44 protein-coding genes (2 of these 44 only partly in view) are annotated in these 57,671 nt (G+C 38.8%); 13 read left to right on the top strand and 31 right to left on the bottom strand.

From position 1 onward, the window contains the following. The 3 genes in view from DK865_RS10625 to DK865_RS10635 are tightly spaced (at most 19 nt apart) and all read left to right on the top strand, a layout consistent with a single transcriptional unit that may run on beyond the window. Positions 1 to 1,788, top strand: partial view of a peptidase domain-containing ABC transporter gene (locus DK865_RS10625; RefSeq protein ID WP_109391898.1) — the 3' portion only. It extends 267 nt beyond the left edge of the window; only the last 1,788 of its 2,055 coding nucleotides appear in the window; its start codon lies off the left edge, out of view; the stop codon is at positions 1,786 to 1,788. Between the two features lie 2 nt (positions 1,789 to 1,790). Beyond that, entirely contained in the window at positions 1,791 to 3,152 is a 1,362-nt protein-coding gene (locus DK865_RS10630) for an HlyD family type I secretion periplasmic adaptor subunit (RefSeq protein WP_109391899.1), read from the top strand. Positions 3,153 to 3,171: 19 nt separating this feature from the next. Beyond that, entirely contained in the window at positions 3,172 to 5,289 is a 2,118-nt protein-coding gene (locus tag DK865_RS10635) for a type I secretion system permease/ATPase (protein WP_228407769.1), read from the top strand. 72 nt (positions 5,290 to 5,361) lie between these two features. On the opposite strand, the gene serA is transcribed toward DK865_RS10635, so the two are convergent. Together serA and rpiA are read right to left on the bottom strand one after the other, a co-directional pair. Next, on the bottom strand, positions 5,362 to 6,612 hold the full coding sequence (gene serA, locus DK865_RS10640; protein WP_023581524.1) for a phosphoglycerate dehydrogenase: 1,251 nt from the start codon (positions 6,610 to 6,612) through the stop codon (positions 5,362 to 5,364). Between the two features lie 272 nt (positions 6,613 to 6,884). Continuing rightward, positions 6,885 to 7,541 carry a ribose-5-phosphate isomerase RpiA gene (gene rpiA / locus DK865_RS10645; protein WP_023581523.1) on the bottom strand — a complete coding sequence of 219 codons (657 nt, stop codon included), beginning with the start codon at positions 7,539 to 7,541 and terminating at the stop codon, positions 6,885 to 6,887. Positions 7,542 to 7,702: 161 nt separating this feature from the next. On the opposite strand from rpiA, the gene DK865_RS10650 reads away from it, so the two are divergent. Beyond that, positions 7,703 to 8,602: a LysR family transcriptional regulator ArgP gene (locus DK865_RS10650; RefSeq protein WP_023581522.1), complete on the top strand. Its 900-nt coding sequence runs from the start codon at positions 7,703 to 7,705 to the stop codon at positions 8,600 to 8,602. Positions 8,603 to 8,675: 73 nt separating this feature from the next. Here the strand turns inward: DK865_RS10650 and DK865_RS10655 are convergent, their stop codons facing one another. From DK865_RS10655 to ampD, 10 genes are all read right to left on the bottom strand, one after another. Continuing rightward, a complete protein-coding gene (locus DK865_RS10655; protein ID WP_036912454.1) occupies positions 8,676 to 9,410 on the bottom strand; it encodes an oxidative stress defense protein in 735 nt (244 codons plus the stop codon). 86 nt (positions 9,411 to 9,496) lie between these two features. Then, complete coding sequence (gene argO / locus DK865_RS10660; RefSeq protein ID WP_023581521.1) at positions 9,497 to 10,120, bottom strand: arginine exporter ArgO; 624 nt, start codon at positions 10,118 to 10,120, stop codon at positions 9,497 to 9,499. A gap of 474 nt (positions 10,121 to 10,594) precedes the next feature. Continuing rightward, entirely contained in the window at positions 10,595 to 11,455 is an 861-nt protein-coding gene (gene mscS, locus DK865_RS10670) for a small-conductance mechanosensitive channel MscS (RefSeq protein ID WP_109391900.1), read from the bottom strand. Between the two features lie 92 nt (positions 11,456 to 11,547). After that, positions 11,548 to 11,919 (bottom strand): YacL family protein, encoded by a 372-nt coding sequence (locus DK865_RS10675; RefSeq protein ID WP_023581519.1) that lies wholly within the window; start codon positions 11,917 to 11,919, stop codon positions 11,548 to 11,550. 137 nt (positions 11,920 to 12,056) lie between these two features. After that, a complete protein-coding gene (gene acnB / locus DK865_RS10680) occupies positions 12,057 to 14,654 on the bottom strand; it encodes a bifunctional aconitate hydratase 2/2-methylisocitrate dehydratase (RefSeq protein WP_036912447.1) in 2,598 nt (865 codons plus the stop codon). Positions 14,655 to 15,142: 488 nt separating this feature from the next. After that, positions 15,143 to 16,570 (bottom strand): dihydrolipoyl dehydrogenase, encoded by a 1,428-nt coding sequence (gene lpdA / locus DK865_RS10685; RefSeq protein ID WP_109391901.1) that lies wholly within the window; start codon positions 16,568 to 16,570, stop codon positions 15,143 to 15,145. 200 nt (positions 16,571 to 16,770) lie between these two features. Beyond that, positions 16,771 to 18,636 carry a pyruvate dehydrogenase complex dihydrolipoyllysine-residue acetyltransferase gene (gene aceF, locus DK865_RS10690; RefSeq protein WP_109391902.1) on the bottom strand — a complete coding sequence of 622 codons (1,866 nt, stop codon included), beginning with the start codon at positions 18,634 to 18,636 and terminating at the stop codon, positions 16,771 to 16,773. Positions 18,637 to 18,648: 12 nt separating this feature from the next. Next, positions 18,649 to 21,315: a pyruvate dehydrogenase (acetyl-transferring), homodimeric type gene (gene aceE, locus DK865_RS10695; protein ID WP_023581516.1), complete on the bottom strand. Its 2,667-nt coding sequence runs from the start codon at positions 21,313 to 21,315 to the stop codon at positions 18,649 to 18,651. Between the two features lie 163 nt (positions 21,316 to 21,478). After that, positions 21,479 to 22,249: a pyruvate dehydrogenase complex transcriptional repressor PdhR gene (pdhR, locus tag DK865_RS10700; protein ID WP_036913400.1), complete on the bottom strand. Its 771-nt coding sequence runs from the start codon at positions 22,247 to 22,249 to the stop codon at positions 21,479 to 21,481. 325 nt (positions 22,250 to 22,574) lie between these two features. After that, complete coding sequence (gene ampD / locus DK865_RS10705; RefSeq protein WP_036912443.1) at positions 22,575 to 23,117, bottom strand: 1,6-anhydro-N-acetylmuramyl-L-alanine amidase AmpD; 543 nt, start codon at positions 23,115 to 23,117, stop codon at positions 22,575 to 22,577. 211 nt (positions 23,118 to 23,328) lie between these two features. Here ampD and ppdD point away from each other — a divergent pair, with 211 nt between their 5' ends. From ppdD to yacG, 6 genes are all read left to right on the top strand, one after another. Next, entirely contained in the window at positions 23,329 to 23,772 is a 444-nt protein-coding gene (ppdD, locus tag DK865_RS10710) for a prepilin peptidase-dependent pilin (protein ID WP_023581514.1), read from the top strand. A gap of 101 nt (positions 23,773 to 23,873) precedes the next feature. Next, positions 23,874 to 24,974, top strand: coding sequence for an ATPase, T2SS/T4P/T4SS family (locus tag DK865_RS10715; RefSeq protein WP_109391903.1), 1,101 nt, complete (start codon positions 23,874 to 23,876; stop codon positions 24,972 to 24,974). Further along, positions 24,971 to 26,170, top strand: a complete 1,200-nt coding sequence (locus DK865_RS10720) for a type II secretion system F family protein (RefSeq protein WP_109391904.1) — start codon at positions 24,971 to 24,973, stop codon at positions 26,168 to 26,170. The genes DK865_RS10715 and DK865_RS10720 overlap by 4 nt, the downstream gene beginning before the upstream one ends. Before the next feature lie 234 nt (positions 26,171 to 26,404). Continuing rightward, the gene (gene coaE / locus DK865_RS10725; protein ID WP_109391905.1) at positions 26,405 to 27,028 is read left to right on the top strand and encodes a dephospho-CoA kinase; all 624 of its coding nucleotides are present in this window, start codon (positions 26,405 to 26,407) and stop codon (positions 27,026 to 27,028) included. Beyond that, complete coding sequence (gene zapD, locus DK865_RS10730; RefSeq protein WP_109391906.1) at positions 27,021 to 27,773, top strand: cell division protein ZapD; 753 nt, start codon at positions 27,021 to 27,023, stop codon at positions 27,771 to 27,773. The genes coaE and zapD overlap by 8 nt, the downstream gene beginning before the upstream one ends. Positions 27,774 to 27,827: 54 nt before the next feature. Continuing rightward, positions 27,828 to 28,040, top strand: coding sequence for a DNA gyrase inhibitor YacG (gene yacG, locus DK865_RS10735; RefSeq protein WP_023581509.1), 213 nt, complete (start codon positions 27,828 to 27,830; stop codon positions 28,038 to 28,040). Between the two features lie 87 nt (positions 28,041 to 28,127). On the opposite strand, the gene mutT is transcribed toward yacG, so the two are convergent. The 4 genes from mutT to tnaC all read right to left on the bottom strand — a co-directional run bounded on the left by mutT (position 28,128) and on the right by tnaC (position 31,572). After that, entirely contained in the window at positions 28,128 to 28,520 is a 393-nt protein-coding gene (gene mutT, locus DK865_RS10740) for an 8-oxo-dGTP diphosphatase MutT (protein WP_023581508.1), read from the bottom strand. A 106-nt stretch (positions 28,521 to 28,626) separates the two neighbouring features. Further along, on the bottom strand, positions 28,627 to 29,877 hold the full coding sequence (locus tag DK865_RS10745) for an aromatic amino acid transporter (protein ID WP_023581507.1): 1,251 nt from the start codon (positions 29,875 to 29,877) through the stop codon (positions 28,627 to 28,629). A 72-nt stretch (positions 29,878 to 29,949) separates the two neighbouring features. Continuing rightward, entirely contained in the window at positions 29,950 to 31,353 is a 1,404-nt protein-coding gene (locus DK865_RS10750; RefSeq protein ID WP_023581506.1) for a tryptophanase, read from the bottom strand. 114 nt (positions 31,354 to 31,467) lie between these two features. Continuing rightward, positions 31,468 to 31,572 (bottom strand): tryptophanase leader peptide, encoded by a 105-nt coding sequence (tnaC, locus tag DK865_RS19070; protein ID WP_071788547.1) that lies wholly within the window; start codon positions 31,570 to 31,572, stop codon positions 31,468 to 31,470. Positions 31,573 to 32,401: 829 nt separating this feature from the next. Between tnaC and DK865_RS10760 the strand changes: the two genes are divergently transcribed. After that, the gene (locus DK865_RS10760) at positions 32,402 to 34,087 is read left to right on the top strand and encodes a ShlB/FhaC/HecB family hemolysin secretion/activation protein (RefSeq protein WP_023581505.1); all 1,686 of its coding nucleotides are present in this window, start codon (positions 32,402 to 32,404) and stop codon (positions 34,085 to 34,087) included. Positions 34,088 to 34,120: 33 nt separating this feature from the next. Next, the gene (hpmA, locus tag DK865_RS10765; RefSeq protein WP_109391907.1) at positions 34,121 to 38,854 is read left to right on the top strand and encodes a calcium-independent hemolysin HpmA; all 4,734 of its coding nucleotides are present in this window, start codon (positions 34,121 to 34,123) and stop codon (positions 38,852 to 38,854) included. A gap of 199 nt (positions 38,855 to 39,053) precedes the next feature. Here the strand turns inward: hpmA and secA are convergent, their stop codons facing one another. Then, positions 39,054 to 41,762, bottom strand: coding sequence for a preprotein translocase subunit SecA (gene secA, locus DK865_RS10770; protein WP_023581503.1), 2,709 nt, complete (start codon positions 41,760 to 41,762; stop codon positions 39,054 to 39,056). Between the two features lie 99 nt (positions 41,763 to 41,861). Beyond that, entirely contained in the window at positions 41,862 to 42,389 is a 528-nt protein-coding gene (secM, locus tag DK865_RS10775; RefSeq protein ID WP_023581502.1) for a secA translation cis-regulator SecM, read from the bottom strand. A gap of 45 nt (positions 42,390 to 42,434) precedes the next feature. Between secM and DK865_RS10780 the strand changes: the two genes are divergently transcribed. Continuing rightward, positions 42,435 to 42,950, top strand: coding sequence for a DUF721 domain-containing protein (locus tag DK865_RS10780; protein WP_023581501.1), 516 nt, complete (start codon positions 42,435 to 42,437; stop codon positions 42,948 to 42,950). 34 nt (positions 42,951 to 42,984) lie between these two features. Here the strand turns inward: DK865_RS10780 and lpxC are convergent, their stop codons facing one another. The 13 genes from lpxC to ftsI form a co-directional block, all read right to left on the bottom strand. Further along, positions 42,985 to 43,902, bottom strand: coding sequence for a UDP-3-O-acyl-N-acetylglucosamine deacetylase (lpxC, locus tag DK865_RS10785; protein WP_036913397.1), 918 nt, complete (start codon positions 43,900 to 43,902; stop codon positions 42,985 to 42,987). Positions 43,903 to 44,000: 98 nt separating this feature from the next. Beyond that, positions 44,001 to 45,167 carry a cell division protein FtsZ gene (ftsZ, locus tag DK865_RS10790; protein ID WP_023581499.1) on the bottom strand — a complete coding sequence of 389 codons (1,167 nt, stop codon included), beginning with the start codon at positions 45,165 to 45,167 and terminating at the stop codon, positions 44,001 to 44,003. 70 nt (positions 45,168 to 45,237) lie between these two features. Further along, the gene (gene ftsA / locus DK865_RS10795; RefSeq protein ID WP_006533748.1) at positions 45,238 to 46,494 is read right to left on the bottom strand and encodes a cell division protein FtsA; all 1,257 of its coding nucleotides are present in this window, start codon (positions 46,492 to 46,494) and stop codon (positions 45,238 to 45,240) included. Between the two features lie 44 nt (positions 46,495 to 46,538). Continuing rightward, complete coding sequence (gene ftsQ / locus DK865_RS10800) at positions 46,539 to 47,324, bottom strand: cell division protein FtsQ (RefSeq protein ID WP_023581498.1); 786 nt, start codon at positions 47,322 to 47,324, stop codon at positions 46,539 to 46,541. A gap of 1 nt (position 47,325) precedes the next feature. Beyond that, on the bottom strand, positions 47,326 to 47,682 hold the full coding sequence (locus DK865_RS10805) for a hypothetical protein (RefSeq protein WP_109391908.1): 357 nt from the start codon (positions 47,680 to 47,682) through the stop codon (positions 47,326 to 47,328). A 5-nt stretch (positions 47,683 to 47,687) separates the two neighbouring features. Then, positions 47,688 to 49,151 (bottom strand): UDP-N-acetylmuramate--L-alanine ligase, encoded by a 1,464-nt coding sequence (gene murC, locus DK865_RS10810; RefSeq protein WP_036912437.1) that lies wholly within the window; start codon positions 49,149 to 49,151, stop codon positions 47,688 to 47,690. Positions 49,152 to 49,192: 41 nt separating this feature from the next. Then, positions 49,193 to 50,275, bottom strand: a complete 1,083-nt coding sequence (murG, locus tag DK865_RS10815) for an undecaprenyldiphospho-muramoylpentapeptide beta-N-acetylglucosaminyltransferase (protein ID WP_109391909.1) — start codon at positions 50,273 to 50,275, stop codon at positions 49,193 to 49,195. Further along, the gene (gene ftsW, locus DK865_RS10820; RefSeq protein ID WP_023581495.1) at positions 50,272 to 51,465 is read right to left on the bottom strand and encodes a cell division protein FtsW; all 1,194 of its coding nucleotides are present in this window, start codon (positions 51,463 to 51,465) and stop codon (positions 50,272 to 50,274) included. The genes murG and ftsW overlap by 4 nt, the downstream gene beginning before the upstream one ends. After that, positions 51,465 to 52,775 (bottom strand): UDP-N-acetylmuramoyl-L-alanine--D-glutamate ligase, encoded by a 1,311-nt coding sequence (gene murD, locus DK865_RS10825; RefSeq protein ID WP_109391910.1) that lies wholly within the window; start codon positions 52,773 to 52,775, stop codon positions 51,465 to 51,467. Before murD ends, ftsW begins: the two co-directional genes overlap by 1 nt. Before the next feature lies 1 nt (position 52,776). Further along, the gene (mraY, locus tag DK865_RS10830) at positions 52,777 to 53,859 is read right to left on the bottom strand and encodes a phospho-N-acetylmuramoyl-pentapeptide-transferase (protein WP_023581493.1); all 1,083 of its coding nucleotides are present in this window, start codon (positions 53,857 to 53,859) and stop codon (positions 52,777 to 52,779) included. After that, positions 53,853 to 55,235 (bottom strand): UDP-N-acetylmuramoyl-tripeptide--D-alanyl-D-alanine ligase, encoded by a 1,383-nt coding sequence (gene murF / locus DK865_RS10835; RefSeq protein WP_109391911.1) that lies wholly within the window; start codon positions 55,233 to 55,235, stop codon positions 53,853 to 53,855. The genes mraY and murF overlap by 7 nt, the downstream gene beginning before the upstream one ends. After that, positions 55,232 to 56,719 carry a UDP-N-acetylmuramoyl-L-alanyl-D-glutamate--2,6-diaminopimelate ligase gene (gene murE / locus DK865_RS10840; protein ID WP_109391912.1) on the bottom strand — a complete coding sequence of 496 codons (1,488 nt, stop codon included), beginning with the start codon at positions 56,717 to 56,719 and terminating at the stop codon, positions 55,232 to 55,234. Before murE ends, murF begins: the two co-directional genes overlap by 4 nt. Further along, on the bottom strand, positions 56,706 to 57,671 hold the 3' portion of the coding sequence (gene ftsI / locus DK865_RS10845; RefSeq protein WP_109391913.1) for a peptidoglycan glycosyltransferase FtsI. It continues 831 nt past the right edge of the window; 966 of the gene's 1,797 nt are visible here — the last part of the coding sequence; its start codon lies off the right edge, out of view; the stop codon is at positions 56,706 to 56,708. The genes murE and ftsI overlap by 14 nt, the downstream gene beginning before the upstream one ends.

Here is a 57,671-nt window from a genome sequence, read left to right on the forward strand (position 1 = left end):
AAAACAGAAAAAATAAGCAAAGACGATTTATTTGAGCCAAAAACGATCTATTACCTTGATTTTGAATCAAATAATGACTTTAACATTGCATGGTTCTTACCTGTTTTTAAAAGATACAAAACTATTTTTTATGGTATTTTATTTTATTCATTAATTTTGCAATTATTATTATTAGCAATTCCTTTAGTCACGCAAATTATTATGGATAAAGTGATTTTTCATCAAGCACGATTAACACTTGATGTTTTAATTGTTGGTTTTATTTTTATCGCCATTTATGAGGGGGTCCTAAAAGGCATTAGAGAATACATTTATCATCACACCGCAAATAAAATTGATATCACCTTAAGTTTAAAGCTTACTGAACATTTATTAAAATTACCTATTAGCTATTTTAAATCTCGGCAAACCGGTGCTATTGTCACTCGCGTGAAAGAATTAGATATTATTAGAGAATTTCTTACTAAGACCTTATTAATGCTAATTATCGATTTTTCCTTTATCTTTATATTTATCTTTGCAATGACAATGTTTTCACTCAAATTAACATTATTCTTTGTTGCCACAATTCCTTTTTATCTTATTTTAGCCAAATTTCTCGCGCCTAAAATAGAATTTGCAGTTCAAGCGCTTTATCAAGAAGCGGCAACTCATGCTGGATTTCTCACCGAAAGTTTAGGAGGGATTGAAACAATTAAAAGCCTTTCTTTAGAACCTCGATTTACACAACAGTGGTATACACAAACTCATCAGCTCACGACTAAAAGCTTAGCACTCCAAAACATTGATAATTTCTCACGTTTTATTGTGCTATTTCTTAACAAAATAACAATGGCATTACTATTATGGTTAGGTGCCTATGAAGTCATTTCACTTTCAATGACAATAGGTCAACTTATTGCATTTATAATGCTTCTTAGATTCTGTTTACAACCCTTTGCGACGGCGATCGATGTTTGGGGTAAATATATCAGAACCCAAACAGCCATCTATAACTTACAAGACATTCTTAATCTTCCCAAAGAACAGGCTCTAGCAACACGACAATCTAATATTAAAGGTGAAATTACCTTTAATAACGTGAGTTTTTATTATCAAAATAATACGCCTGCTATTTTAAATAACATTTCATTGCATATTAAAAAACATGAAGTCATTGGCGTTGTTGGTACTTCAGGATCGGGTAAAAGCACTTTAGCACGAATGCTTTCCGGTCTTTATATTCCACAATCAGGCTGTCTAAAAATTGATGGTATTCCACTTACACAATTTCATTTAACTCATCTACGTCAACAAATCGGTTTTGTGTTACAAGAGAACTTTTTATTTCACCTAAGTGTCTTTGATAATATTCGATTAACTCATCAACATGCTTCTTTAGAAGAAGTTATTCACGTTGCCAAACTGGTTGGTGCACATGAGTTTATTTTAAAACTCCCCTTAGGATATGACACCCTCATTACAGAGGGAGGATCATCATTATCAGGAGGTCAGCGCCAACGTATTGCCATTGCAAGAGCCTTATTACCCTCACCTAAAATTTTAATTTTCGATGAAGCTACCAGCGCTTTAGATGATGATGCTCAAACCATCATTCAAAACAATCTTCCTATTATTACTAAAGATAGAACCGTTGTTATCATTGCTCATCGCCTTTCAACTATTCGAAATTGCTCTCGCATTATTGTGTTAAATAAAGGGCAACTTGTTGAAGATGGCACGCATGAAGAACTAATTGAAAACAGTGATTACTACAAAAAACTTTGGCAACTTCAACAAGGATGTTGAGAATGAAATTAAATATCTCTTCTCTTTTTTTCACTTTTTTTCAGCGTGAAAATAAAGTCATTAATTATGATTTTTACCCTAACCATATTGCTCTTATTGAAAAACCTGTCACACCTTATAGTCGTTATATTGCGATGCTTATCTCATTAAATGTTATAGCCTTTCTTCTATGGGCTTATTTGGGTAAGTTGAATATACAAGCTTCAGCAACAGGTAAGCTTATTGCTATTGGGCATTCTCAACTTATTCAAATACATGAGCATAGTCGATTGGCAACACTTCATGTAAATGAAGGACAAAAGGTCAATCAAGGTGATATATTATTAACACTTGATATATTGGGTATTGATGAAGAAATAATAGGATTACGAAAAAAGATAGATAATTTTTTACAACTTAAAATACGCTATCAAGCATTAAGTCAAGAAATATCTCCTCAAAAACTTTACCATTTTAATGTGTTAGATAAAAAAGCCAAAATAAATATTTTTTCCAGTTATCAAAAAGAAAAGGATGAATTTGATAGTAATATAAAGAAAATAGAGATAGATATTGATATAAATAATAAAAATCAATTAATAATCCACAATGATTTATTATCATTAAAAACATTAAAAGAAAATATTGAACAACGGTTCACATTAAAAAAAACACTGTATATAAAAAAAATCATTAGCAAGATAGAGTATCTAGAAAATCAAAAAGAATTACTAGAAATAAACCGGCTTATAAAAATAAAGGATTCAGAATATGCACTACTAAAAAGCCAAAAAAGACAACTAGATCAAAATCTAAATCAATTAGAGAAACAAAAACAGTTAGAGTGGCATGATAAATATAAACAATATGAAAGCGAGCTACTTATTTATAACCAAAATCTTAGTCATATTCAAAAAAAACAACAACTAAAAAAAATACATTCTCCAGTAACCGGTACTGTTCAGCAAATTTCAACACATACACTAGGCAGTGTATTACAACCTTCACAGACTGTAATGATGATAGTACCTGATAATCAAGATAATATTGTAGAAGTTAATTTGCTCAATAAAGATATTGGTTTTGTTCATCTAGGACAAAAGGCAATGATAAAAATAGACGCTTTTCCTTATACACGCTATGGCACTATGGAAGGAGAAGTCATTAACATTGCTAGAGATGCAGTCCAACATGAACAATTAGGCTTAGTTTATCCAACAATCATTAAATTAAACAAACAGACAATTAAGAATAACCAAAAAGAATATCGTCTTACTCCGGGTATGTCTTTAACTGCTGAAATAATCACTGAACAGCGTCGTGTCATTGATTATATTTTAAGCCCAATAGAAGCTTATCGTCATAACGCACTGACTGAGAAATAAGCTGAAGGTACCTCTTATTATGGAAAACACGGCTAATATGGAAAAAAATCAATATCATCATTCTATTATTGATGGATTACTTTATTTTTCTAAAAAAGAAAGAGGAAACAGAAAAAAAGAACAGATCATTCATTTTCTTGGTTGTAATAATCATCTTAATAAATGGAATGTTTTTGAAACTGCTCAATTACTAAATTTAAAATGTCAATTTAATACGTTAGATTATAATAATGAAAAAAATCCAGCAATTAACACACTTATTGAAATAGATCATTATTGGTATATTTTAAAGGATATAAAAAATGAAGTACTCATTATTTTCGATCCTAAAAATAGTGTTGAAAAAGAACTTATTATTGACAAGAGAAAGAAGCTCAACACACTATTTATTATTACTAAAGAGCCCTCAGCTTTATCAACCAAATTTAATATTCTCTGGTTTATTCCCTCACTATTAAAACAAAAAAAAACATTATTATTTATCTTTATTTTAGCTTGTTGTAGTCACTTTTTTGCATTAATTAATCCTTTCATTTTTGAAGTTATGATTGATAAGGTGCTAACTGGAAGAAATTTGCCTAACCTACATCTGGTGGGTTGTCTATTGATACTGATTGCCGTTACAGAACCGCTCTATCTTTATCTACGTGATAAATTGTATATTTTTATATCTTGTCAATTAAGCTCTGAATTTTCAGGAAAAACATTTCAACATCTTATTCGCTTACCTAACCATTTTTTTTATCAACACCAATCAGGGCAAATCATTTCTCGTATTCAAGAACTTTCACATATTCGCCAATTTATGACTCACTCCGCATTTATGCGAATACTCGATCTGATTTTTATTATTGTATTTATTTTTGTCATGTTTACATATTCATCACTTTTAACATGGATAACTTTAGCTGCATTAACACTCTACTTTATCTTATGGCTTATTTGTGGTCCTTTTATTCGTTATTGGGTTGAACGGGAATATCAAGCCAATGCGGATACTACTAGTCTATTAACAGAAGCAATAAACGGCATAGAAACCATAAAAATAACAGCAACAGAAAATGACTTTATAGAAAAATGGCAATACAAACTTACAGACTATATTAACAAGCGCTTTTCTGGTGCTAAAAAAGCGTTATTTGCACAGCAGCTTATTTCTATCATTCATAAAATCGCAACAGCCATTATTTTATGGCAAGGGGTTAATTTAATTATCAAAGCACAAATGACTGTAGGTGAGCTTATTGCGTTTAATCTCTTTGCAGCGCATATTTCACAGCCTATTTTAGGCTTAGCACAATGCTGGCAAGATTTTCAGCAAGTAGCCATTTCTCTACGTCGTATTGGTGAGATTTTGAATACACCGACCGAACATCAATCTCATGGAACCGCAACCGTTCCTAAAATTACAGGAAGTATTGTTTTTTCAAATGTCTATTTTCGTTATACAGACAAAACACCTGATGTTATTGAGTCACTTTCTTTATCTATTCCAGCAGGGAAATTTATTGGTATTACAGGTCCTTCTGGATCAGGGAAAAGCACACTTACACGTTTGATCCAACGTTTTTACATACCACAACAAGGGCAAATTTATATTGATGGTATGGATCTCGCTATCGCAGATCCGCTCTCTTTACGCAAGAGCATAAGTATCGTTTTACAAGAGAGTTTTTTATTTAGTGGTTCAATTCTTGAAAACATTCGTTTATCAAAACCGAATGCGAGTGAAGGAGAAATAATAGAAGCTTCACGAATTGCAGGCGCTTTAGACTTTATTATGCAACTTCCCTTAGCTTTTAACACTCAAGTTGGAGAAAGAGGTCACAATTTATCTGGAGGACAACGTCAACGTATTGCACTTGCTAGAGCCTTATTAACAGATCCTCGTATTCTTATTTTAGATGAAGCAACATCAGCATTAGATTACGGATCAGAAGCACAAATTTTAGCGAATTTGCCTCATATTTGTAAAAATAGAACCGTCATTAGTATTGCACACCGCCTAAATACATTAGCACATTCAGATTATATCTATGTGATAGATAAAGGGCGCGTACTAGAAGAAGGTACACATACTCATTTAATAGAAAACCGAGCTCTCTATTACCAATTATGGCAGCAACAAATTAAATAATTAAAGCTTAAAAAATACAAAAAAGGCTCGAGATGTCGAGCCTTCAATATATTACGGATAACTTATCGATAATTAGTAAAGCATACGAGCACGGATAGTTCCCGGTAATGCTTTGATTTTTTGTAACACTAATTCAGCTTGAGCTTTCGTTTGTGTTGTAATATCGATCACTACATAACCTACGTTGCCTGATGTACGTAAATACTGTGCGGCTACGTTGATATTTTCTTCAGTAAACACTTTGTTGATACTATTCATCATACCTGGGCGGTTTTCATGAATATGCAATAAACGGTTTACATCATCACCATGGCTTGGCAGTGATACTTCCGGGAAGTTAACAGCAGATAATGTAGAGCCGTTATCTGAGTATTTCGCTAATTTACCCGCAACTTCATAACCAATGTTTTCTTGTGCTTCTTGAGTTGAGCCACCGATATGTGGTGTTAATATCACATTGTCGAATTGGATAAGCTCAGAAACAAACGGATCATTCGGATCGTTATTCGCACCCGGCTCTGATGGGAATACGTCAACCGCGGCACCTGATAAATGCTTTGATTCTAGTGCTTGTGCTAACGCAGGAATATCAACCACCGTACCACGAGAAGCATTAATAAGAATTGAACCTGGTTTCATGCGCTGAATTTCTTCATGCCCAATCATATTCTTGGTTGATGGTGTTTCTGGCACATGTAAACTGACAATGTCACACATATTCAATAGTTCAGAAAGATGACGAATTTGTGTTGCATTACCTAATGGTAGTTTATTTTCAATATCATAAAAATAGACATCTAAACCCACACTTTCAGCCAAAATGCCTAACTGGGTACCGATGTGACCATAACCAATAATACCCAGTTTTTTACCACGAGCTTCAAAACAGCCTTTGGCTTGTTTATCCCAAATTCCACGATGCGCTTTCGCACTTGCTTCAGGAATACGACGCAGTAATAACAGTAATTCGCCAAGCACCATCTCAGCCACGGAACGAGTGTTTGAGAAAGGCGCATTAAAAACGGGAATACCGCGACGAGCAGCAGCCTCTAAATCAACCTGATTAGTACCAATACAGAAACAGCCTACAGCAACTAATTTTTCAGCTGCCGCAAAAATTTCTTCTGTTAAGTGAGTGCGGGAACGAAGACCAACAAAACGAGCATCACGGATAGCTTCTTTTAATTCTTCGTCCGATAATGCGCCTTTGTGATATTCAATATTGGTATAACCCGCAGCTCTTAAATTTTCTACTGCACTTTGGTGCACACCTTCAAGGAGTAGAAACTTTATCTTTTCTTTTTCCAAAGATACTTTGACCATTTACCCTGCCCTATCGTTATTACATTTAATGAAAAACAAAATCCTGTCTCATCAACATAACAAAAATAGATTTTGTGGCAATACAACCGATTGCTGTGATGACAGAATAAGCGATAAATAAAGTGATTTTCTACCGAGTAAAATGATTTTGACTTTGAAAATGGCAGGATTTTAAAGAGAGATATAACTATCGTGTGATATATATCACTGAATTTGCAGTTTCTAAAATAATTTAAAAAATAGGTAGCCCTTGCTACCTATCTTAAAAAGAATTACTTAATGGTTTTCACGCCTTCAGCGGTGCCCATTAAAACAACATTTGCGCCACGGTTAGCGAATAATCCTACGGTTACAACACCCGGAATACTATTAATTTTGTTTTCCAGTTCAATAGGGTTAAGAATAGTTAAGTTATGAACGTCTAAAATCACGTTACCGTTATCTGTTACCACGTTTTCACGATATTCAGGTAAACCACCTAGCTTCACGAGTTCACGAGCAACATAAGAGCGCGCCATGGGGATCACTTCTACTGGTAGTGGAAATTTACCTAACACATCGACTTGTTTAGATTCATCAACGATACAGATAAATGTTTTCGCTACGCCGGCAATGATCTTTTCACGCGTCAATGCAGCACCACCGCCTTTGATCATCTGCATTTGATGGTTAATTTCATCAGCACCATCAACATAGATATCTAAAGAATCGACTTCGTTACAATCGAAAACAGGAATACCGTAACTTTTTAATTTTGCAGTTGATGCTTCAGAACTTGAAACTGTACCTTCAATTTGACCTTTCATTGTTGCTAGTGCATCAATAAAGTGAGAAGCCGTAGAGCCAGTACCAACACCCACAATCGTGCCTGGTTTTACATATTCAAGCGCTGCCCAACCTACTGCTTTTTTCAATTCATCCTGAGTCATTTAAAAAAACCTTATTTATCACGTTAATGGATTAAGAATAGCATATTGCATTCAAAACTAGCACGAGACACATCAAAAACTGAGAAGCAACATTTTAACTCATTGCAACGAAAAATATGGCATAGTAAGCAATAGAATATAAAATCGAAGAGAGTCTGTTAATGAAACGCCCTGATTATCGAGCATTACAAGCCCTTGATGCCGTCATTCGAGAACGTGGTTTTGAAAGAGCCGCGCAAAAGTTATGTATTACACAATCTGCCGTTTCTCAGCGTATCAAACAGTTAGAAAATTTATTTGGACAACCGCTATTAGTCAGAACGGTTCCACCTCAACCCACTGAGCAAGGACAAAAATTGTTAGCGCTATTGCATCAAGTAGAATTACTTGAAGAGCAATGGTTAGGTGATGAAAACAGCGGTTCTACACCTCTTTTACTCTCTTTGGCGGTGAATGCTGACAGTTTAGCGACATGGTTATTGCCTGCATTACACCCAGTCTTAACGCAACTGCCTATTCGTCTCAATATTCAAGTAGAGGATGAAACTCGCACTCAAGAACGATTAAGACGAGGCGAAGTGGTTGGTGCAATCAGTATTCAGCCACAAGCACTACCAAGTTGTCTTGTCGATCAATTAGGCGCTCTCGATTACCTATTCGTTGCTTCTCCTGACTTTGCTCAACGCTACTTTACTAACGGTGTAACAAAATCGTCGTTATTAAAAGCACCAGCAGTCGCATTTGACCATCTTGATGATATGCATCAGGCATTTTTACAACAAAATTTTGGTTTATCTCCTGGTAGTGTGCCATGTCATATCGTGAACTCCTCTGAAGCCTTTGTGCAATTAGCTAAACAAGGTTCAACCTGCTGTATGATCCCACATCTACAAATTGCCAATGAACTAAAAAGTGGAGAGCTGGTTGATTTAACACCGGGGCTTTGCCAACGACGTATGCTCTATTGGCACCGATTTGCGCCAGAAAGTAGAACCATGAGAAAAGTGACCGATGCACTCATTGATTTTGGTCGTAAAGTTTTAAAACAGGATGAAGAGTAATTCACTATTTTATCTTGGTACCACAAAAAATAGGCTTCATATTGAAGCCTATTTTGTTTTTATCACAGCATGATTATTGAGTGCGTTTTAATTCAAAAACCACATCCACATAATCTTTAAACTCGATGCTTTGCTGTTGATAAGTTTCTTGCACAGCAGCCGGTGCTTCGGCTTTTAATGCCATTGCATCCATACGCACTTGTGCGATTGGATAAGGCGTTGCTTCTGGTGCTCGATAACTTACACTATAAACCGCACCTAAATCAGCGCCGAATCCTTTTGCAACTGAACTTGCTTGATCAATCGCGTTTTTAATCGCTACTTCGCGTGCTTTCGCTTTATATTGCTCTGGATTATTGACACCAAATTCAACGTTATTGATCTCATTTAAACCCGCCGCTAATGCACCATCAAGTAACGTATTAAGCTGTTCTAATTTCTTAATTTTAACATTAACAGTACGGGTTGCGGTATAGCCATTAATGACTGAACGTTCTGCTTTTTTATCATACTCATAGTTCGGTTGAGTGCGGATATTAGCAGCATCAATATCTTCCTTTACAACACCATTTTCTTTTAAGAAGGCAAAATATTTTGCAACACGCTCATCAACTTGTTTCTTAGCTTGAGCGGCATCTTTTGCTCTTTCATTAACCTGAATATTTAATGTTGCCATATCAGGAGCGGCTTTAATTGTCGCATTGCCCGATGTTGTAATATGTGGTCCTTCTGGCTCCGATGCAGCGAGTGCAATGGAAGGTAATCCCAGCGTAAACATGGATGCTAATACAATCGCTTTTAATTTCACAAAAACCCCCTGACAAAATAAATTTTAATGTCCTGTTTTTAGGACTAAGAAGAACATTAGCATATATGATGTAAAGTTCTTTAAGATTAAAAGAGAGTTTTCCATCCTTGTGCTGCTAATTGAACAGCAATAAACCACATTACACAGCCTACAAACAGATTAATAATACGTTGAGAACGTGCTTTACTTAATATTGGAGAAAACCAAGCTGCTAGTAGTGATAACGCAAAAAACCAGCTTATAGAGGCAAATACCGCACCACATGTAAACCAAGGACGCAGTTCTGAGGTCAATTGCCCACCAATACTACCTATCACAACAAAAGTATCTAAATAAACATGAGGGTTAAGCCATGTAACGGCAACTAATGTCACAATCACACGCCAACGACTTTTTACCTGATTTTCACTCTGTGATAATTCAATATCTTTTGAAAAAGCCGTTTTAAATGCATTCCAGCCATACCATAATAAGAATGCTACGCCTCCCCAAGTGATCAATAACAAAAGTATTTCTGATTGACTAAGCAATGCGCTTCCACCAAAGACACCTGCCGTGATCAAAATAACGTCACTTAAAGCGCATAATAATGCACTCATTAAATGAAACTGCTTTTTACTTCCTTGTTGTAAAACAAAGGCATTCTGAGCACCTATAGGCAAAATCATTGCAGCACTTAATAAGAACCCCTGAAAAAAAGTTGAGAACATGCAAAATACCCTAATAATTATTCGTTTAATGTTGAATGAATAATAGAGAGATTTTGGTATTAGAGGAAATGAATCATTCTTATTGATAATAAGAAAAATTAATGACGATAAAATAGGAAAAATGAATTCTTAATAGGATTAGTAATATGAAATAACCATATTCATTAATAACATAAAAATAAAATTAGACCAGATTATGACATGAGGTGTAACAACAATTAATGCGGTAATAAATAAAATAATACGTGTTCGTTTTTTCTCTGCTTTATGGGAATACCACAATAATAAGAGTGCTAAAATCAACACAATATAACCATCAAGATAATGAAAAACAAAAAAGAAACTCCTTACGATTATCTCCATCTTTAGTCTCTAATCCCTTTCGTTATCAGTGTTATTTTATTATTTCTATTTTCTCATCATACAAAAAAGCCACGTGATTAACGTGGCTCTATGTCATTTATTCTTGTGAGACTATTCTGCTTTCGCTACTGTATTTTGTGTTTGATGCATATAAACATCCATTTGTGGGAATGGAATACCAATATTATTGGCATCTAATGCGCGTTTAAAATCTTCCATTAGATCCCAATAAACCGGCCATGCATCACCATTGGTTGTCCAAACTCGTACCACAAAGTTTAATGAGGACGGTGCCATTTCATGTAAACGGATAGTGACACCTTTATCATGTTGAATACGTTTATCTTTCGCAACAACATCACCAAGCACTTGTTTCACTTTATCAATATCAGCATCGTAAGCCACACCAACAATAATTTGTGTACGGCGATTAGGCTCGCGACTTAAGTTGATTACATCACTACTGATAATTTTACTATTAGGGATAACGATTATTCTGTCATCTGCTGAACGTAATGTTGTAGAAAAAATCTGCACATCTTTCACGGTCCCTTCAACAGCACCAATCATCACATATTCATCTGTACGGATTGGACGGAAAATAACAATCAATACACCAGCAGCAAAGTTAGACAGTGAACCTTGTAATGCTAAACCGACGGCTAAACCGGCAGCACCGAGCACAGCGATAACAGACGCTGTTTGAACCCCTAATCGTCCTAATACTGCAATTAAGGTAAAAGCAACAACGGTATAACGAACTAGGACAGACAGAAATGTCACAACAGTAGCATCAATATGGCGCAACGTTAAAACTCTTGCGACACCTTTACCAATCATTTTTGCCACAAAAAGACCAATAAATAGTATCAAAAATGCAGCAATAATATTTACCGCATACTGAATAAAGAGATCCTGATTTGCGACAAACCAACCTGTTGCTTCATCTAAACTAGCGGGTAATTCATTCATTAGACCACCTTTTAAACTTAAAAACGTAATGAAAAGAATAGTAATTCAATAGTATATTGTGGCAGATTTATTCAAAAAATATATAGGAATTGTTAATTTCTTCTATTTTCCAGAATAAATAACCGATATTTTTGTAACATGGTAGCAAAATCATCTAAACCACAAAAAGAGATGCTTTCATTATCGTAATAGCTCATGCCTTCTTCCATTTCATCGGTTTCAAAATGCAAGGTATTAGCTCTTACCATCACTTCTTCGTCATCAATAGAAAGACTGTATTCTTTACCGATAAGTTCCCACTGTCTTTCACTGCCTTTAATACCTTCCATTTCTTCAAGAATTTGATCTATCAGACTGATATCGCCCTGAATTTCATCATTCAACCAATAACCTATTGCTTCATGATCCATCGAAAAACGGGCTAATATACCGCCAGTGAGATCTCGCTGAAATTCATAATCCATGGTGTACGCCCCTTATAAAACTGTCTGCTTTTTTAATAAAAAATATCTTATTCTTATTATGACAAAAATAACAAAAAACGGGAGGCATTTGCCTCCCGTTTGTTCATATAAAATACTTTAAAGCGATATATTAAACATTATACCGTTGTTTGGAAAATAACTTGGTCCGCTTTATCTGTATATTGCGCTAGTTGGTCAAAGTTGAGATAACGATACGTATCTTCTGCTGTTTCATCCACTTTATTCATGAAATCCAGATACTCTTGTGGCTCTGGTAAACGACCGAGTAATGAAGCCACTGCTGCCAGCTCCGCAGACGCAAGATACACATTTGCACCTGTACCTAAGCGGTTAGGGAAATTACGTGTCGAAGTTGAAACAACCGTTGCACCATCAGCAACACGCGCTTGGTTACCCATACATAGTGAACAACCCGGTACTTCGATACGCGCTCCACTCTTACCAAAAACGCTATAATACCCTTCTTCCGTTAATTGTGCCGCATCCATTTTTGTTGGAGGAGCAACCCATAAACGTGTAGGTAATTGACCTTTATGTTGATCAAGCAGTTTACCTGCAGCACGGAAGTGTCCAATGTTGGTCATACAAGAACCAATAAATACTTCATCAATTTTGCTGTTTGCCACTTCAGATAACAGGCGAGCATCATCTGGATCGTTAGGCGCACATAAAATGGGCTCTTTGATCTCATTTAAATCAATTTCGATCACTGCTGCATATTCTGCATCGGCATCGGCTTCAAGTAATTGTGGATCTTTCAACCAGTTTTCCATTGAAGTGATACGACGTTCAATCGTACGACGGTCGCCATAACCTTCAGCAATCATCCATTTCAGTAAGATGATGTTAGATTGCAGATACTCAATAATAGGCGCTTTATCCAGTTTAATGGTACAACCCGCAGCTGAACGTTCTGCTGATGCATCAGCAAGTTCAAATGCTTGTTCTACTTTCAGTTCTGGTAAACCTTCAATCTCAAGGATACGACCAGAGAAAATGTTCTTCTTACCTTTTTTCTCAACGGTCAGTAAACCGTCTTGGATCGCGTAATAAGGAATAGCATGAACTAAGTCACGCAGTGTCACACCGGGTTGCATTTCGCCTTTAAAACGTACTAAAACAGATTCAGGCATGTCTAATGGCATAACCCCTGTAGCAGCAGCAAACGCCACTAGACCTGAACCTGCAGGGAATGAGATACCAATAGGGAAACGAGTATGCGAGTCACCACCTGTACCAACAGTATCAGGCAATAACATACGGTTTAACCATGAGTGGATAATACCATCACCTGGACGTAGTGAAACACCACCACGGTTCATAATGAAATCAGGTAATGTGTGATGTGTTGTAACATCTACCGGTTTTGGATATGCCGCAGTATGACAGAATGATTGCATCACTAAATCAGCAGAGAAACCAAGGCATGCCAAGTCTTTTAACTCATCACGAGTCATTGGTCCTGTGGTATCTTGTGAACCGACTGAGGTCATTTTTGGCTCACAATATTCGCCAGGGCGAATGCCTGTACGACCGCAAGCACGACCTACCATTTTCTGAGCTAGTGAGAAACCACGGTTACTTTCTTCAACAGGTTTAGCATGACGGAACAATGTGCTAACCGGTAAACCTAATGATTCACGCGCTTTTGACGTTAATCCACGACCAATAATCAATGGAATACGACCACCAGCACGAACTTCATCAATTAATACTTCTGTTTTCAGCTCAAAGGTTTCCAGTAACTCATTCGTTTCATGGTTACGAATTTCACCTTTGTATGGGTAGATATCAATAACATCACCCATATTTAATTTAGAAACATCAACTTCGATAGGGAGTGCACCTGCATCTTCCATGGTATTAAAGAAGATAGGCGCAATTTTGCCACCAAGAACAACACCACCACCACGTTTATTAGGGACGAATGGAATGTCGTCTCCCATAAACCAAAGCACGGAGTTAGTTGCTGATTTACGTGATGAGCCAGTCCCAACAACATCGCCAACATAAGCCAGTGGGAAACCTTTCTTATTTAATGCTTCGATTTGTTTAATTGGACCTACGCTACCCGGCTGATCAGGTTCAATGCCTTCGCGCGCATTTTTCAGCATTGCTAAAGCATGTAATGGAATATCAGGGCGAGACCAAGCATCAGGTGCTGGTGATAAGTCATCGGTATTCGTTTCACCAGTGACTTTAAATACAGTAACAGTAATTTTTTCTGCTAATTCAGGGCGCTCAGTAAACCACTGTGCATCAGCCCAAGATTGCATAATTTGCTTAGCATATACATTGCCTGCTTTCGCTTTTTCCTCAACATCATAGAAGTTATCAAACATCAGTAAAGTGTGAGAAAGCGCTTTAGCTGCAATTGGGGCTAACTTATCATTTTCTAGAGATTCAATTAAAGCATGGATATTATAGCCACCTTGCATGGTGCCTAATAGTTCAACCGCTTTTTCAGGTGTGATAAGAGGTGATGTGGTTTCGCCTTTCGCGAGGGCAGTTAAAAAACCCGCCTTAACATAGGCAGCTTCATCAACTCCGGGTGGAACGCGGTTAACAATTAAATCAAGAAGAAATTCTTCTTCACCTGTAGGGGGATTTTTTAATAGCTCAACAAGTGCGGCTGTTTGTGTGGCATCGAGAGGTTTTGGAACGACACCTTCAGCTGCACGCTCTGCTACGTGCTTACGGTATTCTTCTAGCACGACTGTCTCCTCGCTTCTTTGTCATTTTGTATAACCCGGCTGTCTGCACCCTGTCTGTTGAAGGATGCCAGGTCAGAGGATCTTTTGCTCGCATAAAACATAAGAGGTTGTAAAATTATGCCCAGCTAAGGGCTATCAGCATAGCAAATCTTCAACACGATGTTAATTCGTTCACATAAAAGTAACATTAATCAGATTCAAATATCCACTTATTCAGATTAAAACACTTAAACAAAATATATAACAGGGACTTTTAACCAAGATTTGGGTTAATAACCACACTTTTTATAGTTTTTTTCCTCCCAAAATTAGCACTAAAGCGAAATTCGCGGTTAAATAAACAACAAAAAAACCTGTTCGCTAATATTACCCGTCACTACGTAACACTCGTCTCAACAAAATGCATAAAAAAAGAGCCAAGTTCTATAAAGAACTTAGCCCTTATCATTTAAACTACTTTATTAAACTGTTTTCAGTCAACAAGTCGCTTATTTTTTCTTTTTCGCTTTTGGATTTGGCAGGTCAGTGATACTACCTTCAAATACTTCCGCAGCCATACCGATTGATTCGTATAACGTTGGGTGAGCGTGGATAGTTAATGCGATATCTTCAGCATCACAACCCATTTCAATTGCCAGACCGATTTCACCTAACAGTTCACCACCGTTAGAACCAACAATTGCACCACCGATAACACGGTTAGTTTCTTTGTCGAAAATCAGTTTAGTCATACCATCAGCACAATCTGATGCGATTGCACGACCTGATGCCGCCCAAGGGAAAGAAGCGACTTCATAGCTAACCCCTTTCTCTTTCGCTTCTTTTTCAGTCATACCAACCCATGCAACTTCTGGCTCAGTATAAGCGATTGATGGGATAACTTTAGGATCAAAGTAATGTTTTTTACCAGAGATAACTTCTGCTGCAACGTGACCTTCATGGACACCTTTGTGAGCCAGCATTGGTTGACCAACGATGTCGCCGATAGCAAAGATGTGAGGTACGTTAGTACGCATTTGTTTATCAACATGGATAAAGCCACGATCATCAACTTCGATACCTGCTTTACCCGCGTCTAACAGTTTACCGTTAGGTACACGACCGATAGCCACTAATACTGCATCGTAACGTTGTGGTTCTGCTGGGGCTTTTTTGCCTTCCATTGTTACGTAGATGCCATCTTCTTTAGCTTCAACTGCCGTCACTTTAGTTTCTAGCATCAGGTTAAATTTCTTACTGATACGTTTGGTAAATACTTTAACCACGTCTTTATCAGCAGCAGGAATAACCTGATCAAACATTTCAACTACGTCAATCTGAGAACCCAGAGCGTGATAAACCGTTCCCATTTCCAGACCGATGATACCGCCACCCATAACCAGTAAACGTTCTGGTACCGTTTTCAGTTGCAGTGCATCTGTTGAGTCCCATACGCGTGGGTCTTCATGTGGAATGAATGGTAATTCGATTGGACGTGAGCCAGCAGCAACGATTGCATTGTCAAAAGTGATGGTAGTTGTACCTTCAGTACCTTCAACAGACAATGTGTGAGAACCAGTGAATCGTGCTTCGCCATTAACGACAGTCACTTTACGGCCTTTAGCCATGCCCGCTAAGCCACCCGTCAACTGAGAGATAACTTTATCTTTCCAGATGCGAATTTTGTCGATATCTGTTTTTGGCGCGTCAAATACAACACCGTGTTCAGATAATGCTTTCGCTTCTTCGATAACTTTAGCAACGTGGAGTAACGCTTTAGAAGGGATACAACCCACGTTCAGACAAACACCACCTAAAGTAGAGTGACGTTCAACTAAAACTGTTTCTAAACCTAAGTCAGCGCAACGGAACGCCGCGGAATAACCCGCAGGGCCTGCACCGAGAACCACTACCTGTGCTTTAATTTCAGTACTCATCGTGACCTCATTATTTATTTGTCCGGCGAGTCAGACGATAATCCATATTTAACACCGAGACTTACATACCGCATGCAGTTTACAGAAATGTTAATAAACTGAAAAGCGCTCTAACATGACGGATCTCACAACCTAAGATGTATGACTGTAAAATCCATCACTGTAATCAGAGAAACCGGCGCTAAGCACCGGTTTTAAAATTACATTACCAAACGACGTAAATCACTCATGTACTGATTAATCAGAGTGATGAATCGAGCACCATCAGCACCATCAATCACACGGTGATCGAAAGAGAGTGACATTGGTAAAATCAAGCGTGGTACGAATTCTTTACCATTCCATACTGGTTTCATAGAAGAACGGGAAAGTCCCATAATCGCAACTTCTGGTGCGTTAACGATTGGTGCAAAACCGGTAGTACCGATACCACCAAGGCTAGAAATAGTGAAACATCCGCCTTGCATATCTGCTGCGGTCAGTTTACCTGCACGCGCTTTCTTAGAAACTTCGGCTAACTCATAAGACAGTTCGATAATGCCTTTTTTGTTAACATCTTTGAAAACAGGAACAACAAGACCGTTAGGTGTATCGACTGCAATACCGATATTGATGTATTTTTTCAGGATCAGTTTCTGTCCATCTTCAGAGATAGAGCTGTTAAAGCGTGGCATATCTGCCAGTGCTTTCGCAGCAGCTTTCATTACGAAGACTAACGGCGTGATCTTAACATCCAGTTTTTTCTTCTCTGCTTCTTTATTTTGCTGCTTACGGAATTCTTCAACCTCAGTGATATCTGCTTCATCAAACAGATTTACGTGAGGTATCATCACCCAGTTACGGCTTAAGTTAGCACCAGAGATTTTCTGGATACGGCTTAATTCAACTTCTTCAATTTCACCAAATTTACTGAAGTCAACTTTCGGCCAAGGTAACATGCCTGGTAATCCGCCGCCTGCATTCGCTGGAGCAGATTCAGCACGTTTAATTAACTCTTTCACGTAAGACTGAACGTCTTCACGTAAGATACGACCTTTACGACCAGTCCCTTTTACTTTCGCTAAATTCACACCGAATTCGCGTGCTAAACGACGAATAACTGGCGTTGCATGAACGTAAGCATCATTCTCAACAAATTCTTCTTTTGCTGCTGGCGCGGTTGCTTGTGCTTTAGCGGGTGCTGCTGGCGCAGAACTTGCTGGTGCAGGAGTAGCTGCCGCTGGTGCTTGAGCAACAGGTGCTGCACCGGCAACTTCAAAAGTCATGATCAGTGAGCCCGTTTTCACTTTGTCGCCCACTGCAATTTTGATCTCTTTCACTACACCTGCAAATGGTGCTGGAACTTCCATTGAAGCTTTGTCACCTTCAACGGTGATCAAAGATTGTTCTTCAGAGATGGAATCACCTACTTTCACCATCACTTCAGTGACTTCAACTTCATCACCACCGATATCTGGAACATTCACTTCTTTCACAGCAGATGCTGCTGGTGCAGATGCCGCTGGAGCTGGTGCAGCTTGAGCAACAGGTGCACTACCTGCTACTTCAAATACCATGATAAGAGAGCCTGTGCTCACTTTATCACCGGTTGCAATTTTAATTTCTTTCACTACGCCAGCAAACGGTGCTGGAACTTCCATTGAAGCTTTATCACCTTCAACAGTAATCAGTGATTGCTCTTCAGCAACGCTATCGCCCACTTTTACCATGACTTCAGTGACTTCAACTTCGTCACCGCCGATATCTGGAACGTGAACTTCTTTCAGTGCAGCGGTTACAGGCGCAGCTGCTGGTGCAGGTGCCGCAGCTTGAGCTGGTGCTGCTTGTGCAGCACCCTCTGCTTCAAAAATCATGATAAGAGAACCTGTTTGGACTTTATCGCCCACGGCAATTTTAATCTCTTTAACCACACCCGCTTGTGGTGATGGAACTTCCATAGACGCTTTGTCGCCTTCTACGGTAATTAAGGATTGTTCTTCCTCAATGCGGTCGCCCACTTTCACCATCACTTCGGTGACTTCAACTTCATCAGCACCGATATCTGGGACTTTAATTTCAATAGACATTCACTTTACCTCTTACGCCAGACGTGGGTTTACTTTTTCAGGGTTGATGTTGTATTTTTTGATTGCTTCTTCAACAACCTTCACATCAATCTCACCACGTTTAGCTAATTCACCTAATGCAGCAACAATCACATAAGAAGTATCAACTTCGAAGTGGTGACGCAGGTTTTCACGGCTATCAGAACGACCGAAACCGTCAGTACCTAATACGCGGTAATCATCTGCTGGTACATAAGTACGAACTTGTTCAGCGAACAGTTTCATGTAGTCAGTAGACGCAACTGCTGGTGCATCATTCATAATTTGAGCGATGTAAGGTACACGTGGTGCTTCAGATGGATGTAGCATGTTCCAACGTTCACAATCTTGACCATCACGAGCCAATTCAGTGAATGAAGTGACGCTATAAACATCAGAACCAATACCGTATTCAGCAGACAGGATTTGTGCTGCTTCACGTACATGACGCAGAATAGAACCTGAACCCAGTAACTGTACTTTACCTTTCGCGCCTTCCAGTGATTCCAGTTTGTAGATACCTTTACGGATACCTTCTTCAACACCGGCTGGCATTGCTGGCATATGGTAGTTTTCGTTCAGTGTCGTGATGTAGTAATAAACGTTTTCTTGTTTATCACCATACATACGCTCTAAACCGTCTTGCATGATAACAGCAACTTCATAAGCGAATGCTGGATCATAAGAGATACAGTTAGGGATAGTCAGCGATTGAATATGACTATGACCATCTTCGTGCTGTAAACCTTCACCGTTAAGTGTTGTACGACCTGAAGTACCACCTACTAAGAAACCACGTGCTTGTTGGTCACCCGCAGCCCAACATAAGTCACCGATACGTTGGAAACCAAACATTGAGTAGTAGATATAGAATGGGATCATTGGCAGATTGTTAGTGCTGTAAGATGTTGCAGCCGCTAACCAAGATGCGCCAGCACCCAGTTCGTTGATACCTTCTTGCAGAATTTGACCTTTAACGTCTTCTTTATAGTAAGCAACTTGCTCACGGTCTTGAGGCGTATATTGTTGGCCATTCGGGCTGTAGATACCGATTTGACGGAACAGACCTTCCATACCAAATGTACGCGCTTCATCCGCAATAATTGGTACTAAACGATCTTTGATTGATTTGTTTTTCAACATTACGTTCAGTGCACGAACGAATGCGATAGTAGTAGAGATCTCTTTAGATTGCTCTTCCAGTAACTGGCTGAAGTCTTCCAGTGCAGGGATATCCAGTTTCTCTTCAAAACGAGGACGACGTGCTGGCAGGTAACCACCTAAATCCTGACGACGTGCGTGCAGGTATTTGTATTCTTCTGATTCTTTATCAAAAGTAATATAAGGCAGGTCTTTGATTTGCTCATCAGCAACTGGAATATTGAAACGATCACGGAAATGGTGAACGCCATCCATGTTCATTTTTTTAACTTGGTGAGCAATGTTTTTACCTTCTGCCGTTTCACCCATACCATAACCTTTAATGGTTTGAGCTAAAATAACAGTTGGTTTGTTTTGAGTGTCTTTTGCTTTTTGGAATGCAGCAAAAACTTTCTTCGGATCGTGACCACCACGGTTTAATGCCCAGATTTCATCATCAGTCATATCTTTAACTAATGCAGCAGTTTCTGGGTAACGATTGAAGAAGTGCTCGCGAACATAAGCGCCATCACGAGATTTAAATGTCTGGTAGTCACCATCCAGAGTTTCATTCATTAATTGAATGAGTTTACCAGAGGTGTCTTTACGCAGAAGCTCATCCCAACGATCGCCCCACATTACTTTGATAACGTTCCAGCCAGCACCTGCGAAGATACCTTCTAATTCGTTAACAATTTTGCCGTTACCTGTAACTGGGCCATCAAGACGTTGTAAGTTACAGTTAACAACGAAGCACAGGTTATCTAATTTTTCGCGAACTGCGATAGTGATAGCACCTTTAGATTCTGGCTCGTCCATCTCACCATCGCCTAAGAACGCATAAACGGTTTGTTTAGTCGTATCTTTTAAGCCACGGTGATTCAAATATTTCAGGAATTTAGCTTGGTAAATTGCAGATAGTGGTCCCAGACCCATAGAAACTGTAGGGAACTGCCAGAACTCAGGCATTAATTTAGGGTGTGGATAAGAAGATAAACCTTTACCACCAATTTCTTGACGGAAGTTGTTTAATTGCTCTTCAGTTAAACGACCTTCTAAGAATGCACGAGCGTAGATACCTGGGGAGATATGACCTTGGAAGTAAACCAAGTCACCACCATCAGTTTCATTTTGCGCACGGAAGAAATGGTTAAAGCACACTTCATATAAAGTTGCAGAAGATTGGAATGACGCCATGTGTCCGCCGAGTTCCAAATCTTTTTTGGATGCACGCAGAACCATCATTACTGCGTTCCAGCGAATAGCAGAACGAATACGACGCTCTAATTCCAGATTGCCAGGGTAAGCGGGTTCATCTTCAGCAGGAATGGTATTGATATAATCACTGTGTACAGCACCGCCTAAAGCGATATTAAGACCACCATTACGGGCTTGTTTTAATACCTGATCAATCAGGAACTGTGCACGCTCAACACCTTCTTCACGGATGACCGAGTCGATCGCTTGTAACCAGTCGCGAGTTTCGATCGGATCCACGTCATTTTTCAGCATATCTGACATGGTGTATTCCTTATCTGTTATCTGTTTTTAATGGTTATGGGAGCCTATCTTCCCGTTATACCCATCTGATATGACGGGAAGATAGGCCCTGCTGTTATTACCGCTTCCCCTGAAAATCACAGGGCGATAGGTAGTACAGATTCAGCGGTCAGGATCTGTGCTACTAAAATAAATCAGGGTGTTGTTGTAGCCGGCGCAAAGAGCGCTCACGGCGAGTATGTTCACGACTCATATCCAACAAAACATCTTCAATAAAGGCCAAATGGCGATGTGAGGCTTCACGCGCAGCTTCTGGCTCTCTATTAATAATAGCCTGATAAATCTGACTACGATGCTCACTTACTGCAGTTAACATCTCTTTACGAGTGTAAAGAAACTCAAAATTCTGGCGGATATTTTGCTCAAGCATTGGCACCATGCATCGCAATAGATGCAATAAAACCACATTATGAGCAGCTTCCGTGACAATTAATTGATATTGCAATACAGCTTCAGACTCAGCGGTTAAATCACCCTCTTCATGGGCTTTCAAAATGCAATCATGGCTAGCTTTGATACGATCAAGATCTTCATCAGTGCCACGTAATGCCGCGTAATATGCAGCAATACCTTCAAGTGCATGACGAGTTTCTAAAAGATCAAATTGAGATTCGGGATGTCCGCTAAGCAGTTGAGCTAAAGGATCACTAAAACTTTGCCAGAGATTATGCTGAACAAAAGTACCACCGCCTTGGCGACGGAGTAAAAAACCTTTAGCTTCTAATTTTTGGATTGCTTCACGCAATGAAGGACGAGATACATCAAATTGCTTCGCCAGCTCACGCTCAGGTAAGAGTTTTTCTCCCGGGCGCAGAGTACCTTCTAAAATTAGATGTTCAAGCTGTTGCTCAATAACATCAGAAAGCTTAGGTTGGCGGATTTTTGTATAAGCCATATTGCTGGAAGCCATTATTGGATAACTATTACCTTAGTGATTGAGTTGTCAATTGGTAATACCAATTTAATATAACGGATAATAAAGTAACAAAGTATTCACTAACTGTCCATACAGTTGTTGAGCGAAATCATAAAAACCTGCAAAATTTAACAAATTATTTTAAAAATTCATCAAAAGTGATAACTAGATCGCATTATCCAGAAACGTTAAAAATAAATTTTTTAACGTTTTTTAAACACATAAACAGTCAAACTGAAGCGTGACAGCAATATATTTTTGAATTTTATTTCAAAATAAATGAATTTAAATTCAATTAAAACAGTTATTTTGTTAACAAACTGCGGTAATAAGCCCAATCAAAGTGAGGTCCCGGATCAGTTTTTCTATTTGGGGCAACATCACTATGCCCAGTAATGTTTTCTTTAATCGCAGGATAAAGCGCAATAAGCGATTGAGTTATCTCCACTAATTGTTGATATTGCTGCTGGGTAAAATCGCACTCATCAGTACCTTCAAGCTCAATACCGATTGAGAAATCATTGCATTTTTCTCTGCCTTTATACAAAGAAACGCCAGCATGCCACGCTCTTTCAGTAAAAGGCACATATTGCACAATTTCACCATCACGACGAATAAGACAATGAGCCGATACTCTTAAATTAACAATCTCACTAAAAAAAGGATGATCTTGCTCTGATAATGTATTGGTAAAAAGCTGGTCAATATAAGGACCACCAAATTGCCCTGGAGGCAAACTGATATTATGAACAATTAATAAAGAAGGAAGCTCACCTTCAGGCCTCTTATCATGATTAGGTGAAGGAACCTGTCTAGCATCGATTAGCCAACCTTGTTTAATTTCCACATCAATCCTCTTTTATTTTGCTTTAGCTATTATCAATAACTTTATTAACTCATACTCATCAATAAATGCGAACTTTCCCTCAATAATAAAGGTTAAATATGTATCTCTCCTTTTTCTTTTCGATATTTTACTCAAACTTTATTTTATCTATTCGCCAATAAAGTCCTTTTTTTTCATACTTCTAGTGTCTATTACTCAAGGAGGACGCTAGATGAATGTACTTAATTATCACTCTAATGAAAATGGTTTTACCCTGATGGAGCTTATGATTGTGATTGCTATCATCTCAATTTTAAGTTCTGTTGCTATTCCTGCCTATCAAGGCTATATCCAAAAAGCCGCATTAACCGATGTATTACAAACACTGTCCCCCTATCGTTCTGCAATAGAATTATGTCGTTATGAAAACGAGCCTCAACACTGTAATTCTGATTCCACCTTTATGCCGCAACAATTTCGTAGTCGATATTTGTCCGATATTAATGTGTTAAACGGCGTAATTAGTGCAACCGGAAAATCACAGCTTGATGGTTTGACGATCACAATGTCTTCAGAGAAAGGAATTAACGATCTTCTTCCTATATGGAAAACACAATGTTCAGCAACAAATATTACATTGCAAAAACAGTGCAGTGAGATTTTAAAATCATATTAATACGTTAGATATAAAGGAGCACTTATATTGAGTGTTCCTATTACACACTTTAAACATTGAAGACAACGTAGGTAAATCAACAAAAGATAAAGAGGTGAAGAATGGATATCACACACTCTGCAACAGAATTTATTGAATCTCTATTACGTGAAAGTATTTTAAAACGTGTCTCTGATTTGCATATAGAGCCTCAACAAACCTATGTAAGGATCCGTGCCAGAATAGATAACCATTTATATCTATTATCGCCCCCTCCAGATGAATTTTCTGAAGAAATAGTCACTCGATTAAAAGTACTTGCTAACTTAAATATTGCAGAAAAGCGGTTGCCCCAAGATGGACAATTTAGTTGGTCTTATCATGAAAAAAGCTATTCCATACGGATCGCGACACTACCCACGTTATATGGTGAAAAAGTTGTTTTACGACTCATCAATAATTTACAACAACCAGAATTAAATCATCTTGGCTTTCAACCTTCGCATTTAACACTATTAAAAAAATATTTAAATTTACCGCAAGGAATGATTTTAGTCACTGGACCAACGGGAAGCGGAAAAACGCTCACTTTATATAGTTGTTTATACTATTTGAATAAAGAGAACCTAAATATAAATAGTGTTGAAGATCCGGTTGAATTACCTCTAAAGGGTATTAATCAAATTCAAATTTCTGAAAAATCGGGGATCACATTCACAACAATATTACGGGCATTATTACGCCAAGATCCTGATATTATTATGGTAGGTGAAATACGCGACCAACCTACTGCTGAAATGGCAATAAAAGCAGCACAAACGGGGCACCTTGTACTATCAACCTTACATACTAATTCAGCGTCATCCACATTAATGCGTCTACATAATTTAGGAATTGAAAAAGATCTTATTCATTCCTGCGTTAGTTTAATTATTTCACAACGGTTAGTTCGCTGTTTATGTCCACACTGCAAAATATGCTTATACAATAAACAGCATATTAATATAAATAAAGAAATCGTCGAATTACCCAATTGGCAAGCTGTTGGTTGCCAGCAATGCTGTTCAGGCTATAACGGAAGAACCGCTATTTATGACTGCTTTGAGCCTTCAAAACAAACAGACTCATCCCTTTATCAGTTACTCTATTCTGGCTTTTCATTAATTAAACAAGGAATAACAACACTTGAGGAGGTTTATCAAACGCTAGGAGATATTGAATGAGATTACAGCTAATTTATCGCTATGATGCATTAACTTATCAAGGTGAATGGTGCACTGGAAAAATACTTGCGACCTCTAATAACGAAGCATTTATTAATTTAACTCAACAACAAAAAATTCCCATAAAAATCCATTTATATAAAATTGTTTTATTTCAAAGTACTGATAAACAATATCGAATTCAACTATTCGAACAATTAGCTTTATTACTTCATTCTGGTTTAGCCCTTCTTCCTGCATTAACACTATTAAAAAATGAATGTCGTTACTTACATTGGCAATGTGTATTAGAAGATATTATTTTTAACTTAATGCAAGGTGGTTCGCTTTCTAAACAATTAAATCGCTATCCACTTTATTTTCCAAACTCACTAAGTCGTTTTGTTTTTATTGGTGAAGAAAGTGGAAAATTAGATGAAGTAATTACACTACAAATAATGCAGTTAAAAAAACACCAAGAAATTGTCAAAAAAGTCAAAAAGGCGTTTAAATATCCCCTTTTTTTACTGACTGTATTAGTTTTTATTACCAGTATTATGTTGCTCTATGTTTTACCTGAATATCAATCCTTATACAGCGCCTTTAATACAGAACTTCCTATTTTAACACTAGCTCTTATTTCTTTTTCACAATGCCTTACTGATTATATCAGCATGATAGCATTTATCTTTATCGGATTAATATTTGTTTATCGTTTAATTCGTTACTCTTTATCCCCTGTTTATTTCGCTGAACAAACTCTATTTCTTCATATTCCCTATTTAGGCAAACTTTTAAAGTATCAGCAATTACATCTTATTTTTCAGATAATCAGTATTACACAACAGGCAGGATTACCTTTATTACAAGGCTTAAAAATAGGAACAGAACAACTTACACACCCTATTTATAAACGAATCCTTTCTCAAATGAGTGATCACATTATGCAAGGTAAATCGTTAAGCTTATTTATGAAAAATGAGCCTCTTTTTACACCTATTTGTTATCAGTTTATTCTTTGTGCAGAAAATTCAGGGCAGTTGCTCTATTTTTGCCAGCAATTAAGTGATTGGTTTTATCATCAACTCGATGAACAATTAAATACCATTAGTGCTTGGTTAGAGCCAATGCTGATGACGGTCATCGCATTGATTATTGGCACATTAATCATTGCTATGTATCTTCCTATATTACAGTTAGGTGATACTATACAGTGAATCACAATTTTTATGAGTAACATGCTGTTATCATTTATTGCACTAACATATTGATTGATGGTAATTCTATTACATTTTATGAGGTAGGATGTCAGGGTAGCAGAAAATCATCTATCATAATAACCGAATAAAACCCAAATATTGCGGTTATTATCTTGTGATAAAAACAAAATTAGGCTTTAGAATACCTAGACTAATAGTAAATTTTAATTCATTAAAAACAGATAAACACAAATGGCTTATACGGTTGCTCTTACAGGTGGAATAGGCAGTGGTAAAACTACTGTTGCAAATGCTTTTGCCTCATTAGGTGTACCTCTTGTTGATGCTGACATTATTGCTCGATTAGTGGTAGAGCCTCATTCCTATGGACTAAATGCATTGCATCAGCATTTTGGTGACTGCATTTTGCTACCCAATGGCTCATTAAACCGAGCACAGTTACGCCAAATTATTTTTGAAAATAATGAAGAAAAAATTTGGGTTAACAATCTTCTTCACCCATTGATACAGCAAGAGACTCAAAAACAGATACAACAAATTAAAGCACCCTATTTTATTTGGGTTGTTCCATTATTAATTGAAAATAAATTAACGCATCTCGCCTCTCGTGTTCTTGTTGTGGATGTTACACAAGAAGAACAAATAGAAAGAACAATGAAACGAGATGGTGTAAGTCGAGAGCATGTTCTCAATATTTTAAAAGCTCAAGCTCAAAGACAGGAACGATTAGCCGTCGCTGATGATATTATTGAAAATCACGATAATAGCCAAAATATGATTGAAAAAGTTAAGCAACTCCATCAGCATTACTTAGAATTAGCTCAACAAGCGTTACAGGACAATTGCCATGAGTGATGACATCACAACAATCATCTTCGAACATCCCCTCAATGAAAAAATGCGTTCATGGCTTAGAATTGAAAACTCATTGATTCAAATTAACAGTTTTAGTGCAATTGATTCATTACCCACGGCTCTCTCGTTTTTCCGTGCGATATCAGAATTTATTGAAGTCCTTGATCGTGGCGAAATCCGCGCTGAATTACTTAAAGAATTAGAAAAAAGACAAAAAAAATTACAACAATGGCTGTCATTTCCTAATGTTGATAAAGCAATTGTCACTCAAATTATTGATGAATTAGCTGAAAATGCAGCTGCATTAAGTAAAGCGCCTCGCATTGGTCAACATTTAAAACAAGATAAAGTCATTAGTTTAGTTAAACAGCGCCTAAGTATTCCAGGTGGATGCTGTAACTTTGATGTGCCAGCATTACATTTATGGTTAAGTTTACCTCAAGCAACTCGTGATGAAAGATTACAAAGCTGGCTGACGGGTTTATTACCATTACAAAATGCATTAAATAGTTTACTCATGCTTATTCGCCAATCAGATACATTTAAGCCTGCACTTAGTCACCGTGGTTTTTATCAAGACAGCGCTGAAGATGGTGAATTGCTACGTCTTAAGATAGCCATTGATCACCAAATCTATCCTCAAGTTTCTGGGCATAAAAATCGCTATGCGATCCGCTTTTTACCGCTTGATAGTGAAAATGGAACAGTACCTCTAGAACTACCTTTTGAGATTGCTTGTTGCTAACATTATGTTTATTGATATGAGCATAAATCGCACCAATAAAATCTAGGAGAGATAATGAGCGAAGAATTAGTTGTAAAATGTCCAACCTGTCAAACAAAAGTTGTTTGGAATGAAAGTAGCCCTTATCGCCCTTTTTGTAGTAAGCGTTGCCAACTTATTGATTTAGGTGAATGGGCAGATGAATCAAAGCGTATTCCAAGCCAAAGCGATATTAATGACAGCGATGATTGGAGTGAAGCGCCACAACAAGAACCTAAAGACTTTTAATTTTCCAATTCTGAACATAAAAAATAGCCACCTTATCGAGTGGCTATTTTATTTATAAATGTTTATTTAGCACTATTCTACTGTTGCTTACTTTTGTAATAACGCCACAATAGTGCGGTTCGCAGGCGGAAAATCATCAGCATTTAACGATCCAATAGATGTCCACTTGAATTCTTGCCCCTCTTTGCCATAGGGCTCATTATCCCATTGAGTCACTAAGAAAAAGGATAAAGTAATGTGTCTATCTGGAAAATCATGCTCGACCGTTTCAAAAAGTGAGCATTGCGTTACATCAATACCGATTTCTTCTTGTAATTCACGTACTAGCGCCTGCTCTGGGGTCTCTTTATCTTCTAATTTCCCCCCTGGAAATTCCCAAAACCCCCCCATATGCGACTTTAGAGGACGTTGGGTGATAAAGACATTATCATGTTGATCACAAATAATACCGGCAGCAATATGTAGCTTTTTTTTATCCATTATAGACAACCTATTGAATAGTCACGTCATTATAACAACTTAACGTTATTATAACGTATATCCAACGGTGCTACTCTGGTTTTCTTTCCCTGACTATCTCGATTAATTAGCGGTAAATAGGCAAGAAACCTAACTGCGCTAATGTTTGGCAAATAATCCCAACCGCACCAAAAGCGATAACCGCATAAATTAACCCTTTACCTCCCCACACTTTGAAGCCAGAATTTGGAAATTTTTCTCGTGCTTTCAATGCCATTACCGCAGGACAAATAATTGCCCATACACATGCTGCGGTTCCTGCGTAAGCGATCGCAATTAAGAAACCATTAGGGAAAAGTAAACATAATAGTAAAGGCGGGGTGAAACATAAAACACCCGATTTTAAGCGTCCTGTTTTGTTATCTTCAAATTTTAGTGATGCTAAAATATAGTCGAATAGACCAATTGCTACCCCTAAAAATGAACAGAATACGGCACTAATAGAAAACCATAATAAAAAGCTTTCTATATATTTACTATTTAATACAGTGTATAAAGAATCAATAAAGGCATCTAAGTTACCGCCCTTTTGAATAATGGTAATAAATTGCTCACGAGGTAAATTCCCCATGGTGCCAATCATCCAAAGTAAATAAATCACCAGTGCTAACACACAACCAATAATGCAGCTTTTTACAACCTTTCTTTCATTTTCATGATAAAGCTTATAAAGGCTACAAACATTACCATGATAACCAAAAGAAGTTATCGCATAAGGAATGATGATAAAAATAAAAGGATAAAGATATAATTGGCTTTTACCTTCAAAGGTTGCAGTAAATAATAAATCACCTCTCGCTTTAAAGAATAATCCAGAGAATGCTAATACAAATAGAATAATCTTAATAAATAAAAATATTGAGGTTAAACGGCTAGCACAAGCGCCTCCCCACCATATTGTTGCTCCAAGAGCTATGGTAAATACAAAAAATATCACTCTAAGATTTAGATTAAATCCATATAATGATGAAGCTTCATAAATAATCGAACCCGCAGCAGAAATATAAGCATAAATTAATATATACAATACAAATATCAAGGAGGCATTCGCGAGATAACATGCCCACTTAGGCAATAACTCTTTCGATATATGAAAGTAATTTGTTCCCGCACCATATTTCGATATACATTCAAGAATATAAATTCCAGAATGAAACATAAAGAAGCAAACAATAAATAATATAAATAGTGAGTTAATAAACCAAGCACCAGACATTATTGTTGGTAGGCTAAACATTCCCGCACCGATCATTGCGCCGCCCAACACAAATCCCCCTACAATAATTGAGGGTTCTTTATTTACTGACTTATTTTCCATTTTTTAGTCCTTACTGAAATAAGGATAGGGCTCTCGCATTGCACGAGAGCCATTATTATTGTGGAGTCTTATTTATTTGATAGGTTTTAATCTAGCAGTAAAGTGTCTTAATACAGGTGGTTCATATTCGAACTCAAGACCTTTAAGCGTTTTAAACTTATCTTTTAAGCCAATAAGTGCGTCAGCAATATAATCCATATGGTCGTTGGTATAGACACGACGCGCAATAGTTAAACGCATAAATTCCATATCTGCGTGTTTTTGTTCACCCGTGGCAGGATCACGACCTAATAAAAACGAACCGATTTCAACAGCACGAACACCAGACTCTAAGTAAAGTGCATTAATTACAGCCTGAGCTGGGAATTGATCACCTGGGATATGCGGTACTAGTTTTTTACAGTCAACGAAAACAGCATGCCCACCTGTAGGATATTGAATTGGAATACCTGCTTCGCGTAGGCGATCCCCCAGATATTGAACCTGACCAATACGATAGTGTAGATACTCCTCTTCAGTACCTTCTTCTAAACCTTGAACCATTGCGGCCATATCACGACCCGCTAAACCACCATAGGTAACAAAGCCTTCCATTGGTACACAGCGTTGTCTTGCGAGTGTGAAGACTTCTTCATTATCACGAATAGAGACTAAACCACCGATATTCAACAATGGATCTTTCTTCGCTGACATTGTTAATGCGTCAGCATATTTATACATATCTAAAATAATTTCTTTTATGGTCGCATTTTTATATTTAGGATCACGCTGTTTAATGAAATACGCATTTTCACAATAACGTGCAGAGTCCATAACAACAAAAATACCGTGTTGTTTTGCGATTTCGTAAACTTCTCTTAAATTATCCATTGAAACAGGCTGACCACCAGCACTATTACAGGTCACTGTTGAAACAATAGCAACAACGTTATCAGCACCATGTTTAGCAATATTTTCTTTTAATTTAGCAATATCAAAATTGCCTTTCCAATCATCATAGGTTTCTGAATCAAACGCTTTTTCAGTCACAATATTAATGGCTTTACAGCCATTTAATTCAACGTGTGCTGCTGTTGTGTCAAAATGGAAGTTAGAAATAAATACAGGATTTTTCGCTTTTCCATCTTTTTGTTTATATTTTAATAATACTGGGAAAAGAATATTTTCAGCACCACGCCCTTGGTGAGCTGGAATAATATAATCGTAGTTAAATAACTCTTTGGCTTTATCTTTTAAATCATAATAGTTTCTTGAACCTGCATAAGCTTCATCACCTGTTATCATTGCTGCCCACTGGTGATCACTCATTGCGTTAGTACCAGAGTCTGTTAATAAATCAATATAAACAGCATGACTTGGTAATAAGAATGGGTTATATCCTGCTTCTTTTAATGCAGCTTCACGTTCTTCTCTTGAAGGAACACGGATTTTTTCTACCATTTTAATGCGGAATGGTTCTACGATTCTTTTAGCCATGATAATACCTTTAATATAAATTAAATAATAAAATTAAAATAAATAAAATCGTCTTCCCATTTAAATAAAATGGAAAAAGAGGACTAGATTATTTGGGATGGATATAAAAAAGGATTATTTTTCAGGAAAGAAGAAGGCGAGTTCAGAATCAATATTAAACCATTTCTTCAATCTGAAGAAACCTCTTAATATTATCAAAACATTAAATGATGAGAACATACTTTAACCCTTATAGTCAGGAAATAGTACAATTTACACGCTAAGTTATATAACAGTTAAACGCGATTAGTAATATAACAATAGTATATTTTGGATGAAAATCACACTATTTATAATAAATGATATATTAACGTGATCACCATCACTTACCTCAATCTTTAATAAATTCTTTTTTATAACTTAAATTTTTATTGATAAAACCAAGTGGTAATACATGTATTTATATTACATTTTCACAGAATGAAAGTGGTATTTAAACAACCATCCTTTTTATCATGATTAATATTTTAACAATAAAATCCTAATCTTTTTACTTTTCTTGCATTCATTTTATTCATTAAGATTAAATAATAATTCATGAAATATTTATTCCAAAACAAAACATTAATAAACTTATAAATAACAAATGAAAAGATAATTAGCGTTTAACTTTTTTATATTTTCGAATCTCCTCTCATTATTTACCGTCACCTTATAAAAAATAAAAAAACCTCAATCAACATAGCTGAATTGATGATAGTTTAAGCAAGAAGAAAAATAACAAAGAAGATTATAACTATGAAAATCAATACACTAGACACCATTTAAATAAATCATTTGTTTAAGTAATGCTACCACGGATAGTAATCATTTTAGTTATGTCGATATTTAATATCGAAACGGATAAAAATTTATCTTTATTTCATCTATTTTTAATTTCTTTTCATATTGAGAGTGCCCGGTATTTATTATTATAAAATTAACGATAATATAAAAACATTAATTATTATCTTTCTATATTTAAGCAAAATTATTTATATTTGAATTAATACCTTTATATTGAGGTAAAATGAGAAAAAAAGTTATTTTATTAACACTATTAAGTGGCTTTTCAACCAGTGGATTAACAGCAAATGACGCCAGTTATTTAGGCTCGATGGGAGAATCGCGGCGCGCATTACAAGATAGCCAACGTGAAATCAATCAACTTATTGAACAAAATCGCTATCAACAACTTCAAGAAAATGCATTAGAGGTTTCACCTACCCCCACACTTATTACTGAGTCAGAACATTGTTTGCCTATTAATGGAGTTTATGTTCAAGGAATTACTTTACTTAATGAAAAAGATCTTGATTCCTTAACACCATTGCCAGAGCAATGTATAAAAAGTGCTGACGTTAACCTTTTGGTCAAAGAATTAACTCAACACTATCTTCGACATGGTTATATCACTGCCAGAGTTCAATTTTTACGTCCGAATCAAGAGCAACAACTTGGGTTGTATGTTATTGAAGGTTTTGTTGAAAAAATAGAAGGCGGTGATCGAGGCGTTAACACCGTTTTACTTTTCCCTCATGTTGAAGGAGAGCCTCTTAAACTTTCAAAATTGGATCAAGGGCTAGATCAAGCAAACCGCTTACAATCGAATAAAGTGAAACTAGACATATTGCCTGGTACGCAATTAGGTGGCTCCATTATTCAGCTCACCAATCAACGACAAGCACCGTGGCATCTGAATATTTCAAGTGATAATTATGGGCAAAAAAACTCAGGACGCTGGTTAGTTCGAACAAATGCAAGCTTAGACAGCCCATTAGGGTTATCTGATTTTGTTAGCTTAAATGCCAGCATTACCACAGATAATCCCAATACACGTTTTAATCGTGCTTACACCCTACTCTATTCTTTACCTTATGGTGCATTGACATTCAGCACTTTTGGTAGCTATTCAGAGTATGAATTTCATCAAGCATTACAAACACGTACAGTACGTTTATCCGGTGATACCACACAAGTTGGTTTAAGAGGAGATTACGCTTTTTATCGTAGTCAAAAACAGATTGATACCTTAAATATGCAGATAACGCATAAACGGATACGTAACTATTTCAGCCAAATCCGCCTTGACCTAAGTAGCCCGGCACTTACAACGGTAGAGCTAGGCATCAACCATTTACACATTATTCCAAGTGGTGTCATCAGCGTTAATTTAAGTGCTGAGAAAGCCATTGGTTGGTTTGGTGCAGATGAATCACCTCGTGTTGCTAATGGCAATGGTAATGACTATCGCTTTACAAAAGTTAAGCTTTTTGCCAATTGGCAACATCGTTTTGCTATCTCGAATTCTACATTTTTATTCAATAGCGCCTTCTTTGGTCAATATAGCCCCGACACTTTACCGGGTGTGGAATGGCTGAGTTTAACGGATAAAAACGCGATCCGTGGCTTTGATCAGAGCACGCTTTCTGGCGATAACGGTGGCTATTTGCGCAATACGCTTTCTTATCCTTATCAGATAAACACATTTTCAATCACCCCTCGAATTGGCCTTGATGCTGGCCGTGTTCAACAACATGGTAACTATGAAGGATGGCGTAGTGGCTATGGGCTAAGTTCAGGCTTAAACCTCCAATATCAAAAAGCACAGTTCGATATTGAAGTCGCCAAGGGGCATTTACTTTATAACCAAACGAATTCCAATAAAACCAAAGACCCTACTCAAGTGTTAGTTAGATTTTCATATTTATTTTGATTCACACTCATAGCAATAAACGGAGAAAACTCTATGAAATCAAAAAACTTCAAGCTCTCTCCTTCGGGTAGGCTTGCTGCATCTTTAGCGATTATTTTTGTATCACTAAATGCATATGCTGGCGGTATTGTTCCTGATGCGGGCAACCAAGGACCGAATGTTTCATCAGTTAATGGTGGCACTCAAGTCATTAATATCGTTACGCCTAACAATGAAGGTATCTCTCATAACCAATATCAAGATTTTAATGTAGGTAAACCAGGCGCTGTTTTTAACAACGCTTTAGAGGCAGGACAATCACAACTTGCTGGACAGCTAAACGCTAACAGTAACTTAAATGGACAAGCCGCTTCTTTAATTTTAAATGAAGTTGTCAGTCGTAACCCTTCATTCTTACTCGGTCAGCAAGAAGTTTTTGGTATCGCCGCAGAATATGTACTTTCTAACCCAAATGGTATTACCTGTGATGGGTGCGGGTTTATCAATACTAGCCGCTCTTCTTTGGTTGTAGGTAATCCACTGTTTGAAAATGGTGAATTAAAAGGTTATAGCACACTTAATAATACGAATTTACTTTCTATCGGTAAAAACGGATTACATGCACCTGGTCTTTTAGATTTAATTGCACCTCGCATTGATAGTAGAGGTAAAATAACAGCAGCAGAGATTTCTGCATTAACAGGTCAAAATACATTCTCTCAACGCTTTGATATTCTTTCATCACAAAAACCTGCTTCAGCCTTAGATAGTTATTTCTTTGGAAGTATGCAATCAGGTCGTATTCGCATCATTAATACCGCAGAAGGGAGTGGTGTTAAATTAACAGGTAAATTTGTTGCTGATAACGAATTAAGTGTCAGAGCGGACAATATTCAAACAGATAGCCAAGTTCGTTATGACAATTACGACAAAGACGGTAGTGAGAACTATCAAAATTACCGTGGTGGTATTGCTGTTAATAACAGTGGCTCAAGCCAAACTCTGACAAAAACAGAGTTAAAAGGTAAGAACATCACTTTAGTCGCTGATAATAAAAACCAAATCAAAGCCTCTGATTTAATGGGTGATGATATTTTATTACAAGGCGCTAATTTAACTGTCGATGGCAAACAGTTACAACAAAAAGACACAGATACAGACAATCGCTGGTTCTATTCTTGGCAATATGATGTGACCAAAGAAAAAGAGCTAGTACAGCAAGTTGGTAGCCATATTGATGCCAAAAACAGTGCAACATTAACAGCAACTAAAGGTGATGTCACACTTGAAGGGGCTAAAGTTAATGCGGGTAACACACTGGCAATTAATGCCAATAACGATATCAATATCAACGGATTAGTTGAGAAAGAAAATCGCAGTGAAAACGGCTATAAACGAAACCATACTTCTCGTTTAGAGACAGGTAGCTGGAGCAATAGCCATCAAACAGAAACCTTAAAAGCGAGTGAACTGACCGCAGGTAAAACGCTGGGCTTAAATGCGGAAGGCTCTGTTACCGCTCAAGGTGCAAAATTACATTCTAATGAGAATATTGTTGTTAACGCTAAAGAAAACATCAATCTTAATGTTCAAAATACCAACAATGATAAAACAGTAACCGACAATCATGTTGTTTGGGGTGGTATCGGCGGTGGTAATAATAAGAACAATAACAACAAACAAGAAGTCAGCCATTCAACACAATTAACGGCTGATGGACAACTGTTACTTGCGGCAGATAACAGTGTCAAAGTCACCGGTAGTCAAGTAAAAGGCAATCAAGGCGCCTTTGTAAAAACGACTCAAGGTGATGTTGTTATTGATAATGCGATTAGCGAAACCATTACTAAAACAGATGAACGTACAGGCACTGCATTTAATATCACTAAAAACTCCCACAAGAATGAAACTAACCAGCAGCATTCAACCGGCAGTGAATTAGTTTCGGATGCAGAGTTAACTGTGGTCAGTGGCAAAGATGTTAATGTAATTGGTAGCTTAATTAAAAGTGCCGATGAGTTAGGTATTGAGTCTTTAGGTGATATCAACGTTAAATCCGCACAACAAACCACGAGAATTAATGATGAAAAAACATCATTAGAGATCACGGGTCATGCTAAAGAAGTTGAAGACAAGCAATATAGTGCAGGTTTTCATATCACGCATACATCCAATAAAAACAATAGCACTGAAACTGAACAAGTAGGATCGACTATTAGTGGTGGCAACGTTAAAGTTCAAGCGGATAAAGATGTCACTTTTGCAGGTTCTGATTTAAAAACAACCGCAGGTAATGCCACAGTTTCTGGTGACAATGTTGCTTTTGTTTCAACAGAAAACAAAAAAGAAACGGACAGTACAGATAGAACCATTTCCGGTGGTTTTAGCTACACTGGTGGTGTTGATAAAATCGGTAGTAAAGCTGATTTCCAATATGACAAACAGCATACAACAACTGAGATCACCAAAAATAAAGGTAGCGAAACTCAAGTTGCAGGTGATTTAACCATTACTGCAAACAATGATGTGACGCATCAAGGTGCATCACACAAAGTTGACGGTGCATATAAGGAGCCAGGTGAAAATATCAATCACCTTGCTGCAAATGACAATGCAACATCTAAAACAGATACCTTAAATATCGGTGTCGATGTGGGTGTTAATCTTGATTACAGTGGTGTGACTCAACCAATTAAGAAAGTCGTTGAAAATGGTGTGGATGTTGCCAACCCTGACAGCAACAAAGGTATTGATAAAAAAGTTACCTTTAAAGATGCCATTAGCAATCTTGCTAACTTAAGTAACTTAGAAGCACCGAATGTCGGCGTTGAAGTCGGTATTAAAGGCGGAGGAAGCCAGAAATCACAAAGCGATAGCCAAGCGGTTTCGACATCCATTACTGCGGGTAAAATTAATACTGACAGTAATAAAACGTTACATGACCAAGGTACCGCATATCAATCTACCCAAGGTGATATTGCACTAACGGCTAACACTCATACCAGTGAAGCGGCACAAAATAAACACCAAGAGTCCTTCCACGAAACAACGGGGGGTGGTCAAGTTGGTGTAAGCACCAAAACAGGTAATGATATTACTGTTGCAATTAAAGGTGACGGTAAAACAACGGATACTAGTTTGACCACAACACATGCTAAAGGTAGCCAATTTGACTCAAAAGGTAACATCAACATTAATGTTCGTGAAGACGCACATTATGAAGGTGCTAAGTTTGACGCTCAAGATGGCAAAACGGTGATCAATGCTGGCGGTGATTTAACACTTGCACAAGCAACAGATACCCACTCTGAAAGTCAACATAACGTCAATGGTAGTGCAAACCTGAAAGTAGGTACAACACCAGACAGCAAAGATTACGGTGGCGGCTTTAACGCAGGTGGTGCTACTCATCAAAAAGATCAAACAACAGCGAAAGCAGGTTCAGTGAATGGCTCTCAAGGTATTGAGTTAAATTCAGGTCATAATCTGACTTTACAAGGTACTCATTTAACCAGTGAAAATGATGTTGCTCTGACAGCAACTAACAAAGTTGATTTCCAAGCAACAGAATCTCAACGTACTGAAACAGGTAAGAACTTATCTGGTGGATTACAAGCAGGCTTTGGTCAAAAAACAGGAGATAAATCATCTTCAGTTAATGGGTTAGGTGGCGCGGAATTTGCTATTGGTCAGCAAGATGAAAAAACAGTCTCTCGTGAAGGTGGAATAATTGCTAACCAAGGCAATTTAACCGTTAACGGTAGCTCTGTGAATCTTCAAGGGACTAAAGTTAATAGTAAAGATACGCAATTAACATCTCAATCTGGTGATACTACGCTGACATCAGCACAATCCACTGATTACAAAAATAATTGGGGTACTGATATCTCTTTAAATGGCAAACAAACTAATACGACACCAAAAGAAGTGACTGAAGAAAACCCAGCGACCTCTATTCATGATATTGGTGGCAAAGTTTTAGTCAATGTTGAAGATCAACAAAAATCCACACACCAAAATGCTTCAGTAGAAACTGGCTCATTAACAATAAATAGCGACAAAAACCTCGCTCTTTCTGGTGCAAATGTTTCTGCGGATAATGTAACAGGTAATGTGGGTGGTGACTTTACAGTGGCTAGCCAAAAAGACAGTGACCGTCATGTTACTGTTGATGTGAATGTCGGTTACAACCACAACAATGATCCTCAATCTAGCCAAGTTGATAAAACAGCCAAAGCAGGTGGATCACTACTAGAAGACACGATCAAAGAAACTATTGATTCAGGTATAAAATCTGCAACGGATGTTATCTCTGATAAATACAATTCTCTTTCTTCCACAATCGCAGATAAAACGGGTATCAGTGGCGAAACAAAAGCCAAAATTGATAAAGGCGTTAGTACTGTAGGTAATGGTATCAAAAATATCGTAACAGGTGCTGAAGGTCATACGGCAAATGCGGATATCAACGTGTCTCATATTGATAATGATGCGGTGACTCAAACCACCACCTTAACAAGCAAAAATGATATTTCATTAAATGTAAGTGGTACAACTAAACTTACAGGTGCTGAAATTAAAAGCGAACAAGGTCAGGTTGATTTAGGTGGTAGCAACGTTCAATTGAACAATATTGAAGGTCATCAATATGAAGCAGGTGCAGATCTTGATCTGAAATCATCTGCGATTGATCTAGTGAAACAACTTGCAGGTGGTGATTTATCATTAAAATCACCGGTTAAAGTCAATGAAACTGTGAATACAAAATCTTCTATTTCTGAAAAGTAATAGATAACAAATATAAAAGAGTAATGCCTATTCTTTTGTAAGCCAACCCCACTTATTGTCATGATAAGTGGGGTTTTTATAGATCAATTTCAAAATGAAAAACAGAATACGATCGGTAAATAACAAAAAAGACCCGCTTATCACTAAGCAGGTCTTTTTTTAATCAGTGCATTACACACCTATTATCATGAAAAATAAATTAACCTAACTGACCATGACAATGTTTATATTTCTTACCAGAACCACAAGGACAAGGTTCGTTACGCCCTACTTTTTTACCTGCTGCGACTTGACCATCTACTGCTGACATTTGAGACTCTTTTGTCACTTCATGGCTTAGTTGTTGTTGTTTAGCTAAACGCTCGGCTTCTTCACGACGACGACGCTCTAACTCTTCAACTTCTTCAGGTAAACGAACTTGTACTTTACTTAGTGTGCTGATCACTTCATATTTTAGTGATTCCAACATGTTAGCAAACATCGCGAACGATTCACGTTTGTACTCTTGTTTTGGATCTTTCTGTGCATAACCACGTAAGTGGATACCTTGACGTAAATAATCCATTGCTGCTAAGTGTTCTTTCCACAGTGAATCCAGCGTTTGTAACATTACGCCTTTTTCAAAGTTACGCATCATTTCAGCACTGACGATCTCTTCTTTCGCTTTATAAACTTCGATAGATTTTTCTAAAATACGCTCACGTAATGTTTCTTCGTGTAATTCTGGCTCTTTATCTAACCACTCTTTGATTGGTAAATTTAAATCAAAGTCTTTTTGTAGACATGCCGTTAAACCTTCGATATCCCACATTTCTTCCAGTGATTGAGGCGGAATATAGTTATCAATCATCGAAGTGAAGACGTCTTGGCGAATGCTATCAATAGTTTCACTGACATCTGCCACATCCAGTAATTCATTACGCTGAGTATAGATTGCACGACGCTGATCATTTGCCACGTCATCATATTCAAGCAGTTGCTTACGAATATCAAAGTTGCGGTTTTCTACTTTACGCTGTGCATTTGCAATTGCTTTGGTTACCCAAGGGTGCTCAATCGCTTCGGTTTCATTCATACCTAATTTACGCATCATGCCAGACACTTTGTCTGAAGCAAAAATACGCATTAAGGAGTCTTCCATAGACAGATAGAAACGAGAAGAACCTTCATCCCCTTGACGACCTGCACGACCACGTAACTGGTTATCAATACGGCGAGATTCGTGACGTTCAGTACCAATAATATGTAAACCACCTGATGCTAATACTGCATCATGGCGCTCTTTCCATTTGGCTTTGATTTCTTCAATTTGCTCTTCCGTTGGCTCTTCAAGTTTAGCCACTTCAGTTTGCCAACTTCCCCCTAACACGATATCGGTACCACGACCTGCCATGTTAGTTGCGATAGTTACTGCTGAAGGTAAACCTGCGTTAGCAATAATATCCGCTTCCATTGCGTGGAATTTCGCATTCAACACGTTATGGTGAACATTCGCTTTCGTCAGGGCTTTAGAAATCTCTTCTGATTTTTCAATTGAAATGGTACCGACAAGAACAGGCTGACCATTTTGAGTACGTTCACGAATGTCTTCAATAATGGCGGCAAATTTACCTTGCTCATTCATATAGACTAAGTCAGGCAGATCTTTACGTACCATTGGGCGGTTAGTTGGGATAACGATTGTTTCTAAGCGATAGATAGAGTTAAATTCAAACGCTTCAGTATCCGCAGTCCCCGTCATCCCTGCTAATTTTTCGTATAAACGGAAATAGTTTTGGAATGTAATTGACGCTAATGTCTGGTTCTCATTTTGGATCTTCACACCTTCTTTTGCTTCAACAGCTTGGTGTAAACCATCAGACCAACGACGACCTTGCATTGTACGACCAGTATGTTCGTCAACAATGATCACTTCGCCATCTTTCACAATGTAGTCAACATCTTTAGTAAATAGTGCGTGAGCACGCAATGCTGCTGTTACATGGTGCATTAACATAATATTAGCCGGTGAGTATAAAGACTCCCCTTCTTTCATCATGCCAGCATCTGCTAGTAACCCTTCGATTTTAACCAGCCCGCGTTCTGTGATGTTCACTTGACGTGTTTTTTCATCAACAGAGTAATCACCTTCACCTTGGAAAGTATCTGAGTCCTCTTTTTCTTGAGGGACCAAATGAGGGATGACTTTATTCATTTGGATATAAAGCTCAGAGCTATCTTCTGCTGGACCTGAAATGATCAGTGGTGTACGTGCTTCATCGATTAAGATTGAGTCAACCTCATCCACTAATGCATAGTGTAATTTACGTTGAACACGTTCTTGAGGGCTGAATGCCATGTTGTCACGTAGGTAGTCGAAACCGAACTCATTGTTCGTACCATAAGTGATATCAGCATTATAGGCTTCGCGTTTTACAGGTGGCGCCATATTTGGCAAGTTAATACCAACGCTTAAACCTAAAAATTCAAACAGAGGACGGTTATTTTCGGCGTCACGCTGTGCAAGATAGTCATTGACAGTAACAACATGAACCCCTTTACCTGATAGCGCATTTAAGTATGCGGGTAATGTTGCGGTTAATGTTTTACCTTCACCAGTACGCATTTCTGCAATACAACGCTCATTTAGAACCATACCACCAATTAACTGTACATCGAAGTGGCGCATACCGAAGACACGCTTACTTGCTTCACGAACAGTGGCAAATGCTTCAGGTAAAATATCTTCTTCTTTTTCACCGTTTTTTAAACGTTCACGAAATTCGTTTGTTTTTGCTTTTAGCTCATCATCGGTCAGCTTTTCAAAAGCAGGTTCTAGTTTATTAATTTCAACAACAACTTTGCGCATACGACGGATTGAGCGATCATTACGACTACCAAAAATTTTGGTTACAATTTTACCTAACATAAATCTTTATTCTCATTTATGGCGTGAAACGCCGAAAAAAGCCTCTGTATCTATCAATAAACAGAGATAATCATAATCTGATTAGATTAAGTGATTCAATTAAGCGGTTAGGTAAGGCCCTGCGCGAATACCGCGGATTTGTGCAAGCCATAATCCGGTATGATAGGAAATTGTATTCTGTACTAAAACATAGCCAGAAAGAGGAAGGTTACTTAGTGTCGATGATGGCGTCTCTGTCAATAAGGCATACAACGTATCGAGCATAACCGCTGCAACATTAGAAACAGGTAACGGTTCATCTTTGGCTTTCACCATCAATTCAGGCGAATTAATGGTGAATGCAAAAGAGAGCTGTTTGATCACATTTTTTACTGCATGTTGTTGCCAGTAATTAAAGGTGAAGGATGAAGCAGGATTCTGTACACTTTGGCGTAAGAATAAATTATCAAACGCAATAAGTGCCTGACTTTGACGGTTTTGAGATGAAGGAGTATCTGTTTGCTGTGGATTTTCGGCATGAGCAGACAACAGCGAAGGTATTCCAATACCTGCTGCTACCATCCCTAAAAGCAGATGCGACCAAAAATATCGTCTGCCAAACTGTCGCCAAAAACTTATAATGCTCATTAACCTTCGTTGCTCATTAATCTTTATTTTGTGGAGTCAAAATCTATGCGGGATAGTTACCCACAATCATTGGAAAAAATCTTCATTGAACTTGAAGGTTCCAACAAGAGTACATTACAACTTATACAACAGCGCGCAACGATTTTACTAAAATTAAATCGTGCCGTCATGGCTCTTTTACCTGTTCCTTTGCGAGATAAGTGCCGTGTTGCAAATTATCGCAATGCTATTTTAATTATTGAAGTTGCAAACGCAAGTTGGTTAACTCGTTTACGTTATGAAACCCCGTCATTACTTTCTGCATTGAGACAAGAAATTTTACCATCCTTATCCTCAATAGACATCAAAATAAATCCGTCTTTAGGAATAAAACAGGAAAAAAGATCTTTAATATCATCATTAAAAGAACAAGAACCGGCAAAGAGACGTCACTTAAGTTTAGAAAGCGCGCAGTCATTGAAATATTTGGCTGAGAAAAGCCCTAAGAAGTTAAGAGAGAGATTAGAACGGTTGGCTGCACTTGCCGGAGAGAGTACAAGTACAGCCAAAGATGAACGTTAATTAGCGATAATTAACGTGCTTTCCTTCGCAGGGATTAAGCAAAGACCATTGAGGGCGCTTTGAATGCCACAGGCATTTGCGCTTCGTCTTCAAAGGTGACAAATTCCCACGCAGATTCTTTTGCTAATACAGCTTGGAGCAATTTATTATTCAGTGCATGGCCTGATTTAAACGCGGTGAATTCACCGATAATGTTATAGCCACACATAAATAAATCACCGATTGCATCCAACATTTTGTGACGAACGAATTCATCTTCAAAACGCAGACCATCATCATTGAGAACACGATAGTCATCAACGACGATTGCACAATCAAAGCTTCCGCCTAAACACAATCCTTTAGATTGTAGGTATTCGATATCACGCATAAATCCAAAAGTACGAGCGCGGCTAATTTGGCTCATAAAAGATTCAGCGGAGAAATCTAATTTATAACGCTGTGTACTTGCATCAATGGCAGGGTGATTAAAATCGATAGTAAAATCTAATTTAAACCCGTTATATGGACGCATTTCTGCCCATTTGTCGCCATCTTCTACACGTACTGTTTCTTTGATGCGAATGAATTTCTTCGCAGTACGAAGTTCTTCGATACCGGCATCAAGTAACAAGAAAACAAAAGGTGCTGCACTTCCATCCATAATTGGAATTTCAGGCGCATTCACTTCAATTACGATATTATCAATGCCTAAACCAGCCAGTGCTGCGTTTAAATGCTCAACGGTTGATATACGCACATCGTCTTCGTTTACTAAGCAAGTACATAACATAGTGTCACGAACTGATTTTGCGTCTGCTGGAAAATCCACCGGTGGATTTAAGTCAGTACGACGGTAGATGACCCCAGTGTTTGCTGGCGCCGGACGCATTGTAAGCGTAACTTTTTTACCCGTGTGAAGTCCCACACCAGTTGCTTGTACAATTCGTTTTAATGTCCGTTGTTTGATCATCATTTTATCTCGCAATGTTATCCGTCCTACCAATCATTATACTTATAATTGGCAGGACAGTTTAGCACAAAAAGCGGAGATGCCAATCTTTTTGGCGATTAATCAGCCTGTTTTCTCAGGAACGCAGGGATATCTAAATAATCTGGTTCTTTGTTTGCCTGAGTAGATTGTTCGTTAACGGCTTTTGCAGCAGGCTTGCTTTCTTCTACAGCAGAGAAAGAAGACATGCTATTTTGCATTTGCTGGTAACGATTCTCCATTGCGCTTTGCTGATTCTGTTTATTAGTTACCAGCGTAATTTCAGGACGTTTGTCCATTCCAATACCTGTTGCAACCACAGTCACACGCAATTCATCATTCATTTCTGGGTCAAGGGATGTACCGATAACCACAGTCGCATTATCTGATGCAAATGCACGAATGGTATTACCCACTGTTTCAAATTCATCAAGACGTAAGTCAAAGCCTGCTGTGATGTTGACTAACACACCACGAGCACCAGATAAGTCGATATCTTCCAATAATGGACTTGAAATCGCCATTTCTGCGGCTTCTTCAGCACGATCTTCGCCTTTCGCAGCACCAGAGCCCATCATGGCATAACCCATTTCAGACATCACAGTTCTTACGTCAGCAAAGTCAACGTTCATTAAACCTGGGCGAGTAATTAGTTCAGCGATACCTTGAACTGCGCCTTTTAATACATCATTAGCTGCGCCGAACGCATCTAATAATGAAATACCACGACCAAGGACTTTTAATAATTTGTCATTTGGAATAGTAATTAATGAGTCAACATGTTTTGATAACTCAGTAATCCCTTGTTCCGCAAATGCCATACGTTTTTTGCCTTCAAAATTAAAAGGCTTAGTCACTACAGCAACGGTCAAAATCCCTAATTCTTTAGCCACTTCTGCAACAACAGGCGCAGCACCAGTACCAGTACCACCGCCCATACCTGCTGCGATAAAGACCATATCAGCACCTTCAAGCGCTGCACGTAACCCTTCGCGGTCTTCCTCAGCAGCATTACGGCCTACTTCAGGGTTTGCACCTGCACCTAAGCCTTTCGTAATGGCATTACCAATTTGAATAGTCTGTCCGACTGCTGTTTTACGTAACGCTTGAGCATCCGTATTGACTGCAAAGAAATCTACGCCTTCAATACGTTCACGAACCATGTGCTCAACCGCATTACCGCCGCCGCCACCAACGCCGATGACTTTGATCACCGCATCGTTGGTTAATTCCATAGGTTCAAACATAATTTCTCTCCGTTTTGTGCCTTCTCAGGGCCGCTTGCTCAAACGACCTCTTTTTAAATTTGTCTGATTATTAAAACTCTCTTTTTAGCCAACCAGTAAGTTTCTTAAATAAACCACTGACTGCAGAGCGTTTTTCGGTTTCTGTTTCCTCACCAAAGTGAGATTCTTTACCGTAATGCAAGAGCCCAACCGCTGTTGAGTAGTAGGGGTCCTGCGCATAATCTGTTAGCCCGGTAATATTTAACGGTTTACCGATCCGTACTTGCGTGTGGAAAACACGTTGAGCACATTCAACAAGTCCATCAATCTGTGCAGCACCACCTGTTAGCACAATACCTGCGGCTAAGTGATGCTTAATCCCTTGCTGGCGTAACTGTTCTTGAACTTTTAAAATCTCTTCATTAACAAGATTGAGCAGTTCGGTATAACGAGGCTCAATCACCTCAGCAAGGGTTTGTCGTTGCAGACTTCTTGGTGGTCTGCCTCCGACACTTGGAACTTCGACATTTTCATCTTTACCAACTAAAGAGCCTAGTGCACAACCATGGCGAACTTTGATAGCTTCAGCATCATTTGGCGGAGTGCCAAACGCATAGGCGATATCACTGGTTACAACATTGCCTGCATAAGGAATAACGCGAGTATGTCTTAATGCTCCACCGGTATAAATAGCGATATCCATTGTACCGCCACCAATATCAACAACACACACACCTAGTTCACGTTCATCTTCTGTTAATACAGCGAAACTTGAAGCGAGCCCCGCAAAAATCAGTTGATCCACTTTTAACCCACAGCGTTCAACTGCTTTTACAATATTCTTTGCCATATCGTTATGGCAGGTAATTAAATGAACTTTCGCCTGCATACGCACGCCCGATAATCCAACTGGGTTTTTGATCCCTTCTTGATAATCAATGGCATACTCTTGCGGTATAACATGCAAAACACGGTGTTCATCTTTTACTTTGACGGATTTCGCGGTATGAACCACGCTATCAACATCATCTTGGGTCACTTCTTCTTCTGAAATTGGCACCATACCAATCTCATTCTGGCAACTGATATGCTTGCCTGATAACGCCAAATACACTGAAGATATTTGGCAGTCAGCCATCAATTCAGCCTGATCTACCGCCCGTTGTACACATTTTACGACGGATTCGAGATCATTAACGCCACCTTTATCCATGCCCCGAGATGGACAACTTCCCACCCCGATAATATTCACTACACCATCAGGCAGGATCTCACCGACAAGGGTGGCTACTTTGGCCGTACCAATCTCAAGACCAACTACTAATTTTCTGTCCGTCGCTTTGATCATTATTGTTCTGCCTTCGCCTTCATCGTGTCATCTGCCACGTCTTGTTATTCATTCTCAAGTAATAAAGGAGCCCATCCGACTGCACCACCACTGTCATAACGCAGATCTACGTAATCAACCCGTTTATCTGTTTGTTGTTGCAGTATCGGATACAACTCAATAAAGCGAGCGATCCGTTTTTCGTTATCCTTACGACCTAACTCCAATCGGACATCATTGTCTAAAACTAATTGCCATCCTTGACGGGCAGACATTGACGCTGCTTTTAAATTCAGGTTACTTGCAAGAAGCTGATCTCTCATTGCCACATAACCTGATAACACCATTTTTTCACTTCCTTGAGGACCATATAGCAAAGGATAACTTCCTTTGGTTTCCAACTGCGTTGGCAGGCTGAAAACACGCCCTTCTTTATCAAGAAAGTAAGTGTCATTCCAACGGGTAAAGGGAACATATTCTACCAGATGGATTTTAAGTTCATCAGGCCACTGTTTACGAACAGTGACTTGCCTAATCCATGGCATGCGTTCAATTTGTTGCTGAATGATATTCACATCCTGTGTCATAAATGTGCCCGGCTGACCTAAAGACAAAATAGCCTGACGTACATCATCATTCGTTGTGTAATGTCGCTCACCGGTTAATACAAGTTTTGAGATTGGCAGACGATTGGCGTCTTTCATCCAGTTAACCACTTGTATTCCACCCCAAATGATGGTGGCAATCACACATAAGAAAAAGATTAATCCTGATAAATAAGTCCCATTACTCGGTCTGTCAGAATGTTGCTTCTCTTTGTGTTCTTTTATATTTAGCGCTGCTTGTGACATATTAACCCACTAACTCCTGAGCAACGTTTAAACAAGAGAATCGCCCATCCTTTTGTCCGATATTCCAGCGATTAATACTTTTCCTACATATATATACTTTATGAACACTTTTAGGTTTGATAATTAAATCACTAAATTGTTCAATCTGTTGAGAATTATTTACTTTAAAAGAAGAAATTGCGAATTTTTCTGCGTTTTTCTTCCTTTTTAACTGAAATTTTTTCTCAATACAGATTTGAGCAAGCGAATTCTCGATCATTTTTTTCGCTAATACCGTGTTATTTTCCTCATAACACCCCATCATTACAGTTATTTTATTGATTATTTCACCATAAATGATGTCCACTTGCTCAAACATCCGTCTTAATCCTCGCTGAAAGATGGCTGTAACTTCGTATCTGCTAAGCGACGCGCTATTTTACCAATATTTCCAGCACCTTGAACTAAAACAAGATCATTATCTGTTAATACTCCCGCCAATATTGATGAAATATTAGTCACATCAGAAACCCAGATAGGATCGAGCTTCCCGCGTTGGCGAATTGTTCGACAAAGTGAGCGACTATCGGCACCTGCAATAGGTGCTTCCCCAGCAGAATAAACATCGGTTAATAATAAAATATCAACCTGATTGAGAACAGTGGCAAAATCTTCATATAAATCGCGAGTACGTGTATAACGATGAGGTTGGAAAATCATCACTAGACGTTTATCTGGCCATCCTGCTCTCGCCGCTTTAATCGTTGCATCAACTTCTGTTGGATGGTGACCATAGTCATCCACTAGCATCACTTCACCTTCTTGACCATTAACATGCTCAAGACTGTAGTTACCTAAGAAATCAAAACGACGTCCAGTTCCTTGGAAGTTAAGTAATGCAGCTAAAATATGTTCGTCAGCAATGCCTTCTTCTGTGGCGACAGCTACCGCAGCTGTCGCATTCAATGCGTTATGGCGACCAGGTGCATTCAATACAACTTGTAAATCTGGCATACCTTCACGAGAAATAGTGAAAAAGCCCTGAGCACCTTTTTGTTCATAATGCGTAATACGAACATCAGCATCTTCACTAAAGCCATAAGTCGTAATATAACGCCCCACTTTAGGAATAATCGAACGAATGACATCATCATCCAAACACATCACGGCACGACCATAGAATGGTAAATTATGCAAAAAGGTAATAAACGTCTCTTTTAGATTGTCAAAATTACCGTGATATGTGTCCATATGGTCTGCTTCGATATTCGTCACGACAGCAACCATAGGTTGTAAATGTAAAAACGATGCATCGCTTTCATCAGCTTCAGCAATTAAATAACGACTGCAACCTAAGCGAGCATGAGTGCCAGCCGATTTAACCAGCCCACCATTAACAAATGTAGGATCTAAACCCGCTTGCGCATAAATATTTGAAATCATCGCTGTTGTTGTCGTTTTGCCATGCGTTCCAGCAATCGCAACACCATGACGATAACGCATCAATTCAGCCAGCATTTCAGCACGACGAATAACGGGGATACGCGCTTCTCTTGCTGCAATAATCTCCGGGTTTTCAGCACTGATTGCCGTCGAAACCACAACAACACTTGCGCCACGAATATTTTCAGGGCGATGATTAAAATAGACTGTTGCGCCTAAGGCAACGAGCTGTTGTGTGACTACGTTTGGTGCTAAATCAGAACCGCTGATTTCATAACCTTCGTTAGCCAGCACTTCAGCAATTCCACCCATACCCGCACCACCGATGCCGATAAAGTGAATATGCTTAACTTTTCTCATTTCAGGCACAAACGATCTTAATTTTGCCAGTTGTTGTGTATTCACTATTTACTTCTTCACTCTAGGTTAATGGTTACAAGTTACGTTTATTTTTTTGCCACTTCGATTATCACATTCGCTACGCGCTCTGTGGCATCCGTAATCGCAACACTTTTTGCTTTCTCTGCCATCGCTAACAAGGTTTCTCTATCCCAATTTTTCAGGGTTTGTGCAATGACTTCTGGAGTTAAATCTTTTTGTTCAATAATACGCGCTGCACCTGCTTTTTCTAACGGCAGTGCATTCCAATATTGCTGTCTATCTTTGTGCTGGAAAGGAACAAAAATTGCGGGTAATCCCGCTGCGGCAATTTCGCTGACTGTTAATGCACCTGAACGACACACAACAACATCAGCCCATTGGTAAGCTTGCGCTATATCATCAATAAATTCAGTAACTTTATATTCAGATTTAACTGAATTTTTTGCTAATTCGTTCTGATAGCGTGTTTTTGTATCACTTTCGCCACCTTTTCCTGCTTGATGCCAGATTGTAACATGTTCACCGAGTAAACCTGCAACTACGGGTAAGGTGTGATTTAAAATTCTAGCACCTTGGCTACCACCAATAATCAGGACACGAACAGGTCCTGTTCTCTCTTTTAATCGTACTGACGGTGTTTCAAGTGCCAATACATCTTCACGAACAGGATTTCCAACAACTGGAGCGTTAGGAAATGCGCCGGGAAAAGCCTGTAATACACGTTTTGCAATTTTCGATAACCAGCGATTGGTTAATCCAGCGATACCATTTTGCTCATGCAAAATAACGGGAACCCCACACATCCAAGCCGCAACACCACCGGGACCTGATACATATCCACCCATACCAAGTACAGCATCTGGCTGATAGCGTTTCATAATGGCGCGAGCTTGAAAAATCGCTTTAATAATACGAATAGGTGCGGCGATTAACGCTTTAATACCTTTACCACGTAAACCTGAGATACGAATAAATTCAATTTCGATACCGTGCTTAGGCACTAAATCGGCTTCCATTCTATCTGCCGTTCCTAACCATCGGATTTCCCAACCTTGGGATTGTAGATAATGAGCAACAGCCAGTCCTGGGAATACATGTCCCCCAGTACCACCAGCCATAACCATTAAACGGCGTCTACGCTCGCTCATTTCGGGCTCCTTACAAACGCCTGAGCTTGTGCTAGACGTGTTTCATAATCAATTCGTAATAACATCACGATGGCCGTTGACATAATAATCAAACTAGAACCACCGTAACTAATAAGAGGAAGGGTTAATCCCTTTGTTGGTAACATGCCCGCTGCTGCGCCTACATTGACCAATGATTGGAATGTAAACCAGATCCCGATAGAACAAGCTAAAAAGCCTGAAAAACGTTGTTCGAGGATCAGCGCACGTCGTCCAATTTGCATCGCGCGAAAAGCGATGAAGAATACCATTAAAAGCACCAAAACCACACCGATATAACCAAGTTCTTCGGCGAGAATAGAGAAAATAAAGTCGGTATGTGCCTCAGGTAAATATTCTAGTTTTTGTACTGAGTTTCCTAAGCCTTGCCCAAGTAAATCACCTCGACCAAATGCCATTAGCGATTGTGTAAGCTGATAACCGCTACCAAATGGATCTTCCCAAGGCTCTAAGAAAGAAGTTATTCGTCGAACACGGTAAGGTTCAACAATAATCAACATCACAACAGCGGCAATGCCTGAACCGATAATGGCTAAGAACTGCCAAATTTTAGCGCCAGCTAAAAATAACAACGCTAATGTTGTTACGAATAAAACCACAACGGTTCCTAAGTCTGGTTGTAATAACAATAAAACAGCCAGAACTAACATCACGCCCATCGGCTTACAGAAACCCCAAAAGTTATTTCTAACTTCTTCAACTTTTCGGACTAAATAGCTCGATAGATAACAAAACAGTGCAAGTTTTGATAATTCAGCGGGTTGAAAATTTAGTGGTCCCACAGCAATCCAGCGTGAAGCGCCATTAACTGAACTCCCAACCCCCAATACCACTAATAAAAGAAGTATCGAACCAAACAGCATTAAGCTGCTATAACGTTGCCAAATTGCCATTGGAATGCGCATGGTGACTAACGCAATACAAAATGCGACAACGATATAGATGCCATCACGTTTAGCAAATAAGAAAGGATCTTCTGCAAGACGTTGACCAACAGGCATTGAAGCCGATGTCACCATAACAAAGCCGACAACCGCTAATCCGAAAGTAAACCAGAGCAAAGTGCGATCATACGGTACAAATGCCGTATTCTCAGTTTGATAACTGCCCACTAACCACTGTTTTAATCTTCGCATTGCGAATATGCTCATCAGCCAAGCTCCCTTGCTAAACGTGCAAATTCATCACCACGTTGCTCAAAACATTTAAACTGATCTAAGCTTGCACATGCAGGCGAGAGCAACACCATATCCCCTGATTTTACAGTAGGCGCTAAAGCTCGCATGGCTTCTTCCATTGTCACTGTTAATAAAGAAACATCTGGTCGTAGATTTGCCAATGCCTGCCCATCTTGTCCAAAACAGTACAGACGAATATTGTCACCGCTGATATAAGGCAATAAAGAAGTGAAGTCAGCCGATTTTCCGTCACCACCTAATAAAAGATGCAGTGTGCCGTCGACTTCGAGTCCTCGTAATGCGGCTTCTGTGCTTCCCACATTGGTGGCTTTCGAATCATTTATCCAACGTACATTTTGATGCGAATAAACTAATTGAAAACGGTGAGCAAGGCCGTGATACGTTTTCAGTACTTCGATTGCGGCGGTACGAGAAATCCCTACAGCATCAGCAAGTGCTAATGCGGCTAATGCATTGGTATAGTTATGCTGTCCTGAAAGATACATTTCAGCCGTTGAAAGGACTTTTTCACCTTTCACTTTTAAAATGCGACTGGTGTTATCAAGTTGATAGTCACCTTGTCCGACACCAAAACTAACACAACGATTATCTTTACCCGCTAAAGGTAACGTTAAGGCATCATCTTCGTTATAAACACAGGTTTTAGCGTTATTGTAGATACGTAGTTTGGCTTCACGGTACTGCTCTAATCCTAATGGATAGCGATTCATATGATCTTCGCTAATATTTAATACCGTTGCAGCCGCCGCTTGTAAGCTATACGTCGTTTCTAGTTGAAAGCTCGATAGCTCTAATACATATAAATCATGAGGCTTGGTTAATAAGGTCAACGCTGGAACACCGATATTGCCCCCGACGCCAACGCGAATACCATCCGCAGTTGCCATTTCACCAACCAATGTTGTCACGGTACTCTTACCGTTAGAGCCCGTAATCGCGACAATAGGTGCTTTAGCCTCACGGCAAAATAGTTCGATATCACCAACAATCTCAACACCATGATTTGCGGCTTCAACAAGCTCCGGTGTTGAAAGTGCAATACCGGGACTTGAGATAATTAAATCAGCATCGTTAAGCCATGCTTGATGAAAGCTACCTGTATGATATTCAACGTCAGCAGGAAGCTTATCTAAGCCTCCTGGTTTTTGGCGTGTATCAATAACCTTAGGTGTAACACCTTGGCGGATAAAAAAGTCAACGCAGGAAAGGCCTGTTATTCCAAGCCCAACAACAACCACTTTTTTTCCCTGATAATTTGCCATCTTAACGTACCTTTAATGTCGCCAGACCAATAAGCACTAACATCAGTGAGATGATCCAGAAACGGACAATAACACGAGGTTCAGGCCAGCCTTTTAATTCATAATGGTGATGAATTGGAGCCATACGGAAAATACGTTGACCACGTAACTTGAATGAGCCGACTTGCAAAATGACGGAAAGTGTTTCAACAACAAATACCCCCCCCATAATGACTAATAAGAACTCTTGGCGTAATAACACCGCAATCGTCCCTAATGCTCCCCCTAATGCAAGAGAACCTACATCGCCCATAAAGACTTGAGCTGGGTAAGTGTTAAACCAAAGGAAACCGAGACCCGCACCAACAATAGCGGTACAGACAATCACTAATTCCCCCGCATGCATCAAATAAGGAATTTTTAAGTAACTTGCAAAATTAACGTTACCTGTCGCCCATGCGACTAATGCAAAACCCGCGGCAACAAAAACAGTTGGCATAATGGCTAACCCATCTAAACCATCAGTTAAGTTAACTGCGTTACTTGTTCCAACAATGACAAAATAAGCCAGTAAGATATAAAGCATACCCAATTGAGGCATGACATCTTTAAAGAATGGTACGACTAGCTGCGTTGCTGGCGTATCTTTGCCAATGGCATACATACTAAATGCCACAACAAGTGCTAATACGGACTGCCAGAAATATTTCCAACGTGCGATTAGCCCTTTGGTATCTTTACGAACCACTTTGCGATAATCATCAACAAAACCAATCACGCCATAGCCAATTAAAACCAACAACACACACCACACATAAGGGTTATCTAATCTTGCCCATAATAGTGTCGAAATAGAGATAGAGAACAGGATCATAATCCCGCCCATTGTTGGTGTACCACGTTTGCTAAAGTGCGACTCAGGTCCTTCACTACGAACCACTTGTCCAATTTGCATTTTTTGTAACCATGCAATGAGATGAGGTCCCATCCACAAAGCAATAATTAATGCCGTCAATAAACCAACAATCGCCCTGAATGTCAGATAAGAAAACACATTAAAAAATGTATGATATTTAACCAAATATTCGGCTAGCCAAACTAACATTCAAAGCACTCCTTTAATGCGTTCACGATATCTTCCATCGCGGAGCTTCGTGAACCTTTTACTAAAACTGAAACAATATCATGCTGCTGTAATAATGGGATTAATTGAGCAAGTAAGTCGGCTTTAAATGCAAAATGCTGACCACCTTGATTTTCATCACTAATAAAATGGCTGTGATGCCCAACAGTAAAGACACTATCAATACCTGCATTGTGAGCAAAACGCCCCACATCTCGGTGACATTTTTCTGAATCTTTACCTAATTCAGCCATATCCCCTGCAACAAAAATTTTATATCCCGGTAATTGAGAAAGCACTTGCAAACCCGCAATCATCGAGCCATCGTTCGCATTGTAAGTGTCATCTAACACCATTTTTCCTGACGTTAACTCGACAGGGTACAATCTTCCCGGCACCGCTTTTAATGTCGATAAACCAAGGCGAATATCTTCAAGCGTTGCACCCGCAGATAGCGCAAGTGCACTTGAGGCTAAAGCATTTGCAATATTATGACGACCGGGTAATGGAAGAGTGACGTCAACACAACCTTCAGGTGTATGTAAGGTGAAGTTTGTGATGAATTGCTTAACGACAATCTCGGTAGGATAAAAATCTGCATTGCGTTGTGCTGATAAAGAGAACGACCATTGTGTTTGACGCGCATTTAAATGATGTTGCCACAGAGGTAAGTCATTACTATCAAGATTAATAATGGCTGTACCTTGCTCTTTTAAATGCGTGAAAATTTCACCTTTAGCCTGAGCAATACCTTCCAGTGAGCCAAAACCTTCGATGTGCGCCGAAAAGAGGTTGTTTACCAATGCACTATCTGGTTTTACCATATTTACGGTATAAGCGATTTCACCGATATGGTTTGCACCTAATTCAATAACCGCAAAACGATGTTCAGGTGTTAAACGAAAAAGCGTTAAAGGAACGCCAATATCGTTATTTAAATTGCCATGGGTATATAAAGTTTCACCACAGTGACGCAAAATAGAAGCGGTCATCTCTTTAACGGAAGTTTTCCCAGAAGAGCCTGTCAGTGCAACAATCTTGGCGTGGCTTAACGAACGAATATGTGCTGCAATCTCACCCATTGCTAGATGAGTATCTTTCACGATAATTTGTGGGCAATCAATTTCGATTTCGCGATTGACTAAAACCGCAACAGCGCCCTTTTCTTTTACATCAGCAATAAAATCATGCGCATCAAAACGCTCGCCCGCTAATGCAATAAACAAACAATCTTCATCAATTTTACGACTATCTGTTGAAATCGATTTGATGATAAGCTGATCCGCTTGGCTTTGAGCGATATGGCTCAATGTGCCTTTGCTAATTTGTGCAATATTTCCTAAAGACAGAGGGATCATGCTATCACCCCCAATAACCGCGCAACGGTTAATCTGTCTGAGTAATCAAGGCGACGCGAGCCAACCAATTGATAATCTTCATGCCCTTTACCTGCGACTAAAATCATATCATTAGTATCTGCTTGCATAATCACGTTAGTGACCGCTTCAGCACGTCCTTCAATCGCAATCGCACGACCTGGGTCCATTAAACCCGAAAGAATATCTTGAATGATTGCCTGAGGCTCTTCACTACGAGGATTGTCATCAGTGATAACAACTTTATCAGCGAGCTCTTCTGCCACGGCACCCATTAGTGGGCGCTTACCTTTGTCTCTATCTCCGCCACAACCAAATACACACCACAGTTTACCTGTGCAGTGTAAACGAGCCGCTTGCAGTGCTTTCTCTAAAGCATCTGGAGTATGTGCATAATCGACAATAACCGTAGGGCGATTATCCGCGCTAAATACTTCCATGCGTCCGCAAACAGGTGTGAGTAAAGATGATGCTTCAATAACCGCATCTAATGGATATTCAAGTGCTAATAATGTCGCTAAAGCACATAAAAGGTTGCTGACATTAAATGCCCCCATTAATGGGCTTTCAATTACACCCTCACCCCAGCTAGAACTAAAGTGAATCGTTGCACCCGCATCATGATAATGAACACGGGTTGTTTTCACAAAACGGCCTTGCCAGTTTTGTGGCAATGTATTTTCCATTGTCACAGCAACAGCATCAGGTAAACGAGATAACCATTTTTGACCAACCGCATCATCCGCATTAATGATTTTTTCACCACTATGATGAGTGGAAAATAGTAACCATTTTGCTTCTTCGTAGTTAGCCATATCACCATGATAATCAAGATGATCACGACTTAGATTCGTAAATACGCTCGCCACAAAAGGCAATGCACTGACACGACCTTGAACTAAACCATGAGAAGAAACTTCCATCGCGGTCAATGTCGCGCCTTGATTTAATAATTGCTGTAACTCTAATTGAATATCAACCGCAGAGCCTGTGGTGTTCATCGCAGGAACAACATGACCTAAAAGTCCATTTCCTACTGTTCCCATCACAGCACTTGTTTCACCTAAACCTTGCGCCCACTGTGCTAACAATTGTGTTGTTGTCGTTTTTCCGTTAGTCCCAGTAACACCTATCAGCTTCAGCTTTTCCGCAGGTTGATGATAAAAATGCCCCGCTAACTTTGATAACTCGGCATTAAGATTATCAATATAAATAACTGGAATACCGTGGCTTTCACGGATTTCACCATGCGTTGCAACATCTTGTGCTTCCGCTAATACCGCTGAAACACCTTGAGCAATTGCTTGAGGAATATAGCGTCTACCATCAGTTTCATGACCTTTAATGGCGATAAAAAGATCACCGCTCGCCGCTTTTCGGCTGTCGAGTGTCATGTCTTTGAGCATCAAAGACGGTGCTTGTATCCCGAGTGCCCTTAATAGGTCACTTAAGTTAGGATCGGCCACTTGTATCCTCTTCTTTTTTAATTACAAATTCATTTTTATCGTCTGGCGTTAATGCATCAGGTTCTACGTTCATTGTACGTAAAACCGCGCCCATGATTGCGCCAAACACCGGTGCAGAAACTGCCCCACCATAGTACTTCCCTGCTTTGGGTTCATTGATTACGACAACCAATGCAAAACGAGGGCGACTTGCAGGAGCAACACCCGCCGCATAAGAGATATATTGATTGATATATTTTCCGTCTGGTCCTACTTTCTTCGCTGTCCCGGTTTTAATGGCAACACGATAACCTTTAATTGCCGCACTCACACCACCACCACCGGGCAATGCAACGCTTTCCATCATATGAACGACAGTTCTCATCACTGGCTCGGGAAAGACACGAGTTCCTGGTACTGGAGGATCAACTTTTGTAATAGAAAGAGGACGGTAAATACCAAAACTACCAATCGTTGCGTAGACACGCGCTAACTGTAACGGCGTTACCATTAGCCCATATCCGAAAGAGAAGGTGGCCCTTTCAAGATCGGACCACCGTTGTTTTTTTATTGGAAATATGCCACTACTTTCGCCAACTAGCCCCAAGTTAGTTGGCTTCCCGAATCCAAATCGTGAATAGACATCCACAAGTTCGGATGCAGGCATCGCTAACGCCAGTCGTGAAACACCAACGTTACTCGATTTCTGTAATATTCCTGTTATCGACAGTTCATGATATAACGCCACATCTTTGATTTGATGTCCACTAATTCGATAAGGAACCGTATTAATAACGCTATTTTCTTGAATAATATGATTGTGAAGCGCACTCATCACAACCATTGGTTTTACGGTAGAACCTGGTTCAAAAATATCGGTGATAGCACGATTACGCATCGCGTCTTTAGGTGTCCCCGTTAAATTATTTGGGTTGTACGATGGACTGTTAGCCATCGCCAGCACTTCACCGGT

The organism is Proteus cibi, from assembly GCF_003144405.1.
Taxonomy (GTDB): domain Bacteria; phylum Pseudomonadota; class Gammaproteobacteria; order Enterobacterales; family Enterobacteriaceae; genus Proteus; species Proteus cibi.

Excerpts from the sequence above, each read along its gene's own strand:
- mraY (WP_023581493.1), bottom strand. The coding sequence starts at position 53,859 with ATGTTAGTTTGGCTAGCCGAATATTTGGTTAAATATCATACATTTTTT.
- ftsQ (WP_023581498.1), bottom strand. The coding sequence starts at position 47,324 with ATGTCACAAGCAGCGCTAAATATAAAAGAACACAAAGAGAAGCAACAT.
- rpiA (WP_023581523.1), bottom strand. The coding sequence starts at position 7,541 with ATGACTCAGGATGAATTGAAAAAAGCAGTAGGTTGGGCAGCGCTTGAA.
- hpmA (WP_109391907.1), top strand. The coding sequence starts at position 34,121 with ATGAAATCAAAAAACTTCAAGCTCTCTCCTTCGGGTAGGCTTGCTGCA.
- DK865_RS10720 (WP_109391904.1), top strand. The coding sequence starts at position 24,971 with ATGAGATTACAGCTAATTTATCGCTATGATGCATTAACTTATCAAGGT.
- DK865_RS10745 (WP_023581507.1), bottom strand. The coding sequence starts at position 29,877 with ATGGAAAATAAGTCAGTAAATAAAGAACCCTCAATTATTGTAGGGGGA.
- coaE (WP_109391905.1), top strand. The coding sequence starts at position 26,405 with ATGGCTTATACGGTTGCTCTTACAGGTGGAATAGGCAGTGGTAAAACT.
- mutT (WP_023581508.1), bottom strand. The coding sequence starts at position 28,520 with ATGGATAAAAAAAAGCTACATATTGCTGCCGGTATTATTTGTGATCAA.
- ftsW (WP_023581495.1), bottom strand. The coding sequence starts at position 51,465 with ATGAGCATATTCGCAATGCGAAGATTAAAACAGTGGTTAGTGGGCAGT.
- tnaC (WP_071788547.1), bottom strand. The coding sequence starts at position 31,572 with ATGTTCTCATCATTTAATGTTTTGATAATATTAAGAGGTTTCTTCAGA.
- aceE (WP_023581516.1), bottom strand. The coding sequence starts at position 21,315 with ATGTCAGATATGCTGAAAAATGACGTGGATCCGATCGAAACTCGCGAC.
- murF (WP_109391911.1), bottom strand. The coding sequence starts at position 55,235 with ATGATCCCTCTGTCTTTAGGAAATATTGCACAAATTAGCAAAGGCACA.
- DK865_RS10780 (WP_023581501.1), top strand. The coding sequence starts at position 42,435 with ATGCGGGATAGTTACCCACAATCATTGGAAAAAATCTTCATTGAACTT.
- lpdA (WP_109391901.1), bottom strand. The coding sequence starts at position 16,570 with ATGAGTACTGAAATTAAAGCACAGGTAGTGGTTCTCGGTGCAGGCCCT.
- DK865_RS10630 (WP_109391899.1), top strand. The coding sequence starts at position 1,791 with ATGAAATTAAATATCTCTTCTCTTTTTTTCACTTTTTTTCAGCGTGAA.
- mscS (WP_109391900.1), bottom strand. The coding sequence starts at position 11,455 with ATGAATGAATTACCCGCTAGTTTAGATGAAGCAACAGGTTGGTTTGTC.
- argO (WP_023581521.1), bottom strand. The coding sequence starts at position 10,120 with ATGTTCTCAACTTTTTTTCAGGGGTTCTTATTAAGTGCTGCAATGATT.
- DK865_RS10715 (WP_109391903.1), top strand. The coding sequence starts at position 23,874 with ATGGATATCACACACTCTGCAACAGAATTTATTGAATCTCTATTACGT.
- ppdD (WP_023581514.1), top strand. The coding sequence starts at position 23,329 with ATGAATGTACTTAATTATCACTCTAATGAAAATGGTTTTACCCTGATG.
- murG (WP_109391909.1), bottom strand. The coding sequence starts at position 50,275 with ATGAGCGAGCGTAGACGCCGTTTAATGGTTATGGCTGGTGGTACTGGG.
- zapD (WP_109391906.1), top strand. The coding sequence starts at position 27,021 with ATGAGTGATGACATCACAACAATCATCTTCGAACATCCCCTCAATGAA.
- murD (WP_109391910.1), bottom strand. The coding sequence starts at position 52,775 with ATGGCAAATTATCAGGGAAAAAAAGTGGTTGTTGTTGGGCTTGGAATA.
- DK865_RS10675 (WP_023581519.1), bottom strand. The coding sequence starts at position 11,919 with ATGGATTATGAATTTCAGCGAGATCTCACTGGCGGTATATTAGCCCGT.
- serA (WP_023581524.1), bottom strand. The coding sequence starts at position 6,612 with ATGGTCAAAGTATCTTTGGAAAAAGAAAAGATAAAGTTTCTACTCCTT.
- yacG (WP_023581509.1), top strand. The coding sequence starts at position 27,828 with ATGAGCGAAGAATTAGTTGTAAAATGTCCAACCTGTCAAACAAAAGTT.
- DK865_RS10635 (WP_228407769.1), top strand. The coding sequence starts at position 3,172 with ATGGAAAACACGGCTAATATGGAAAAAAATCAATATCATCATTCTATT.
- secM (WP_023581502.1), bottom strand. The coding sequence starts at position 42,389 with ATGAGCATTATAAGTTTTTGGCGACAGTTTGGCAGACGATATTTTTGG.
- aceF (WP_109391902.1), bottom strand. The coding sequence starts at position 18,636 with ATGTCTATTGAAATTAAAGTCCCAGATATCGGTGCTGATGAAGTTGAA.
- DK865_RS10750 (WP_023581506.1), bottom strand. The coding sequence starts at position 31,353 with ATGGCTAAAAGAATCGTAGAACCATTCCGCATTAAAATGGTAGAAAAA.
- DK865_RS10760 (WP_023581505.1), top strand. The coding sequence starts at position 32,402 with ATGAGAAAAAAAGTTATTTTATTAACACTATTAAGTGGCTTTTCAACC.
- ftsA (WP_006533748.1), bottom strand. The coding sequence starts at position 46,494 with ATGATCAAAGCGACGGACAGAAAATTAGTAGTTGGTCTTGAGATTGGT.
- secA (WP_023581503.1), bottom strand. The coding sequence starts at position 41,762 with ATGTTAGGTAAAATTGTAACCAAAATTTTTGGTAGTCGTAATGATCGC.
- DK865_RS10805 (WP_109391908.1), bottom strand. The coding sequence starts at position 47,682 with ATGTTTGAGCAAGTGGACATCATTTATGGTGAAATAATCAATAAAATA.
- lpxC (WP_036913397.1), bottom strand. The coding sequence starts at position 43,902 with ATGATCAAACAACGGACATTAAAACGAATTGTACAAGCAACTGGTGTG.
- pdhR (WP_036913400.1), bottom strand. The coding sequence starts at position 22,249 with ATGGCTTATACAAAAATCCGCCAACCTAAGCTTTCTGATGTTATTGAG.
- ftsZ (WP_023581499.1), bottom strand. The coding sequence starts at position 45,167 with ATGTTTGAACCTATGGAATTAACCAACGATGCGGTGATCAAAGTCATC.
- DK865_RS10650 (WP_023581522.1), top strand. The coding sequence starts at position 7,703 with ATGAAACGCCCTGATTATCGAGCATTACAAGCCCTTGATGCCGTCATT.